This window comes from Elioraea sp. (genome assembly GCF_022842375.1).
GTDB lineage: Bacteria > Pseudomonadota > Alphaproteobacteria > Acetobacterales > Acetobacteraceae > Elioraea_A.
Genome location: NZ_JALHPR010000006.1, coordinates 143,281 through 198,295, shown reverse-complemented (window position 1 = coordinate 198,295; position 55,015 = coordinate 143,281). Strand labels below are relative to the sequence as shown.

Below are 55,015 nucleotides of genomic sequence, written 5' to 3'. Positions count from 1 at the left end.
GCGACGGCATCGCGGAGCGGCGTGTCGGCAGGGAGGCATGGCGGGGCTGGGTGCATCGCCTTCCGCACCGTTCCCGTGAAGGCGACACGCCGCCCTGTCATGGCTGGCGCGCGACCAGCGCCGCGGCCAGGGCAGCGGGATCGAACTCGCGCTGCATGTCCTGGTGCGCGGAGACGAGATGCATGCGCAGTGCGCCAAGGATCGAGACGTTCTCTCCTTTCCGGAGATCGGGGTGGATCGGCAGGGTGGCGAGCAGCACCGGCGCGCTGTCGAGCGGCAGCGTCGTCGGCTCGTGCGTGGGGCCGAGCTGCAGCCGCGCGAGCTTCGGGAGGATGGCCGCCGTCGCTGCCTCGGCTTCCGGCGCGAAGGCCTCCGGGACGCCCACGGTGGCGATCGCGCTCGTGACGATGGCGGCGAGCGGCGGGACCAGCAGGGCCGGGTCTGGCGCATGCGGGCGGAGCCAGCTCTCTGCCATGGCGGCGACATCTCCCTGCGCGACGAGGTAGGTGCGCCAGCGGCAGGCGGTGAGCGGGGTGGTGAAGACCGGGTCGTGCAGGGCGTTGTGCCAGTTCACGCCCAGCTTCACCGCGCAGTAGTCGAGCACCGTCTTCTGCGCGAGATACGCACCGCGCGCGGCGATGAAGGCGGCGAAGGCATCCGGGGCCGCGCTTTTTGTGCGGCGCAACAAACGAACCAGGCCGGCGACAACTGACATCTGTCAAACCTCTGAAAACCACTGAAAAACTTGCACAACGTTTCACAAACTCGTTGGCGACGCCGCAGGCACCGTGCTACCAGCCAAAGCATTGTCCGGGGAAGCTTCGTGTCGTGTTGTGGCCGTCGGCCGCAAGGCACGAGACAGGAAAGCGGCAGCGCCGCGGTGAGGGAGAAGCAATGGCAGGGATTGTCGAGCCAGGGTCCGGTTCGCCGAATGCGGCGCCACCGGATGTCGATGCGGCGACGGGAGTCGCCTATTGGAAAAAGACGTCGAACCTGATGTGGCTGATGCTCGCGATCTGGTTCGTCGCTGGGTTCTTCATCCACATCTTTGCGCCAAGCCTGAACACGATCCACGTGTTCGGGTTCCCGCTCGGCTTCTACATGGCCGCGCAGGGCAGCCTGATCATCTTCGTCGTGCAACTCTTCTGGTTCGCCAAGCGCCAGAACGAGATCGACGAGGAATTCGGCGTCGCGGAAGAGTGAGGACCTGACCATGGCCGCAGAAAAAGACGCCTTCCTCTCCCAGCTCAACAAGATCTACGCCGGCTATGTCGGCGGGTTCGCCGTGTTTGTGCTGATCCTTGCTGCACTCGAACAGATGGGCGTTCCGGACAAGATCATCGGCTACCTGTTCGTCGCGCTGACGATCGGCGTCTATGCCTATATCGGCATCCTCAGCCGTACGATGCAGGTGAGTGAATACTACGTCGCCGGCCGCCGCGTGCCTGCCATCTACAACGGCATGGCAACGGGCTCCGACTGGATGTCGGCGGCGAGCTTCATCGGCATGGCCGGCAGCCTCTACGCCCTCGGCTATGGCGGGCTTGCCTTCATCCTCGGCTGGACGGGCGGCTTCGTGCTCGTGGCCATCCTGCTCGCGCCCTACCTGCGCAAGTTCGGCCAGTACACGGTGCCCGACTTCCTGGGCGCCCGCTTCGGCGGCAACATCGCGCGTTTCGTCGGCGTGGTCGTGCTGATCACTGCCTCGTTCGTCTATGTCGTGGCGCAGATCGTTGGCGTCGGCATCATCACCCAGCGCTTCCTCGATGTCGGCTTCGCGGTGGCGGTGTTCATCGGGCTGGCCGGCATCCTCGTCTGCTCGATGATGGGCGGCATGCGGGCCGTCACGTGGACGCAGGTCGCGCAGTACATCGTGCTGATCATCGCCTACCTGATCCCGGCGGTCCTGATGTCGGTGAAGCTCACCGGCGTGCCGATCCCGCAGATCATGTACGGCGCGGCGCTCGAGAAGATCGAGGGGCTTGAGGCTGCAATGCGCGCGGCAGGGCAGGTCGTGCCCTACCATGTCAATGCCTTCACCCTGCCGAACGGCAACTTCTCCATGCCGGCGGCGGTGAACTTCTTCGCGCTGATCTTCTGCCTGATGGTCGGCACCGCCTCGTTGCCGCACATCCTGATGCGCTACTTCACCACGCCTTCGGTGCGGGAAGCGCGGCAGTCCGTTGCGTGGTCGCTCTTCTTCATCTTCCTGCTCTACTTCACCGCACCGGCCTACGCCGCGTTCGCCAAGCTCGAGATCTACCAGAACGTCATCGGCCAGCGGATCGACCAGCTTCCCGAGTGGCTCGCGAACTGGCAGCTGATGTCACCCTACGGCGTGACGTGGATCGGCGTGAACGATGCCAACCGCGACGGCATCCTCCAGCTCGCCGAATTCCGCATCCACCCCGACGTGATCGTGCTGGCAACGCCCGAGATCGCGGGCCTTCCATACGTGATCGCGGGCCTGGTCGCGGCCGGTGGCCTGGCAGCGGCACTCTCGACCGCCGACGGCTTGCTGCTCGCGCTCGCCAACGCACTCAGCCATGACGTCTACTACCGCATGATCGACCCGCATGCGCCTACCAAGCGCCGCCTCTACGTCGCGCGTGTCCTGCTCATCATGGTCGCGGTCGCCGCGGCCTATACCGCCGGCAACCTTGGCGCCGACATCCTCTTCCTCGTCGCCTGGGCCTTCTCGATCGCCGCAGCCGGCCTGTTCGCCGCGCTGGTGATGGGCGTCTGGTACAAGAAGACGACGAACACCGCGGCCATCCTCGGCATGGTGGTGGGCTACGTCGTCACCTTCGGGTACCTGCTCTGGACGGAGTTCGGCGGGCTTTCCTTCGTCGAACTGTTCGGCACGAAGGAGGCGATCACCGCTGCCTACCGCCAGTATGTCGCGATCGCCGCGATCGGCGCCGACGCGAAGGCGCCGGTCCAGGCGATGCTCGCCAATGCCGGCGCGATCACCGATGGGCCCCTCGCGAGCGGGGTGCTCTGGAGTGATTCGATCGTGCTGCGCAACCGCGTCACGGCGCGGCTGTGGGGCATCAACAACATCGCCGGCGGCATCTTCGGCGTGCCCCTGTCGTTCCTCGTGATCTACGTCGTGAGCCAGTTCACGACGCAGCCCTCGCAGGCGATGCAGGAGTTCGTCGAGAGCATCCGCATCCCGCGCGGCGGCGTGCGCCTGGTCGACCAGCAGCACGCGGTCGACTGAGCCGGACGGGAAACGGGATCATCCCCCGGGGCGGGGCGGAGCAATCCGCCCCGCCCTTTCCTTTTCTCCGTGTTGCTTTAGTGGCCCATTCCATCACCCCCGCCCTTCCGCCGCATCCGAACCTCGTGTAGTGCCGCGCGCATGGAGCAGCCTCCCCACTTCATCCTGTCCTTCCTGCCGTTCTGGGTGGGCACCTACCTGCTTGCCGTGCTGGCCTGGACCTGTCTCGGGCGGTTCGTGCTCCAGGCCATGGTCTCACCTGGCAGTCGCAACTACATCTGGCGCGCCTTCCAGCTGCTGACGGGGTGGTGGATCGCGGCGGTCGGCTTCGTCACCCCGCGGGCGATCGCGCCGCTGTTCCTGCCGCTGATCGCTGCCTTCTGGGCGTTCGGCCTGCGCTACGCGTTCGCGCTGACGATGTTCGCCCTGGACCTCGCGCCGCGGCTGTCGACGATGCAGGGAGGCTGAGGCGATGAGCCCGCAATCAGTGTTCGTCATGGTCGTCGGCCTCTCGGCCATCGCCGGGCTTGCCCACATGCTCGGGCAGACGCTGCTGTTCGTCGTGGTGTTCGCCACGTCTCCGCTCTGGTGGCCCGAGGTGTTCGGCTTCTATCCGGCCGTGATCGCCTATGCCGCCTCTCTCGTGATCTCGACCACGACGATGCTGATCGCAGGCATCCCCGCCGCGCTGGTCGAGCGTGCGCGCGGCGATGTGGCCCCTGCGGTGCTGCCGCATCTCGTGTGGCTCGGCGGTGTGGTGCTCATCACGCTTGCGGGACTCGCGTTGGGGCGCGGCTGACGGCACACTTCCCGTGTTCGAGGGACCCGGGGCGCGATGGACCAGATCATTGCGGTGGCCGACCAGACGATCAGGCGCGCCTGCGGCTTCGCCGCCTTCGCCGTTGGTGCGACGATGCTCGCGCTCAGCTTCGATCTCGTGCTCGCGCTTCGCGTCGGCGCGGTGATGACGACCGCGATCTGCATCACGCTGCTTGTTCAGGCCGGCCGCGCGCCGCGGGCCGATATCCGCCGCACCGAGCTCTACAGCGTCGTCGGCCGGGGGCTGGCGCTGCCGCGCGATCGGGCGCAGCAACTGCTCGGCGACGTGCTGGCCGAACGGTATCTCTGGCACGCCGACCGTGCCGCCATCGCCGCGCTGGCGCTCTGGGCCGCGGCGATCATGCTCTGGCTGCTCAGGCTGTTGCGCGCCGCCCTGATGCCCGCGGGGTTCTGAGCCTCTCAGCCTGCGGCAAGGGCCGCGCTGCCGAGCGAGGTGATCGAGACGGTCACCTCGCCCTCGCCGAGAGGAGGGGAGAGGCCGGCGATGACCAGCACCGCGCCTGCCGGCAGCCCGCCCGCCTCGCGCGCTGCCTCCGCCGCATCGAGCAGGGCCGCGCCGACATCGACCGTGCCGCGCCAGTCCGCCGCACCGCTCGCGCGAACCGTGCGGGGGGTGGCGATCGCCTCCTGCCATCCGGCGCGTGCCTGGCGGCCGAACACCACCACCCCAAGCCCGCAGAGATCGGCGAGGTGGCAGGGCAGGTCAGGTGCGCCCGCGGAGAAGCGGCTCGCCGCGACATCGATCGCCGGATGCAGCGTGGCGATCCGCGCGATCACGTGGCGGAGGCCGTAGCGCCGCTCGCGCGCCGGCAGAGGCTTGCCGAGCTGGGCAACGATGGCGGCGGTCGCCACCACGCGGTGGAAGGGCGGCATCGCCGTCGGGCTCTGCAGCAACCGGTGTCCGAGCACCGGGCCGGCGACGAGCGCGCCGCCCAGCGCGGCCGGCGCCGGGGCGAGCCTGACGCCGACCGGTGCGAGGCCGAGCGTGGCGAGGAGGCGTTCCGCGATGCGCGCGCCCTCTGTTGTCGTGCGCGGGGCAAGCTCCGGCGGGAAGGGGGCGAGCGTGTTGCCGCTCGTCACCGCCTCGGCGAAATACTCGGCCGCGCGCCCGCGCGCCTCCTTCGTCAGCCGTGCCATCGCCCCTCAGTCGAGCGAGGGGAGGGCAGGGATCACGTCATCGGTGCTGAACCCGCCTTGCGGAATGGCGTCGGGCACCTCGCCGGCCGGCAGCGCGCCACCGCCATAGAGATACTCGGGCAGCCAGAGCGCGATCTCGGGGAAGATGTAGAGCAGCGCCATGGCGATGATGACGATGCCGACGAAGGGCAGGCAACCGGCGAAGATCTGCTGGATGCGCACCTCGGGTGGTGCGACGCCCTTGAGGTAGTATGCGGCCATCGCGACGGGCGGTGTCATGAAGCTCGTCTGCAGGTTGAGGCCGACCATCACGCCGAAGAAGACCGGGTCGATCCCGAAATTGTCGAGCAGCGGGAGGAAGATCGGCACGAAGATCAGCACGATCTCCGACCATTCGAGCGGCCAGCCCAGCAGGAAGATGATGAACTGCGCGAGGATCATGAACCCGAGCGGCGAGAGGTTCAGGTGATCGACGATCCAGTTCTCGATTATATGGTGGCCGCCGAGATAACCGAACACCGAGGTGAACACGTAGGCCCCGATGAACAGCCAGCACACCATGGCCGTGGTGCGGGCGGTGAGGAACACGCTCTCCTTCAGCCGCTCGAAGTTCAGCGCGCGATAGGCCATCGCGAGCAGGATTGCGCCGAGGCTTCCCATCGCCGCGGCTTCCGACGGCGTGGCGAGGCCGGCGAGGATCGCGCCGAGCACGGTGGCGATCAGCGCGGCAAGCGGGAAGAAGCTCGTCAGCAGCGCCCAGGCCACTTCCCAGGCCGAGTCGGCCGCCATGTGCGCCGGCAGCTTGGGGGCCATCGCGGGCTTCAGCATCGCGAGCCCGATCGTGTACAGCATGTACATCCCGGCCAGCATGAAGCCGGGGAAGAACGCCGCCGCGTACAGCTTGACGACTGAGACGCCGGCCGTCGCGCCGTAGAGGATGAACATGATCGAGGGCGGGATCAGGATGCCGAGGCAGCCGCCCGCACAGGTGATGCCCGAGGCAAGCCGCGTGTCGTAGCCCGCGCGCAGCATCGCGGGGTAGGCGAGCAGGCCCATCAGCGTGACGACGGCGCCGACGATGCCGGTGGCGGTCGCGAACATCGCGCAGGTCAGCAGCGTGGCGACGGCGAGCGCGCCGGGCAGGTTCCGAGACGCGAGCTGGAGCGCGTGGAACAATCGGTCAAGGATGTTCGCGCGCTCGATCACGTAGCCCATGAACACGAACAGCGGCACCGAGATCAGCACGTCGTTGGCCATCACCGCGTAGGTGCGCTGGACCAGCAGGTCGAACACGCGCGCCTCGAGGCTCAGGAACCCGAAGCCTACGCCAAGCGCCATCAGGGTGAACGCAACGGGGAAGCCGAGCAGCACGATGATGATGAAGCTGCCCAGCATCACCATGCCGAGGACGGGATCGGTCATCGATGTGGCTCCTGCCGGCCGTGGGCGTGTGCAGCGGCGGCGGCCTGTTGCGCGGCGGCGAGTGCCAGCGCCTTGGTTTCCAGTTCCTCGACATCCGACAGCTTGTCGGGCCAGGCGCCAGTGCGCAGCGCGATGACGCAGCGGATCATCTCGGCGATGCCCTGGAGCAGCATGAGCGCGCCCGACAGCGGGATCAGGAATTTGAACGGCCAGATCAGCGGCCCGTCCGGCGTGACCGACGAATGCTCGTTCTGCAGGAACGACATGTGGAAGAAATTCCAGCCGAACCAGATCAAGGCGACGATGCCGGGGATGAAGAACAGGATGTAGAGCGGCAGGTCGATCATCGCCTGGCCGCGCGGCGAGAGACTGCGGTACAGGAAGTCAGCGCGCACATGGCCGCCGCGCGAGAGCGTGTAGGCCCCGGCCACCATGAAAAGCAGGCCGTAGAGCATGTAGCTCGTGTCGTAGGCCCAGCTCGTCGGCGCACGGAACATGTAGCGCGCGAACACCTCGTAGCAGATCACGGCAGTGAGCGCGACGATCGCCCAGCCGGCGGTCTTGCCCGCCCAGGCGCTCGTCCGGTCGATTCCGATCAACAGGCCCTGCATGGCACCATCCCTGCGGCAAGACGCCCGCCCCGGTCTCCCGGAGCGGGCGTCTCCACGATCAGCTTCAGCTCAGCCGCGTGCGAAGAAGTGGTTGAACGACAGCACCGACGACGCTTCGTATCGGAGGTAGAAAGTCTGGACGCGGCGGCACCAGGCGCGCTGGCTGTCGGTGACCTTCTTGAAGAAGGGCCCGGCGGCGGGCGACGAGTTGTCGTTCTCGAGCCGCTGGATCACGGCATCCCACGCGCGCAGCTGCGCTTCGAGGATCGGGCGCGGCGTCGTCATCACGCGCACGCCCTGGGTCTGGGCCATCTCCGTCAGGTCCTTGGAGTAACGGTCCTGCTGCTTCCAGCTCATGTCGGCCGATGCCGCCTCTGCCGCGGTGCGCACGACGGCCCTCAGCTCAGCCGGCAGCGCATCGTATTTCGGCTTGTTGAACAGCACCTCGAACGTCTCGGTGCGCTGGTGGAAGCTCTGCAGCATGTAGACCTTGGCCACGTCCGGGAAGCCGAGCAGGCGGTCGGACGAGGGGTTGTTGAACTCCGCACCGTCGATCACGCCACGCTCGAGCGCCGGCACGATCTCGCCACCGGGAAGCGCAACGACGGCCATGCCCATCTCGTTGAAGAGATCGGTCGCGAGGCCGACGGTGCGGTACTTGAGGCCGCGGAGCTGCTCGACGCGCTCGATCGGGTTCTTGAACCAGCCGAGCGGCTGCGTCGGCATCGGGCCGGTCTGGAAGCCGACCACGTTCACCCTCAGCACGTCGCTGATGAGCTCGTTGTACAGCGCCTCGCCGCCGCCATAGTAGAACCAGCCGAGATACTGGTTGGCATCGCCGAACCAGGCCGGCGGGGTGCCGAACAGGCTGAACGCCTTGTTCTTGCCGAACCAGTAGGCAGAGACGCCGTGGCCGCCATCGAGCGTGCCGGCCGAGACGGCATCGAGCAGCTGGAAGGCCCCGACGACCGCGCCGGCGGGCAGAAGCTCGAGGCGGAGGCGATTGCCGGCGCTGTCGTTCACGCGCTTGACGAAGTCCTGCGCGTACTCGTGGAAGATGTCGCGCTGCGGCCAGGTGCTCTGGAAGCGCCACGTCACGGTCTGCGCGCGGCTGACCTGCGGTGCGGCGAGCGTGCCGGCGGCGACAGCGGCACCGCCGACGGCGGCGGTCGTCATGAAGCGGCGGCGGCTCGCGGCCGGCTTGGCCTGGGTATCCGTCCCCTTGGTCATCGTCATCCTCCTTTCCCGGCCAGCGAGAATGCGCAGGCCCCGCCGTTTCCCGGCGTGAGCGCGCGTTCAACCACAGAGTGGCTACTTTCACAAGGCTGTCGCGCTGCAGCCACATGCCCCATGCCCTTGCAATTGCGTACTGTGTGCAGCATCCGCGGCGCGCGCGAAGCTGCATCTTTCGCTTGCATCCCGAGGCATGCTTGACGATCATTCGTATGCAAACAATCCAGCGCTCAGAGCGGGAGCCGAGTGTGGGCGGACCAGTCATCCTTCGCGCGCGCGCGCAGAAGCCGCGGCACGAGGCCCAGCGCGAGACCCGGCGCGAGGCCCAACGCGAGGCCCGGCATGAGGGGGCGCGCGAAACCTCCTACGTACTCGAAGGCCAGGTCGGCCACCTGCTGCGCCGCGCGCACCAGCGCCATGCCGCATTGTTCCAGGCGATGTTCGCCGACGCGCTCGGTGCGGAGGCGGCGCTCACGCCGATGCAGTGGGCGCTGCTCGTCAAGCTCGACACCCTCGGCGAGGCGACGCAGAACGCCCTCGGCCGGCTGACGGCGATGGACCCGGCGACGACCCAGGGCGTGGTGCGGCGCCTGATCGCCCGTGGCCTCGTGACACGCGCGGCCGACCCGGCCGACAAGCGTACCCTGAAGCTCACCGTGACACCGGCAGGCCGCGCTGCCGTCGCTGGTGCCCTGCCGGTCGCCGCCGCGATCAGCGAGGCGACGCTCTCCCCCCTCTCGGCGGACGAGCGCACGCTGTTCCTCGACCTCCTGCAACGGATGGCCTTCGCATGAGCCCCGATCATTCCTCGCCCGCCGCGCCAGCGACACTGCGCCCGCAACCGACCGGCGCGCTGTTCGTCGAGACCGTGCTCTCCGTGCACCACTGGACCGAGACGCTGTTCACGTTGACGACGACGCGCGATCCGTCGTTCCGGTTCGAGAACGGCCAATTCACCATGATCGGCATCCCGGTCGACGGCAAGCCGCTGCTGCGCGCCTACTCGATGGTCTCGGCGAACTACGAGGAGACGCTCGAGTTCCTCTCGATCAAGGTGCCGAACGGCCCGCTGACCTCGCGGCTGATGCACATCCAGCCCGGTGACGCGCTCTATGTCGGCCGCAAGCCCACGGGCACGCTCGTGATCGACTACCTGCTGCCTGGCCGCACGCTGTTCCTGCTCTCCACCGGCACCGGCCTCGCGCCCTTCATGTCGATCATCAAGGACCCCGCGACCTACGGGCGGTTCGAGCGCATCGTGCTCACCCACACCTGCCGCCATGGCAGCGAGCTCGCCTACCGCGACTGGATCGAGAAGGAACTCCCCGCGCACGAGCTGCTCGGCGAGGAGGCTGCGGCGAAGCTCACCTACTACCCGACCGTGACACGCGATGGCCCCGGCCCATGGCGCGAGGAGCGCATCACCGACCTGATCGCGTCAGGCGCCTTCTTCGATGATCTCGGCCGCGGCAGGTTCGATCCGGCGGCGGACCGGATCATGATCTGCGGCGGGCCCGAGATGCTCGCCGATTGCCGCCGCATCGCCGGGGAGCAGGGCTTTGACGAGGGATCGTCGGGAAAGCCCGGCACCTACGTCATCGAAAAGGCGTTTGTCGAGAAGTAGCCCGGATTGATCCTGCGCGCCGGCGCGGCCACATTGGGCGCCGGAAAGGGAGAACGCGCATGGCGCTTGCGGCTGGGCCTGAGAAGCAGTCGGGCAAACTCGTTGTCCGCAATGTCGGCCTGATGCTGTCGGGCAGGCTCGATGAGCCGATCCTCGACGCCGACACGGTGGTGGCAGAGGGCGGCCGCATCACCGCGGTCGGCCGCGGGAAGGACTGCGACGCCGAGGGCGCGCGCGTGACGATCGATGCCCGTGGCTGCGCGCTCGCGCCCGGGCTCATCGACAACCACGTGCACACCGTGTTCGGTGACTGGACGCCGCGGCAGAACCAGCTCGGCTGGATCGAAGGCTGCATGCACGGTGGCGTCACCACCATGATCTCGGCCGGCGAGGTGCACCTGCCTGGCCGGCCGCGTGACCCGGTCGGTGCCAAGGCGCTCGCTATCGTCGCGCGCAAGGCGTTCGAGAATTTCCGCCCCCTCGGCATGCGCATCATCGCAGGCGCCGTCATCCCCGAACGCGGCCTGACGGAAGCCGACTTCGCCGAGATGGCACGGGCCGGCGTCGTGCTGATGGGCGAGATCGGGCTCGGCACCGTCACCGGGGCCGAGGAAGCGCGCGAGATGGTCGGCTGGGCGCGCGCGCACGGCATGACGACCGTCACGCATGTCGGCGGTCCTTCCGTTCCCGGATCGAGCTATATCGGCGCCGACGTGGTGCTTGCCGCCGACAGCGACGTCGCGAGCCACATCAATGGCGGGCCGACGAGCCTCGACCTCGCGCAGATTCGCCGCATCTGCGAGGAAACGACCCGCGCCGTGGAGATCATCCACAATGGCAACCCGCGCACGGGCCTCTACGCGATGCGCACGATGCGCGAGCTCGGCAAGGAGGCGCAGCTGACCGTCGGCACCGACGCACCCGCCGGCTCCGGCGTGCAGCCGCTCGGCATGCTGCGGATGGTGAGCCTGCTGTCCTCGCTCGGCGAGGTGCCGGCGGAGCGTGCATGGGCCTGGGCGTCTGGCAACGTCGCTGCGGTAAGGCGCCTCGAGGCCGGAACGATCGCAACAGGCATGAGCGCCGACCTGGTGCTGATGGACCGACCCCAGGGTTCGGACGGGCGGGATGTGCTCGACGCCCTCGGCAAGGGCGACCTTGCTGGCATCGGCATGGTGCTGACCGAGGGCGTGGTGCGCATCGGCCGCAGCCGCAACACCCCGCCTGCCGAACGCATTCCGGAGATCGTATCGTGAACGAGACGACAGCGGAAACGCTCGCCGCCCTCTGGAGGCTTTCGCGCGCCGAGGCCGATGACCTTCGCGCGCGCATCGCGCTGCTGGAGCGCGCCGTGATGCGCGCGATGGGTGGCCAGGCGGTGCCGGGCGGTGATGACGACTGGTCGGCCATCCTGGTCGCGGAGGAGCGCGCGGCCAAAGCCGCCGCCGCGCGGACCGCGCGCATCGTGGAGCTGCTTTCCGGCCGCGCTGCATGAGCCCGCCGCCCCCCCATCCTCCCCTGGGACCGGAGGTTGACCCGACGCCACGGCCGCTGCCGGCCCGCGTGATCCACCGAGGCCGCGCCGTCGATCTCGAGCCGCTGCATGTTCGCCACGCGCCTGATCTCTGGCGGGCCGCGCAAGGTGCGGACGAAAGCTGGGCCTATCTCGGCTACGGCCCCTTCGCCGACGAGGCGGGCCTGCGTCGCCAGGTGGGCGCGCTTGCCGCGCTGCATGACCCGATGTTCTTCGCCATCCGCCCGCATGTCTCTGGCGCCGCGACGGGCTGGCTCTCCTTCATGGAGATCCGCCCCGGCGATGGCGACATCGAGGTGGGCCATATCTGGTTCGGCCCGGCGCTCTCGCGAACGCGGGCGGCGACGGAGGCGATGGTGCTGCTGTTCCGCCACGCGATGGACGACCTCGGCTATCGCCGGCTTGTCTGGAAATGTCATTCCTTGAACGTACCGAGCCGCCGCGCGGCGGAGCGCCTCGGCTTCACCTACGAGGGCACGCACCGCAACGCCAAGATCATCAAGGGCCGTTCGCGCGACACGGCCTGGTACTCCATCATTGACAGCGAGTGGCCTGACCGCCGCGACGCGATGCTCGCCTGGCTCGACGACGCGAATTTCGACCATACCGGTACGGCGCGTCGCGGCATGGCCTCGTTCCGCGCCCCCGCGGAGGGGTGACCGCCCCCGTACCGGCCCCGCGAGCATTGCAGGGATGGATCGATACGATCATACTATGGCAACCTGCGCGTGCGGCGCGCGGCAACGAAACGGGGAGACCACCGGTGGCGTGGACGCTGAACAACGAGAACATGAAGGCCGTCGGCGCGATGTCCAAGGTCGAGAAGGACCTCTTCAACGACTGGGCGCGTGCCGTCTCGAATGGCGAGCACCCGAAGAGCGCGGCCGAGGGGTGGGATTCCGACTACGAGAGCTACAAGGGCGCGCCGACGAAGATGACGATCGGCGGCAAGAAGGGCTCGGCGGTGAAGTGCTGCTCAATCCGTCTGTCGCAGGGCAACCGTGTCTACTTCGTGCAGGCCGAAAGCCAGAAGATGGTGATCGTGCTTCGTGTGGGTGACCACAAGGAGCCGGACTGGCCCAAGGAGATCAAGTAGCCCTGCCAGCCTTCCGCCGTGCGCGCCGCACTCCGGCGTGCGCGGTGGGGGCGTCCCTACACCGAGAGGTACTGCGCCTTCACCTCCGGCTCGTTCTCCAGCGCCGGGAGCGTTCCCTGCCAGCGCACGGCCCCCTTCTCGATGATCACCGCCGCATCGGCCACGCGCGCGGCGAAATGCAGGTTCTGCTCCGACAGCACCACGGCGAGGCCCTCCGCCTTCAGCTTCGCAATGGCGTCCGCCATCTGCTCGACGATGACGGGGGCAAGGCCCTCGGAGGGTTCGTCGAGCAGGATCAGGCGGGGGTTGCCCATCAGCGTGCGCGCGATCGTCAGCATCTGCTGCTCGCCCCCACTCATCCGCCCGCCGGGGCGGTCCTGCATGCGGCCGAGATTGGGAAAGATCGCGAAGAGGCGCTCGGGCGTCCAGGGTGCGAGACCGTCGCGCGGCGGCTGGCGGCCGACGGCGAGGTTTTCCATTACCGTGAGGTCGGTGAAGATGCGGCGTTCCTCCGGCACGTAGCCGAGGCCCGCGCGCGCGATCTCGTGCGGCTGCCGGCCGGCCATCTCGACGCCGTCGAAGGTGATGGAACTGCCTTGTGCCGGGCGGACGAGACCGATGATCGACTTCATCGTGGTCGACTTGCCCGCCCCGTTGCGGCCGAGCAGCACGAGCACCTCCCCCGCGCGCGCCTCGAGCGACACGTCATGCAGGATATGGGCGCGCCCGTAGAAGGCATTGAGCCCCGTGACAGTGAGCATCGTCAGTGCCCCCCGCTCGTCGTTCCGGCGCCGAGATAGACCTCGCGCACCGCAGGGTCGTTCCGCACGGTCTCGGCCGTGCCTTCGGCGATCAGCCTGCCGCGATTCATCACGAGGATGCGGTCGGCCTGGCCGAACACCACGTCCATGTCATGCTCGGTGAAGAGGCAGGCGAGGCCGCGCGCGCGCACGATGCCGCGGGTGAGTTCCATCAGCGCGGTACGCTCCTTCGGTGCCATGCCGGCGGTGGGTTCGTCCATCAGCAGCAGCTTCGGGTCGTTGGCAAGTGCGACGGCGAGTTCGAGGCGCTTGAGGTCGCCATAGGCCAGCACGCCGCAGGGCCGCTCCGCCTGTTCCGCCATGCCGACCTGGGCGAGCAGCGCGTCGGCCTCGGCGCGGAACTTGTCGGCCGCGCGCGAGAGGAATGACCAGAGCGTGCGGTGGTGGCTGATCAGCGCCATCTGCACGTTCTCGCGCACGGTCATGGACGCGAAGGTGGCGGTGATCTGGAAGGTGCGGCCGACGCCCAAGCGCCAGATCGCGCGCGGCGCGATGCCGGCAAGCGACCGGCCGGCAAGCCGCACCTCGCCGCCATCGGCGCGGAGCTGGCCATTGACGAGGTTGAAGCAGGTGCTTTTGCCCGCTCCGTTCGGCCCGATCAGCGCGAGCATCTCGCCTGCAGCCACGCTGAACGACACGTCGGCGACGGCATGGACGCCGCCGAACCGTTTCTCGATCGAACGCACATCCAGCACTGGCGCGCTCATGCCGCTTCGAGCCCCTTCGCACGCTCCCACCGCGCCCGCGCGAAGCCGGCGATGCCAAGCGGGAAGGCAAGCACGAGGAGTACGATCGACAGCCCGAGCGCTGCGCGCCAGTACTGCGTCGTCTGCAAAATCCCGACGAACAGGCCGTGATAGGCGATGGCGCCGACGATCGGGCCCGTCACCGTCTGCACGCCGCCCAACAGAACCATCAGCAGCGCATCGACCGATTTCGGGATCGAGATGTACGTGGGAAACACCGAGCCCTTGGCGTAGGCATAGACACCACCCGCCAGCCCCGCGGCGGCGGCGGCTATGGTGAAGGCGACGAGCCTGAGCCGTGCCGTGTCGAGCCCGATCGCCTCGGCGCGGAGTTCGGAATCGCGCGCCGCCCTGAGCCCATAGCCGAAGGGCGAGAACACGAAGCGGCGCAGCAGCATCGTCGCGCCGATGCAGAGGGCCAGCGACAGCCACAGATAGACGCTCTTGTTCGTGGCCCAGGCTGACGGCCACACGCCGAGGATGCCGTTGTCGCCACCCGTGATGTCGACCCACTGGAACGCCGCAGCCCAGACGATCTGCGCGAAGGCCAGCGTGAGCATGGCGAGATAGACGCCCGAGAGGCGCACCACGAACACGCCGAACACGACGCCGAACAGCCCGGCGAACAACGGCGCCATCACGAGCCCCGCCTCCATCGGCAGCGCGAGATAGCGCAATCCCAGCGCCGCGCCGTAGGCGCCGAGGCCGAAATACGCCGCGTGACCGAAGCTCACCACGCCGCCCGGCCCCATCATCAGGTGAAGGCTCGCCGCGAACAGCACGAACACGGCGAGTTCCACCAGCACCGTCAGCGCATAGGCGCCCGCCCAGAACGGCGTGCTTGCCGCCAAGGCGAGTGCCGCGATCCCGGCCCAGGCGAGAATTGGCGGGGCAGGGCGCAGCACGGGTTCAACCATTCCCGATTGCGCGCGCGCATGCGCCTGCGGCTTGCCCAGCAGGCCGTAGGGCCTGACCATCAGCACAGCGGCCATGACGAGGAACACGAGAACGAGTGTGATCTTGGGCAGCAGCACGATGCCGAAGGCCTGCACCTCGGCGATCAGCAGGCTTGCCAGGAACGCACCAGGCACGCTGCCCATGCCGCCGACAACGACAACGACGAAGGCCTCCGCGATGATGGAGAGGTCCATCTGCAGGTTGGCCGATTGCGACGGCAGGACAAGCGCACCGCCAAGTCCTGCCAATGCCGAGCCCAGGAAGAACACGCCCGAGAACAGCTTCCGCTGGTCGACGCCCAGCGCCGCGACCATCTCGCGATCCTGCGTCGCGGCGCGCACCAGCACGCCGAAGCGCGTGCGGTGGAACAGCAGCCACAGCAACCCGAGCACGACAGGGCCGATGACGGCGAGGATCAGGTCGTACCGCGGGAAGCGCGATCCTGCGATCTCGATGAAGCCGCGCAGCCAGGGCGGCCGCGGCAACGGCAGGTCCTCCGGCCCCCAGATCGCGAGCGTCGCATCCTGGATGATCAGCACCACGCCGAAGGTGGCGAGCAGCTGGAACAGCTCCGGCGCGCGGTAGATGCGTCGAAGCAGCGTCATCTCCATCGCCACGCCGATCAGGCTGACGACGATCGCCGCCACGATCACGCCCGCGACGAACAGGTACGGCTCGCGCCCGCCCCAGTCCCAGAAGGCGCGCACGATCGTCCACGCCAGGTAGGCGCCGAGCATGTAGAAGCTGCCATGCGCGAAGTTCACGATGCGCGTGACGCCGAAGATGACGGTGAGCCCCGAGGCGATGAGGAACAGCGCCGAGGCACTCGACAGGCCCGTGAGGAACTGGATCAGGACAAAGTCCAAGCGTGCGGTCTCCGCAAGGGAACGGCCCGCGCGGATGATGCGCGGGCCGTCGTTACGAGCGCGCGATCACGCCCCCTGGGGACGCATGCGCCGCACCTCGTCATCCGACGGGAGGTAGTTCGCCCCGTCGGCGTAGCGCCAGTCGACCATCACGCCGCGGTTGTTGCGCAGCGCCGTCTTGCCGACATAGGCGCCGAGGGTTGCCTGGTGGTCGAGCGCGCGGAACACCACCGGCCCGAAGGGCGAGTTGAACGGCAGCCCGCGCAGCGCCTCGATCACCTTCTCGTTGTCGGTCGTGCCGGCCTTGCGGATGGCCTCGGCGATCGCGGTGATCATGTCGTAGCCGACGACGGTGCCGAGCCGCGGATAGTCGTTGAAGCGCGCGCGATACGCATCGCGGAAGGCGGTATGCTCCGGCGTGTTGATCTGCTCCCACGGATAGCCGGTGACGACCCAGCCCTCCGGCGTCTCATCGGCCAGCGGATCGAGATACTCCGGCTCGCCGGTGAGAAGGCTGACCACGCTGCGGCGCTCGAACAGCCCGCGCGTGTTGCCCTGGCGCACGAAGTTCGTGAGGTCAGGCCCGAACGTGACGTTGTAGATCGCTTCCGGCCGCGCCTGGGCGAGTGCCTGCACGGTCGCGCCCGCATCGATTCGCCCGAGGGCCGGCCACTGTTCAGCGACGAACTCCACGTCGGGTCGCTTCGCCATCAGCAGCTGCTTGAACCATTTCACCGCCGACTGGCCGTACTCGTAGTTGGGCGACACCGTCACCCAGCGCTTGGCGGGAAGCTTCGCCGCTTCCTCGACAAGCATCGCCGCCTGCATGTACGTGCTCGGCCGCAGGCGGAACGTGTAGCGGTTGCCCTTGTCCCACACGATCGCGTCGGTCAGCGGCTCCGACGCCACGAACAGGCGCTTCCTTTGCAATGCGAAATCGGCAACGGCGAGCCCGACATGGCTGAAGAACGTTCCGCCGAGGATGTCCACCCGCTCGTTGTCGAGGAGCTCGCCGGCAAGGCGCACGGCGTCCTGCGGGCGGCCGGCATCATCGCGCCACACCACTTCGAGCGGCCGGCCGAGGATGCCGCCGGCGGCGTTGATCTGCTCGACGCGAAGCTGCCAGCCGTTGCGGTATGGCACCGTGAAGGCGGGAAGCGTCGTGTAGCTGTTGATCTCGCCGATCCTGATCGGCTGCGTGCCCTGCGCGCGCACCAGGGCCGGGGCCGCCAGCGTGGCGGCCGAGGCGGCGAGAATTGTCCGGCGTGTCATGCTCATCGTGAATCTCCTTTTGTCCCTGTTGTCGTGTTGCGGGCCATTCTACCTGAGCCCGTCCTTGCCTTCGATCTCGGCGGTGGTGAGCCCGCCGATGCGTGGGAGCGGCCTGCCGCTGTCGGTCACCACGATGGCGACGACGATCTCGTCACGCCGCGGCGCATCGGGCACCCGGATCTCCATCGCGTCGAAATGGCTGCGCACATAGGCCGCATCCTTGTGGCCGAGCGGCACGTCGATCGCCGCTCCCATGCCGCCACGCTTCTTGGCCGATGGGATCAGCGCCGCACCCTTGCCGAGTGTGGCGCGAACCGGCGCGCCCATCTTCGGGTGAAGGATCGCGGCGGCGTGCTCGAGCTCGCCATCCTCGCCGACGATCGCTGCCTTGCCGTAGCTCTCCGCCTCGCTGCCGGCGATGCCGAGTGCCGCGACGGCGCGTTCGGCGAGCAGCCGCCCGAGCATCGCACCAACCTCGACGAGCTCTCCAAGGTCAGCCACATGCCGCCCGGCGAAGGGGTTGCCGATGACCGCGATGGCCGCTGCCTTGCGCGTCGGGGGCCCGAGGGGCTGGTCTCCCTCGCGGTGGGTCTCCTCGACCGTGACGAGAAGCTTGCGGATGAGCGGGTCTGACATGGGATGCTCCTCAGGCGGCGATCGCAAACGATGGCGTGCCGACGATGGCGCGGCGGCCGCCGAGATGCAGGATCGCGGCGGTGGCGAGGCCGCGCGCGGCGCAGTCTCGCGCAACCCGCGCGCCCGCCTCCAGCGCGGCGTCGATCTCGGCGTCGGTGAGAGGGCCGACATCCCACGTCACCGGAAGGTCGCCGAGGTCGCTGTCGGGGTCGATCGCCGAGGCGGGGCGGCGTGTGATGCCAGCGTGGCCCGGCAGGTCGACGGCGTTGGCGATCATCGTCGCCGCCGCGTCGGCCGCGGCGGCGCTGGCCGCGAGCACCGTCACCGCATCCGCGATGCCGCCGCTGAAAGATCGCCCGCCCTTGCCCTTGCAGCGACGCCCGCTCGTCGCGATCCCACCGATGCCGTCCTGCGCGCCGATGGTGGCGATCGCATTGAGGCCAGGTGCCGCGAGGTCCGCAACAATCCCGCAGCGGAACGACTGTCCTGCCGAGAGGTGGATCGCGATGTCTCCGCCATCGTTGACGAGCGCGCGGGCCAGAGTCCGATCGTGCAGCAGCGTCGTGAGAAGGTGATCGGCGACTGCGCCGGCAACAGCAGCCATTGGGGTGATGAAGCCGCTGGCGAATGGAGCGCACGCCGCATGCATGCGCCGCGCGATCTCGCCACGCGGCATCGGTGAGGGAAGGGCGGTGCGGAGCAGCGGGAGCTCGGCGCAGAGTCCCGGCAGCACGGCGGGAAACGCTTGGGCGACCTGCGCATAGGCCGCACTCACATCGCCCGCATCGCCCCAGGCCTGCACGATCGCATCGATCGGCCCGTGCTGGAGATGCAGCCGCCCGCCCGGCAGCATGGCGACCACGGCGCTCACGCCGGCACGACTGGCCAGGGGTTCGCCGCGTCCCACGCGATGGGCCGAAGGTCGTTCCGCTCACGCAGCGAGGCGAGGGGGCGCACGCGGTCCATGTGCCCGCCCATCGCGGCATAGTCGGCGAGCGGAAGCGTGAACTCGATGGGTGCCACGAGGGCCGGCGTCGGCACATGGCCGAAGGAGCCATCCGGCATCGCCAGCACGTCGGCCATGTAGGTGATGCCGCCGCCGGGCCAGAGGAACACCGGCGCCCCGCCTGACGTGACGCGCGTGAGGGAGGCGCGCACCGAGCGTGTGAGGCGAACGGGATTGTCCGTCACCCCGGCACGGAGAGATCCGCCGGCGCCTGCCATGAACAGCACCGACGTCAGCGCCGGCTCGCAATTCTCGCCGATGCGGTCTACCACCGCGGTGATCGCGGGCGGCATGTCGGCCGGCACGGGTGCCAGTGTGTCGTCTAGCACGAACCAGGCCGCATGCTCGCCCGTGGTGCTGACCATCAGCAGCCGAAGCCCCGGCCAGGCGAGCTTGGCGTCGATCCGCTCGATGATCGCGAGCGGATCGGTGATGTCGGTGCCGCCCCAGCCCGTGCCCGGATGCGCCACCTGGAAGTAGCGGCCTGGGGTGGAGCGGCGCCCGCGCACGCGGATGCCGGAGGGGCGCATGTCGAGGAAGCGCCCCGCCTGGTGTTCGGACAGAACACCGGTGATGTGGTCATCGACCACGATCACCTCGTCGGCGTGGCCGAGCCATTGCCGGGCGAAGATGCCGATCGTGGCACTGCCGCAGCCGACCCGCATCCGCTCCTCCGCCACGCCCCCGATGATCGGCGCGCGGCCAGCCTGGATGGTGAGCGCAGCACCACCATCGACGGTGAGATCGACCGCGCCCTTGTTGGCGAGCGCGAGCAGCGTGTCGCAGGTGACCACACCTTCCTTCTTGCCGCCGCCCGTGAGGTGTCGCACGCCGCCGAGCGAGAGCATCTGCGAGCCGTACTCGGCCGTCGTCACATGCCCCACCTGCTCGCCATTCGCGCGCACGGGTGCGCATTCGGGGCCGATGAAACGGTCGGTGTCGATCTTCACCTTCAGCCCGCAATAGCTGAAGATTCCCTCCGTCACGACCGTCACCATCTCCACCCCATCGATTTCGGAGGCGACGATGAAGGGGGCGGGCTTGTAATCGGGGTAGGTCGTGCCGGCGCCGATGCCGGTGACGAAGGCGGTGGCACCTGACAGCGCCGAGCCATCCCACGCCTGGCCGAGGAACGGGATCACCCCGTCGGGGCCGGCGCGCGCGGCGATCACCAGCGGGTCCATCCTGATCAGCCGGCCCGCCTCGTTGCCGTAACGATCGCAGGCACCCGTCTTGCCGGGTCGGATGCGGCAGAGAACGGGGCAGGCATCGCAGGTGACGATGCCGCCTTCCCTGTCCTTCGCGTGTGCGAGCGCCTCCGCGTCAGGCGCGTCGGTCGATTGCTTCGTCTCGGTCATCGCGCGGCACCGGCTGCGAGCAGCGCTGCGCGCACGCGATCCGGCGTGGCCGGTGCGCGCGTGAGCCGCACGCCGGTGGCGTGGTGGACGGCGCCGAGGATGGCAGGTGCTGTCGCGATCAACGCAGGCTCGCCGATACCCTTGGCACCGAAGGGTCCGAGCGGATCGGGGTCCTCGACCAGCGTCACCTCGATGGGCGGGATGTCGCCGATGGTGGGGATCAGGTAGTCGTGCAGGTTCTCGTTCCGGCCGGGGAAGAACTCCTCCATCAGCGCGAGCCCGAGCCCCTGCGCGATGCCGCCATGGATCTGGCCCTCGACCTGGATCGGGTTCACCGCGCGGCCGACATCATGCGCGGCAAGGATGCGCAAGGGGCGGACGGTGCCGAGTGCGGTGTCCACTTCCACCAGCGCCACTTGCGCGGCGAAGGCGTAGGCCGCGTAGGGGATGCCCCGGCCATCGGCATCGAGCGCGGTGGTCGGCGGATCGAACCTGCCTTCGCCCACCAGCACGTCGCCATGCGGATCGGCTGCCAGGCGAACGAGATCGGGGATCACGCTCCGCCTGCCATCGTCGATGACGATGCCGCCCGGCGTGGGCACCAGCCGCGCATCGGGGCCGGCATTGGCGAGCGCGAGCAGCCTGCGGCGCAGGTCCTCGCCCGCTGCCTTCGCCGCGTTGCCCGACACGAAGGTCTGCCGCGAGGCGGAGGTCTTGCCGGCATCGCGCGTGAGGTCGGTGTCGGCGGTGGTGACGCGGAGCGCGGCGACGGGAACGCCGAGCGCATCGGCCGCGATCTGCGCCATGATCGTCTTCGAGCCCTGGCCGATATCCATCGCCCCGCAATAGAGCGTCAGCGTGCCATCGCGGGCGAGGCCGAGCGTCATGTCGGAGGGGTTGGACATCGAGGTGTTGCCGATGCCGTACCACATGCAGGCAACGCCCGCGCCACGACGCGACGCGCCCTTCTCCGCGCGGTTGAATGCCTCCGCCTCGGCGCGGAGCTCCATCCACCGCGGTGCGAGGGCTTCGAGGCAATCGGCCATGCCGACGGCGTGGCGCAGCACCTGGCCCGTCGGTGTCGCGTCACCGGGCCGGATCGCGTTGGCGAGGCGGAACGCAAGCGGATCGAGGCCGCAACGTTCGGCCAGCATGTCCATCAGCGCCTCGTGCGCGATCGCTGCCTGTGGCACGCCGAACCCACGGAACGCACCCGCGGGCGTGTCGGTCGTGTGCAGCGCGGCGGAGGTGTTGAGCACGTTGGGGATGGTGTAGGGCCCGGTCGCGTGCACCGGCACGCGGTTGGCCACCGTTGGGCCCCAGCTGGCGTAGGCACCGGTGTTGAAATCGCCGTGGAACCGATAGGCGGTGAGTTTTCCGTCCGCGTCGCACGCGGCCTCCGCGGTGATGCGCGAGGGATGGCGCTTGGTGGTGGACGCCATGCTCTCGGGCCGCGTGTAGACGCAGCGCACGGGCTGGCCGAGCAGCCACGCGGCGATCGCGACGAGGGGCTGCACCGAGAGGTCGAGCTTGCCGCCGAAGCCGCCGCCCGTTGCCGTCGGGATCACCCGCACCTGGGCCTGCAGGATGCCGAGGATCAGCGCGAGCTCGTCACGGTCCATGTACGGCGTCTGGGTGCAGGCGACGATCTCGATGCGCTCGCCCACACGCCGCGCGTAGCCGGCCTCGGGCTCGATATAGGCATGCTCGACGAAGCCCGTCTCGACCGAGACCGAGGCGCGGTGTGGCGACGCCACGAGTGCTGCCTCGGCGTCGCCTGTCTTCACGCGGCCACGGCAGAGCACGTTGCCCGGCGCATGGGCGTGCAGGTCAGGCCCCAGGCCTGCGCGGGCATCTTCGAAGGTCACGGGGGGCAGGACCTCCCACGTGATCGGAACGTCCTCGTCACGGATCGCGGCGACTGTCTCGGCATCGCCGACAAGGGCGACGACAGCCTCGCCGCGCATCCGCACGAGACCCGGGGCGAGGGCGGGCTGGTCCTTGCCTGTCGGGTAGATGCCGAAGAGGTTTTGGCCAGGCACGTCGGCTGCGGTGAGAACGCGCACGAGGCCGGGGAAGCGTGCATGCAGCGGGGCGAGATCGCCGATGCCGAACCGCGCATGCGGGTGCGGGCTGCGCACGGCGCGCAGCGTCAGGAACGCGCTCTCCGGCAGCGCATCGGCGCCGAAACGATGCGCACCGGTGACGATCGCCTCGGCGTCGGGGTGTGGCAGGCGGGCGCCGACGGCGGCTCCTGCGACAGGAGCGGCATCGACGGGCAAACGCTCGTTCCGCCCGAGGCTCAACACCGCCTCGACGATCTTGCGATAGCCGGTGCAGCGGCAGAGGACGCCGCCGAGGGCATCGAGCACCGCCGGCTCGTCTGGCGTGGGGTTGCGGGCCAGCAGGTCGGCTGCCGCCATCAGCATTCCGGGCGTGCAGATGCCGCACTGTGCAGCACCTTGGTCGGCGAAGGCCTGTTGCAGCGCCGAGAGCCGCCCCTGTTCGGCGAGGCCCTCGACCGTCGTCACCGCGCGCCCCGCCACCTGGCCCGCTGGAACGAGGCAGGCACATACCTGGCGGCCATCGAGCAGCACGGTGCAGGCGCCGCAATCACCGGCGTTGCAGCCGATCTTGGTGCCCGTCAGCCCGAGCGTGTCGCGCAGCAGGTCGGACAGCCGCGTCGCCGGGGGCGTGTGCACGTCCGCCGCCGCGCCGTTGAGGGTGAAGGCGATCCGTTCCGCTGGCGATCTCATCGCAGGGCCTCCACGGCGCGGCGAAGCAGGGTGAGCGCGGCATCGCGCCGGTATGCGGCGGGGGCGCGCACGTCATCGATCGGGGCGAGGGGGGCGAGATGCGCCTCCGTCACCAGCGCGCCGTCCGGCCGTTTGCCGGCCAGGGCGGCCTCGAGTGCTGGAAGCCTGACGGCGGCCGCGCTGCACGCACCCACCGCGAGCCGGGCCGTGGCGATCGTGCCATCCTCGGCGAACTCGGCCACGGCCCCGACCATGACGATGCTGATCACGAGGTAGCGCCGCCCGCCGAGCTTGAGGAACACGCTGCGCGCAGGGTTGCGCGGGCGTGGGATGGTGATCGCCGTCACCATCTCGTCACCCCGCCGCGCGGTGCGGCGGTTGCCGAGCACGAACCCGGCGATCGGCACCGCACGCTCACCGCCCGCGGAGGCGAGATGCACCGTGGCGTCGAGGGCAAGCAGGTTCGGAATGCCATCGGCCGCCGGGCTCGCATTGCAAAGATTGCCCGCGATCGTCCCCGTGTTCTGGATCTGCACCCCGCCGACCTCGCGCGCGGCGGCCTTCAGCCCGTCGAATAGCGGCGGCAGGGGCGCCTCGATCACGTCGGTCCAGCTGGCCGCCGCGCCGATGCGCCAGCCGGCATCGGATTCCACGATGCCGGACAGCGCGCCGATCGCAGTGATGTCGAGCAGGTCATCCTCCGGCGGGCGGCCGACGCGCGTGGGGTAGTAGTCGGTCCCGCCGGCCAGCACGATGCGCGGCCCGGCAGCAAGCGCTGCCAGCGCCTCGGGCATGGATGTCGGGCGCAGATAGCTTCCCATCACCGTCTCCGGTCCGGTGCGACGCTCTCCCTCGCCACAGCCGATATTGTTCGTGTGCATACGATCTACCGGCGTGGCCTCGCTTGTCAATCACACTGTCGCGCCCCCCTCGCGCTCGCGCGGCGACATCGCGCGCCGGCGCGTCGGGGGGTTTCGGCCCGGGCCTTCGTGACCTACCCTGCGGAACGCGATTCCGCCCGGTCGCGGCAAGGGGAGAATGTCATGGCGCGCATCGGCTTCATCGGTCTCGGCAACATGGGTGCGCCCATGGCGCTGAACCTGGTGCGGGCCGGGCATGCGCTGACGGTGTTCGACCTCACGCCCGACCGCACGGGCAAGCTCGTTGCCGAGGGCGCCATCGCCTCTGAAACACCGCAGGGTGTTGCCGAGGGGGCCGAGGTGATCATCACCATGCTGCCCGCTGGCCGCGAGGTGCGCGCCGTCTATGGCGGCACCGGCGGGCTCGTGGAGGTCGCGGAACCCGGCGCGCTGCTGATCGACTGTTCGACGATCGACGTCGCCACCGCGCGTGAGATGGCCGCCGCTGCGGCGGAGGCGGGCATCGCGATGATCGATGCGCCCGTCTCCGGTGGTGTCGGCGGGGCGGAGGCGGGAACGTTGACCTTCATGGTCGGCGGCACGCCCGATGACGTGATGCGCGCGCAGCCGATCCTCGCCGCGATGGGGCGCAGCATCGTCCATGCCGGCGAGGCGGGGGCGGGGCAGGCGGCCAAGATCTGCAACAACATGATCCTCGGCATCTCGATGATCGGCGTCGCCGAGGCCTTCGTGCTCGCCGAGAAGCTCGGCCTGTCGCACCAGGCGCTGTTCGACATCGCATCCGCCTCCTCCGGCCAGTGCTGGTCTCTCACCACCTACTGTCCGGTTCCCGGCCCTGTGCCGACGAGCCCTGCAAACCGCGGCTACGCGCCAGGCTTCACCGCGGCGATGATGCTGAAGGACCTCGAGCTTGCCCGCGGGGCTGCCGAGGCGAATGGCGCGCACGCCGAGCTTGGCGCGGTCGCCGCCGCCCTCTATCGCCGCTTCGCCGAAGGCGGGGATGCCGGCGTTGATTTCTCCGGCATCATCAGGATGATCCGTGGCGCCTGATGGGGTGGCCGGATCCGGGGGCGACGGACGCGACGATCCTCTCCTCGGCACGCTGAGGCGGCGCTTCGGCTTCCCGGGCTTCCGCCCTGGCCAGGAAGACGTCGTCCGCGCGCTCGGCGGAGGGCGCGACGTCCTGGCGGTGATGCCGACGGGGGCGGGGAAGAGCGTGTGCTACCAGGTGCCGGCCGCGGTCGCGCACCAGGCGCGCGGGGCGATCGCGGTCGTGGTCTCGCCACTGATCGCGCTGATGGCAGACCAGGTGCAGCGTCTGCAGGCAAGCGGCGTTCCGGCGGGCGCGATCAACAGCGCATCCGATCGCGCGGCGAATGTCGAGACCTGGCGGGCAGCGGCGCGCGGCGACCTTGCGCTGCTCTACATGAGTCCCGAGCGTCTCACCGATCCGCGCATGCTCGATGCGCTGGGGCGTCTCGACCTCTCTGCCATCATCGTCGACGAAGCGCATTGCGTGAGCCAGTGGGGCCATGATTTCCGCCCCGAGTACATGGCGCTGTCCTGCCTGCGCGAGCGTTTCGATGCCGTTCCGATCGGCGCGTTCACGGCAACCGCCGATGCGGCGACGCGGCGCGAGATCGCGCGCGTGCTGCTGAGGCAGGGCGCGCTCGTGCACGTACTCGGCTTCGACAGGCCGAACATCACGCTGGCGGTCGAGCCTAAATCCGGCAAGGCGGGGGCCGAGGCGCGCATCGCTGCCCTGGTGGCGGCAGAGCAGGGGGCTGCCGGCATCGTCTACTGCACCAGCCGCAAGGACACGGAGGCCGTGGCGGCGATGCTCGCATCCCGCGGCGTCAACGCCTTCGCCTACCATGCCGGCATGACGACGGACGCGCGCACCGAGGCGCAGGACCGTTTCATGACCGAACCGGGTGCGGTTGCGGTCGCGACCGTCGCCTTCGGCATGGGGATCGACAAGCCCGACGTGCGCTTCGTCATCCATGCCGGGCTTCCGGGCGGCGTCGAGGCCTACTACCAGGAGATCGGCCGCGCCGGGCGCGATGGCGAGCCCGCGCGCGCGACCATGCTGTTCTCGATGGCTGACGTGATGATGCGGCGTCGGATGATCGCGCAAGGCAACGCGCCCGATGCGCACCAGCGGATGGAACTCCAGCGGCTTCGCGCGCTGATCGGCTATGCCGAGAGCCGCACCTGCCGCCGCGTCGCGCTGCTCGCGCATTTCGGGGAGGAGAGCGAGGCGTGCGGTGCCTGCGACATCTGCGCCGGCAGCGAGGGCGTGCATGCGCCGGTGGAGAAGCGCCGCGCGCCGAAGGCCGCTGCCGCCGCGCATGCCGTCGATGCGTCCGACCCGTGCCTCGTCGCGCTGAAGGCGTTGAGGCTCACGCTCGCGCGTGACCGCAAGGTGCCGGCCTACGTGATCTTCCCCGACAGCACGCTGGCCGCCATGGCATCCGCGCGGCCAGCGTCGCGCGAGGCGATGGCAGCGCTGCCTGGCGTCGGCGAGAAGAAGCTCGCTGATTTCGGCGAGGCGTTCCTGGCCGCCCTCGCGCCGTTTCGCTGAAGTCAGTTGCTGCCGTCGAGGGCCGGGTCGAGCATGCGTTCGGCGCTGTCGTTCCAAACATCCGCGCGCACGATCAGCCCATCGGGCCGGACGACCATGCGGTCGACGAAACGATTGCCGTCGAACGAACGCCCGTCAGGCCAGGCGCCGTGGAGAACGCCGAGGCAGTAGACGACAAGGCCGCCCGTCTCCGCGTCCGGTGCGACGTCCCACCGCTCGATGCGCTTGGCGACATGGGCGTAGCGGGCGGCGTTGAAGCGGCCGACCTCCTGTGGCGCGGCGAAATGCCGGCCGCCGGTGAAGACGATCACGGCACCGGGGGCGAGGTAGCTGCTCGCCTCCGGGTCCTTCGCCATCGACAGCAGCACGAAGCGCTGCACGCGCGCGATCAACGCCTCGCGCTGCGTGGCGCCGGCACCATCCATCATCGCCTCTCTCCTGTGCCGCCGGCCAGGCCGGCCCGAAGCGCCAGTGCGCGCACGCCCTCAGGCGCCGAGATCGGTCGGCTGTTCCTGTGGCGGAACGGCGCTCGTGCCCGTCACCTGCCAGTGGTGGTGCAGCACCGCGAGGGCAGCCGAGGCGAGGCGCGCGCGCGCATCGTCCGCCCTGCTGGTCAGCATCACCGGCACGGCGGCACCGAGCACCAGGCCCGCGGCATCGGCATGCGCGACGAAGGTGAGGTTCTTGGCAAGCATGTTGCCGGCCTCGAGGTTCGGCACCACCAGCACCTCGGCGTGGCCCGCGACGAGCGAGGCGATGCCCTTGGTGCGTGCGGCATCGATGTCGATTGCATTGTCCATCGCGAGCGGCCCATCGACGATGCCGCCGGTGATCTGCCCGCGCTCTGCCATCTTGGAGAGGACGGCTGCATCGATGCTCGAGGGAATGGCAGGATTTACCGTCTCGACTGCACTCATGATCGCGACCTTCGGCCGTGCGATGCCGATGGCGCGCGCGAGGTCGATCGCGTTCTGCACGATGTCGGCCTTCGTCATCAGGTCGGGCAGGATGTTGATCGCGGCATCCGTCACGAGCAGGAGATGGGAGAGGCCGGGCGCATCGAGCACGAACACGTGGCTGAGGCGACGCTTCGTGCGCAATCCGCCGTCGCGCTTGATGATCTCGTGCAGCAGTTCATCCGAATGCAGCGCGCCCTTCATGACGGCGGCGGCACGATCCTCGTGCACGAGTGCCACGGCCCGCGCGGCGGCGGCATGGCTGTGGGGCGCGTCGACGATCTCGAAGCCGGTGATGTCGACGCCCGCCGCCTCCGCCGCCGCCCGGATCTTGGCCGTTGGCCCGACCAGGAGGGGAATGATCAGCCCTGCCTTCGCCGCCTCCGCCACGCCTTCGAGGGAGGCGCCGTCGCAGGGGTGGGCAACGGCGGTCGGCAGCGCGGGGAGGCCGGCGCAGGCAGCGATCAGCCGGTCGAACTTGGCATGGCGGTGGAACACGAGGTCGGGCAGGTTCGCGTCGCCGAGGGCCACGCGCTTCGTCGGCGCCAGAACCTCGCACTCGCCCTCGGCGATGATCGCGCCGCGCTGGTTGGTCACCACCCCATCGAACAGCACGACGTTGCCCGCCCGCTTCTCGCGCACCGTGACGCGCACCGAGAGCGTGTCGCCGACATGGGCGCGGCCGAGGAAGCGCACGGCCTGTGACCGGTAGAGCGTTCCGGGCCCCGGCAGGCGGTTGCCGAGCACGGCCGAGAACAGCGCAGCAACCCACATGCTGGGGGCCACTGCCGTCTCGTCGTCACCCTCGCCCTGGCGGCCGTCGAGGTGCAACGGGTTGAGGTTGCCCGAGGCGTGGGCGAACACCACGAGGTCGTTCTGCGCCAGGGTGCGCGTCACGGTCGCGGTGTCGCCGATGGCGATCTCGTCGAAGGTCCGATTCGAGGCCGCCTCCATCGCAGGATTACTGAGGCAGGGCGTTGATCAGGACCATCGCGGCGAAGGCATCGCCCGGCGCGCGGCCGGGAAAGTGCCGCCGCGCGATCTCGACGATGCCGCCGTCGCGGTAGAGGCGCGCAATCGCGCGATCAGCCGCGAGCCTGAGGCCGCTTTCGCCGCGCGCCATCGCGATGCCGTAGGTCTCGAGCGTCATCAGCCTGTCCGCGATCACGAAGGCATCCGGCGTCGTGGTGCGGCCGCGGAGATCGACCAGGATCTCGAGATCCGCGGCATAGCCGTCGAGAAGCCCGGCTGACAGCGCGGTGACGCCATCGCCATGGGTCGCGACATCGATCACCTGCGCCTGGAGCTGGCCCGCGGCGACCAGCCCCTTGACCGCGACCTCCGTCGTCGTGCCGGCGAGCACGCCCAGCCGTCGCGGTGGATTGGCGGGCATGCCGACGCCGCCGCCGCCCAGGGGGGGAATCGAGACGGGACCTGGCGTCAGCCGGCCCATCAGTCCGGCGCCCGTGATGAAGGTGGGCAGCGAGAAGTCGACGCGCTCACGCCGGCCGAGCGTGACGGACGAGGCCTCGCACAGCAGGTCGACCCGCTTCTCGGTGAGCATGGCGAAGCGGTTGCCGGCATCGACGACGACGAACTCCGCCGTCAGCGTCTTGCCGGCCTCGCGCGAGATCTCGGCGATGACCGCCTGGCAGATGTCGATCTGGTAGCCGGCATAGCCGCCTTCGGGGCGTGCGACGGAGAAGGGCGGCGCATCGGCGCGCACGCCAAGGCGGACATTGCCGCGCGCGACGGCGTCCGACAGTGCGTCGGCCACAGCATTGGCGCTGCCGAGGGCAAGCATGAAGACGCCGAGGATTGCGCTCGGAACAGCACGTCGCATCGCGTTTTTCTCTCCCATGATCAGCCGGCACGCGACCATGCGGCGCAAGTGAGGAAGGATGCAAGCGCCTCTCTGCGAAGCCTTTGTCTCAGGTTGTGACTTCAGGCAACCAGCGCGTCGCCGCCGGCACCGCAGACGATGGCGCAGACGCGCTCGCCAGGCGCCGGCCGGTAGGCGCCGGCGAGCAGGGCGGCGGCGGCGGCAGCGCCGGAGAGATCGGCCGCAAGCCCGTATTCCGCCCAGAGATGGCGGCTGGCGTGCGCGAGATCCTCATCCTCCACCAGCACGATCTCGGCCACATGGCGCTGGATGAGCGCGAAGTTCGCCTCGTCCGTCCGGCGCGCGGCGAGCGTCGGCACGCGGGTTGTCACGGAGGGAAGGGTCACAACCTGCCCGGCTGCGAGTGAGGCGTGGAGCGTGGGCGCGCCGGTCGGCTCTACGCCGACGATCCGGATCGTCGGCTTCAGCGCAGCGGCAGCCGCCGCGATGCCCGTGATGAGCCCGCCGCCACCGATCGCGACGAGGAAGGTGTCGATGCCCGGATCGTCTGCGAGCGCCTCGAGGGCGATCGTGCCCTGGCCTGCGGCGACCGCAGGATCGGCGAAGGGGTGGACATAGGCCCCACCGGTCTCGGCGGCGATGGCGTGCGCCCGCGCATCCGCCTCGTCCCAGACGGCCCCTTCGATGATCAGTGTCGCGCCGTAGCTTCGGATGCGCGCTGCCTTGTCGGGGTGAACGCCGGTCGGCACCACCACGGTCGCGGGCAGGCCGGCCTCGCGCGCGGCATAGGCAATCGCGATGCCGTGGTTGCCGCCAGAGGCGGTGACGAGGCCGCGCGCGCGGCCCGCCTCGTCGAGCAGGGTGAGCCGGCTGAATGCCCCCCGCGCCTTGAAGCTGCCCGAGGCCTGGAGGCATTCGAGCTTCAGCGTCACGGTGCCGTCGGCGCACAGCTTCGCGTGGGCGGGGGTTGCGGCCATGGTGGGCGTGCGGCGGACGAAGGGGGCGATGCGCCCCGCTGCGGCGCGGATGTCGTCGATCGTGATCATCCAGCCACTGTAGAGCGGCTGGACGCTCCCGTCAGGAGGCGGCGGCAGCGGCGGCAGCGGCGAAGGGGCATTCGCCCTTCCGGCGCTTGCGGCTTTCCGCGGCATAGCGGCCGCGGTGCCGGTCCGGGTCGATGCAGGGCTCGACGACCGTGGTTCGGTAGTCGGCCCAGTCCTCGTCGGTCATCGTCGCGATGTCGGCGACCACGCGGCCGGAGTTCTGCAACTCTTCGGCATACATCATGCGGGGCACGGGAATGGCCGTGGCGAAGGGGAAGTCGGGATCGAGTCGCACCGGCACGTCGGTCTTCGTCAGGCGGATATTCGTGAAGAGGGGGCCAAACCAGCGGTCGGTCTCGACCACGCCCTCGTACACCTCGTAGCCGGGCGCGCGCGGCAGGTTGGCGGGAGGGCGGACCAGAAGGCTCCAGCCGGGGGCAGTGCGGGCGATCAGGCCGGACCAGATCTGCACCACGCCAGGTTCCTTCAGCGCGGCGACGAAGGGCGGCGAATAGCCGCGCACCTTCTCGGGTGCCGCGGCATCGAAGGTGTCGGCGAAGCCGGGGAACTGAGCGACGGTCAGCGGGAGGAAGCCGTGCTCCTCGCCGCCGTCCCATGTCCAGAACACCTGCGAGCCGTCCCAGATGAAGGTGAGGCCGATGGGGGGGAAGACGTACCAGCCCAGGCCCGTCGCGGTGGTCACCGCCTCGCAATAGCGGAAGGCGCGCGTCGGCAGCGTGCCGGCGCCCGAGCGGTCGGCGCGCTGGGGGGCGCGGGCGGTGCCGATCATGCGGTTAAAGGTGACCAGGGGGGCAGAGAGCGTGGTGGCTGGGAGCTTCGTCATAGGACCATCATCCTCTAGCGGTTCTCAGGCCCTGTTCCGTTTGACGGAACGTCGCGTCTTGCTGCGCGGGGCATCGGCAGTGGGGAGCTGGGGGGCGCGCGAGGCCCGGGGCGGGGAGGGGGGAGGGGCGCCCCAGTTGGGCCTCGCGCTGCCTCTGCCGCCGGCGCCGGCCCCGATCGGTGGAGGGCGCGCGGCAGCAGCAGGCAGGGAAATCAGACGATCGGGGCGATGCCGCCGAGCTTCACGCGGCCCTGGTCAGCCACGGTGCGCGGCAGCGGGTTGATGATGCCACCGAGGCGGACCTTGCCGGCGTCGATTGCTGCGGCGGCGGGGAGGCGGATGCGCTTGGTCATGATCTGTTCCTGTTCCTGCGTCTCGTTCTTCTGCCCGGCTGGAGGTATCCCGCCGACGCAACGGACCATATGCCGGTCAAATCGGGGTGTGCAAGAGAAAAATCCTATCAACCCGGTATTTTCTCCTTTCGTGAATGCCGGGCGCCGCTGCAACCCAGGGTTAGCCTCGGTTCTGACGCACCATGACGGCGTTCTCACGCGTCACCTTCGCGAAACCGAAATAAACCTTGGGGAAGGCGGGCATCCACCCCCTCCGAACGCAAGGACACACGATGACGAAGGACTCCTCGCAGGACGCGCCAATCGTCACTGGCGATCCAATCCTGCTCAACGTGCTCGCGACCGCCCAGCGCTTCGCGGCGTGGTACGCCGAATACCTCTCCGCCGGCGTCGCCGCCCCCGCTCCCCCCTACACCGACACGCTCGATGAGAGGCTCGCCGAGCGCAGGGCCGAGGACCTCGTGCGCCACCTCCAGCACGCCGTGTTCGACCTGATGGCGGCGGTGCACGAGATGAACCGCCTCTGCGCCGGCCAGGGCGAGGCGCGCGAACCGCGCACGACCCCGCCGCTCGCCCTCGCCCGCACGGCGCTGCACTGACCCCAGTCCTCGCTCCGCGGCGGGAGCCGCGGCGCCCATTCGCGCGCTTCGGCAGGAATTGCGCGATCGTTCCGCCCGAATGACACGACGCATGACGCCGACGATCCCGTCGGACCTGCGGGAAATCGCAGCGCGACCGCGTGAGGATACGCGCATTGCCGCGCCCCGGACGGGCTTCCGGAGAGTAGATGCGCGCGGCCTGATTACCCACGCGCGCATCGCGGGTGGTCAATTCGCCCAGGAATCGGATAGGTTGGCGCTGTGGCGCCTCCATCTTGCATGCCTTGGCCCGATGCCTGACGGGTTCGGCGAAGCCCCGCTCCCGCCCCGCGAGGCTGACCAGGTCACGCTGCGCCTGCGCCTCATCGGCCGCATGGACGCGTGGGGCCTGGCGAGCGAACGCGTGCTGCCGCGCGTGCGCAAGACCCGCGGCATCCTCGCCGTCCTCGCCCTCTCAGCCGGCCGCCCCGTGCTGCGCTCGCGCCTGACCAGCCTGTTCTGGAGCACGCGTGACCGCGAGCAGGCCCGCGCCTCGCTGCGGCAATCGCTGCACGAGCTCGGCCAGGCGCTCAGCCCCTGCGGCCAGGTTCTGCTCGCGACGCGCGAGACCGCCACGCTGGTCGGCGACAGGCTCTGGGTCGATGCGACCGAGGTGCTGCGCCTGGGCTCCGCCGAACCCGCCGCGCTCGATGTCGTCGAAGGCCCCCTGCTCGAGGATCTCGACGGGCTCGACCCTGCCTTCGATGCGTGGCTGGTCGAGGAACGCCGCCGCTTTCGCGAACGCGCGCGCTCCCTCGCCGAGGGGCATTTCAGCGCCCATGACCAGCCGGAGGCGCGCGCGGTCGCCGCGCGCCGCATCACCGGGATCGATGCCGCGCATGAGACCGGGTGGCTCGCCCTGATGCAGGCGTTGGCCGATCTCGGTGATCGTGCCGGCGCGCTCGAAGCCTTCGGCCAGGCGCGCGAGACGCTGTCCCAGGCAGGCGCCGCACCGTCCTCCATGCTCGAGGATTTCGCCCAGAAGCTGCGCACCGACCTTCGTGCCGAGGGGGCCGCCCGCGTCACGCCGGCAGAGGCACCGCTGGCGCTTCCTGCCGCCCGCCCTGCCGCACGCGGGGCGCGCATCGGCGTCGCACCGCTCAAGCTGCTTGGCAGCGGGGCGGGGGAGCATCTCTCCATCGCGCTCGCCGACGAGATCACCACCGCTCTCTCTCGCTTCCGCTGGCTGGCCGTCGTCTCCTCGGCCTCGATCGCGCGGCTCGAGGACCCGACCGACACGGTCCGCGCCCGCGCCGACCTTGGCCTTGACCTGATGCTCGCCGGCAGCGTGCAGGCGGCAGCCGGCGGCACCCAGGTGCGGGTGGCGCTGTCGCTGCTCGACCTCCGCGCCTCTGCCGAGGTGGTGTGGGCGCAACGCTTCGACCGTGACGCTTCCGACATCTTCGCGCTGCAGGACGAGGTGGCGGCCGAGGTGGTCGCGCGCGTCGACCCCGAGATCCTGCTGATCGAGGCGAGGCGTGCCGAAAGCCGGGCGCCGGCGCCGGCCACCGCCTACGACATGCTGCTGCGGGCCATTCCGGCGATCTACCGGCTCGACCGCGTGCCGTTCATGGAGGCTGGCGTGCTGCTGGCCGCCGCAATCGCGCGCGAGCCCGACTATGCCGCCCCGCATGCCTGGTACGCCTACTGGCACGTGTTCCTGGTGGGCCAGGGCTGGGCCGACACGGCGGAGGAGGCGATGGCGGCTGCCGGCGCGCTGGCCGAGCGTGCCGTCTCGCTCGACCCCGCCGATGCGCGGGGGCTGACCATCGCCGGCCACGTCCAGGCCTACCTGCACCGCCGCCACGACCAGGCGATCGCGCTGCACGAGCGGGCCCTCGGCCTGAACCCGAACCTGCCGATGGCCTGGGTGTTCTCGGGGGCGGCACATGGCTATGCCGGGCGGCATGCGGAGGCGATCCGGCGGATCGAGCGCTATCGCCGCCTCTCGCCGATGGACCCGCACGCCTTCCTGTTCGAGACGGGGCTGATGACGCCGACGCTGCTGGAGGGCGAGCCTGGGCGGGCGGTGGCGATCGGCGAGGCGGTGATCGCCGTCCAGCCTCGGCTCACCGCTGCCTGGAAGCCCTACGCCGCCGCGCTCGGCCTGCTCGGCCGCACCGAGGAGGCGCACGCGGCCGGCCGACGGCTGCTGGCGATCGAGCCTGGCTTCACCGTCGCGGGCTTCCTCGCCACCTGCCCCTATGTGCGGGATGCAGACCTCCGCACCCTCGCCGAGGGGCTGCTGCGCGCCGGGCTTCCGAAGGACTGAGTGGTGCGTTCCACGGAGCGGGACTCGTCGGCAGGGTTTGTTGCGACGCACCATCGCCTGGGGTAGGGTCCTGCCGGGGCCGGCAGAGCCTCGCCTGGCTGCGATGACGCACCCACGGCACGCCCATGGGAACGCCGCTTGACCGACACGCCGACACCCCCCGCGGGAATACCGCCAGAGATCGCGCCGGTGATGCTCGAGGAGGAGATGCGCCGCTCCTACCTCGACTACGCGATGAGCGTGATCGTCTCTCGCGCGCTGCCCGATGTGCGCGACGGGCTGAAGCCCGTTCACCGCCGCATCCTCTATGCGATGCACGAGGCCGGCTACACCCACGACAAGCCGCACCGCAAATCCGCCCGCGTGGTGGGTGACGTGATGGGCAAGTATCACCCGCACGGCGACAGCGCGATCTATGACGCCATGGTGCGCATGGCGCAGCCGTTCAGCATGCGCCTGCCGCTGATCGACGGGCAGGGCAATTTCGGCTCGATGGACGGCGATCCGCCAGCGGCGATGCGCTACACCGAGGTGCGGCTGGCCCGCTCCGCCGCCGACCTGCTCGATGGCATCGACGAGGAGACGGTCGACTTCCAGCCGAACTACGACGAGACGACGGAGGAGCCGCGCGTGCTCCCCGCCGCCTTCCCGAACCTTCTCGTCAACGGCACGTCCGGCATCGCGGTGGGGATGTCGACGAACATCCCGACGCACAACCTCGCCGAGGTGGTCGACGCGACGATCCTGCTGATCGACGAGCCCGAGGCCGATCTCGCGCGGCTGATGGAGCTCATCCCCGGCCCCGATTTCCCGACCGGCGGCATCATCCTCGGCCGCACAGGCATCCGTTCCGCCTTCGAGATGGGCCGCGGCTCCATCGCCGTCCGCGCCCGCGCCTCGGTCGAGGAGATCAGGAAGGATCGTGACGGCATCGTCGTCACCGAGATCCCCTACCAGGTGAACAAGTCCGACCTGCTCGAGCAGATCGCCAGCCTGGTGCGCGAGAAGCGCATCGAGGGCATCAGCGACATCCGCGACGAGAGCGATCGTGACGGCGTGCGCGTCGTCGTCGAGCTCAAGAAGGACGCGAACGGCGAGATCGTGCTGAACCAGCTCTACCGGTTCACGCGGCTGCAGATCAGCTTCCCCGTGCAGATGCTCGCGCTCAATGGTGGCCGCCCCGAGCAGATGGGGCTGAAGCCGATGCTGGAAGCCTTCCTCGCCTTCCGCGAGGAGGTGGTGATCCGCCGCTCGCGGTTCCGGTTGAGCAAGGCGCGTGATCGTGCGCATGCGTTGATCGGACTCGCCGTTGCCGTCGCCAATATCGATGAGGTGATCCGCCTGATCCGCGAGAGTGCGGATGCGGCCGCGGCGCGCACAGCGCTGATGGCGCGCGCATGGCCTGCCGCCGATCTCGCACCCCTGCTCGCGCTGGTCGATGATCCCGCCAATGCGCTCGCCGAGGATGCCACGCTGCGGCTGACCGATGCGCAGGCCCGCGCGATCCTCGACCTTCGCCTGCAGCGCCTGACCGGGCTCGAGCGCGACAAGATCGCCGAGGAGCTCCAGGGGCTCGCCGCGACGATCGCCGAGCTGCTCGGCCTGCTCGGTGCCCGCCCGCTCAGGCTCGCGACGATCCGCGAGGAGCTCGTCGCCATCCGCGCACGCTTCGCGGAGCCCCGGCGCACCGCGATCGAGGACAGCGACAGCGACCTCGACGACGAGAGCCTGGTCGAGCCGGCGACGATGGTGGTGACGCTGACGCGCGAGGGCTTCATCAAGCGCGTGCCGCTGTCGGCCTTCCGCGCGCAGCGTCGCGGCGGCCGCGGCCGCAGCGGCATGGCGACGCGCGAGGAGGATGCGGTCACGCGCATCTTCGTCGCCAACAATCTCGACGAGGTGCTGTTCTTCACAAGCCGCGGCATGGCCTTCCGCCTCAAGGTGTGGCGCCTGCCCGAAGCCGCACCGCAGGCGCGGGGCCGCAACATCCGCCAGCTCCTCGGCGGGTTGGAGCCAGCCGAGAGCATCACCGCCGTGCTCGCCCTGCCGGCAGACGAGGCGTTGTGGGACAGCCACTACGCCGTGTTCGCCACCTCGGCCGGCGATGTGCGCCGCAACCGGTTGTCCGATTTCCGCAACGTTCGCCAGAACGGGCTGATCGCGATGAAGCTCGCCGACGGCGAGAAGCTGATCGGCGTGCAGGCCGTGCGCGAGACCGATGACGTGATGCTCGCGACCCGTCTCGGCCGCGCCATCCGGTTCTCCGTCGCCGACGAGCTCCGCGTGTTCTCGGGCCGCACCTCGACCGGCGTTCGCGGTGTCAGGCTCGCGGAGGGCGACGAGGTGATCAGCCTCTCGGTTCTGCGCCATGTCGATGCCACGCCCGATGAGCGCGCGTCCTACCTGAAGGCAGCGATCGCGCGCCGCCGCCAGCTCAGCGAGCAGGTGGGCGAGGGCGAGGAGCCGGTGGCGGACGTGCCGGTGGAAGAGCCCGCCATCGATGAGGCGGCCGCGGAGATCGTTCTCTCACCGGAGCGCTTTGCCGCGCTGGAGGAGGCGGAGGAGTTCGTGCTCACCGTCACCGCCGGCGGCTACGGCAAGCGCACGTCGTCCTATGAATACCGCATCTCGGGCCGCGGCGGCCTCGGCATCAACGGCGTCGCGCTGACGAACCGCAACGGGCTCGCGGTCGCTGCCACCTTCCCCGTGCGCGACGGTGACCAGCTGATGCTCGTGACCGATGCGGGCCGGACGATCCGCATGCCTGTGGCGCAGATCCGCCTTGCCGGCCGCGCGACGCAGGGTGTCACGCTGTTCCGCATCGAGGATGACGAGCACGTCGCCGCTGCCTTCCCCATCGTCGAGGACGAGGATGGCGACACGGCACCGGAGGATGGCCCTGACACCGCTGCGCCGGAGGATGGTGGAGAGGACGACGCGTCATGAGCGCGCCCCGCATCGGCCTCTATCCCGGCACGTTCGATCCGGTCACCAAGGGGCATCTCGATATCGTCGGTCGTGCGGCGAAGCTGGTCGACCGCCTGGTGCTGGGCGTTGCCGCCAACGCCGGGAAGGGGCCGCTGTTCCAGATCGGCGAGCGTGTGGCCATGCTCCAGGCAGCGATCGCGCCGATCGCTGAACGCAACGGCACGGTGATCGAGGTCGTGGCGTTCGATACGCTGCTGATCCATTTCGCCAGGCGCATGGAGGCGCGTGTCATCATCCGCGGCCTGCGGGCGGTGAGCGATTTCGAGTACGAGTTCCAGATGGCCGGGATGAACGCGCGGCTCGACCCCGGTATCGAGACGGTGTTCCTGATGGCGAGCGAGGGCGTGCACTTCATCTCGAGCCGTTTCGTGAAGGAAATCGCGCGGTTGTCGGGTGACATCTCGCCCTTCGTCACGCCCGATGTGCTCTCTGCCGTGACGGTGAAGGTGGCGGCGGAGGGCGATGCCGCCCGGCTTGCATCAGGGTCGGGTTCGGCGCACGACTGACGCCACAAGGACCGGAAAAACCTCCCAGGGGAGATGCCATATGACGACAACGCTTCGCCGTGCGCTGATGGGTGCGGTGTTCCTGATGACGGCCACCGCGGCTGACGCCCAGGCGCCGGCACGCGACCCGGAGAATACGCTGTTCCTCGACCTCAGGGGAGGGCGCGTCGTGATCCAGCTTCGCCCCGACCTCGCGCCGAAGCATGTGGAGCAGGTCAAGGCGCTCGCGCGCAGGGGCTTCTACGACAACACGCCGTTCCACCGCGTGATCGAGGGCTTCATGGCCCAGGGCGGCGACCCGACGGGCACCGGCACCGGCAAGAGCGACCTGCCGAACATCCAGGCAGAGTTCTCCAACCGCGCGCGCTTCCTGCGCGGCACCGTGGGCGCTGCGCGATCGCAGGACCCGAACAGCGCCAACAGCCAGTTCTTCATCATGTTCGCGCCGGCGCCGTTCCTCGACAACCAGTACACGATCTGGGGCCAGGTGGTGCAGGGCATGGAGCATGTCGACGCGATCAAGCGCGGCGACGCGAATCGCAACGGCACAGTCGCCAACCCGCCCGACCGCATCGTCAGGCTGCGCGTTGCCGCCGATGTGCGGGAGTGAGCGGGCTCCGCTGACCGACCTGCTTTGACGTCTCGGCGCGGCGGGCATAGAAACCCGCCGCGCCGCGGCGTTGTCTCGCCAGGGCGCGGTGGGGGCCGGTAGCTCAGCTGGTAGAGCACGGGACTTTTAATCTCGTGGTCGTGGGTTCGAGTCCCACCCGGCTCACCATGCGCCCTGTGAGGGGCGCCTCACGCAGCGCGCATCAGTCCCGCCAGGCGGGCTTGCCAAGGTTCACGTCATCGGGCGTTGTCAGCGCGCCGGCGGCGGCGCCGGCGACACCGCCGAGTGCGGCGCCCCCGAGCAGGCTTCCGCCCGTCAACCCACCGACGGCAGCACCGCCCGCGGCACCGAGCGCACCACCCGAGATCGCACGATCGCCCGTCGTCTGGCCGCAGCCGGCCAGCGCGAGGGCAAGGATCGCACCGGTCGCTAGAAGGCGTGTGGTCGTCATGACACGATCTCCGTCACTGTTCGTGCAGTCTCAACGCCACGCCGGGCCCCGGGTTGCGTCGGGTGCGGGGGCCCAGGGTCGGGGTGCCTGGGGTCTGTCGGGGCGGTCACGCCGCCGAGAGCGGTGAGCATGGGGCCGAGGCCGGCGAAGTGGCGGCCGAGCCCGTTCGGCAGGCTCGCCGGCCCCTCGCCACTGAGCGTGACGAGTGCGACGGCTGCGCCGCTGCGCTGGCCGAGCGCGAGCGCACGCGCGATCCGCCGCCCCGTCCTGCCTGCCGCGCACAGCAGTGCCAGTGCCGGAGCGTCCTCCCCGCCCTCGATGCCCGATGCCACGGCGCGGCCGGAGCAGCGCAGCGCCGTGCCAACGATCGCCGCAGCGGCAGCATCGAGCGGGCCTGCGACGGGGATCAGCGCCACAGGGCGCGCAGCGTTCTCCGCCGCCACCCCCGGCGCCCCCACCGCCGGGCATAGCGTCCGCACGCTGCCGGCGATGGCGGCCGCAAGCCGCGCGACCTCACGCTCCGACACCCTCTGCTCGCGCCTGTCCCGCGCCACGGCGGCGATCGCTGGCACGGCCAGGTCGCTCAGCGCGGCGAGCTGTCCCTCGCGCGCCGCATGCGCCTCGGCGATCGCTCGCGCGCCGGCGATGTCGTCGGCCAGCAGGCGCTGGTAGAACCGCGTCGGCGCCGGCAGCGCCTCGCCAGTCCCCAGCAGCACGTCGAGGAAGCCGAGTGCCGGGACGTGCCGGCCGATGATCACGAGGCAAGCGGTGATGGCCGGTGCGAGGATCAGCCCGACGGGTCCCCACAGCACGGTCCACGTCGCCGATGACAGCAGCAGCGCGAGCGGCGTGATCCCCGCGCTTGAGCCATAGAGCCACGGCTCCAGCGCATAGGTTGCGATGATGTCGACCACCACGAACACGGCGAGCACGAGAAGCACCGTGACCCAGCCCTCGGAGGTCAGGACCGCGATCGCGACGGGAAAGCACAGGAACAGCCAGACGCCGATGAACGGGACGAAGCGCAGCACGAAGGCGAGAACGCCCCAGAGCGGCGCATTGGGGATCCCGACCGCCCAGAGCCCAAGCCCCATGGCCGTGCCGAAGAACGCATTCACCGAGGCGTGCATCAGCAGGTAGCGACCGACGCGTGCCGTCGCATCCGTCATCGCCAGCGTGGTGCGCGGCAGGTCCTGCAGCCCGGCGAGGCGCAGCACGCGGTCACGCACATCCTCGCGCTGCAACAGCAGGAACGTCATGAACAGAAGTGCAACGGCGAGTGATGCCGCGGGGGCCGCAAGCCAGGTCGCGAAATCGAGCAGGGCGGCGAGTGACCCGCCGCTGTCGGATGCGACCGTCACCACCTGCGTCGGTGCCGTGGGGGGTGGGGACGAAAGCTCTTCCGCCAGGCGGCCGAGCGTCTGCGCCGCGCGGTCGAGCACGCCGGAGCCGTCGCTTACCGCGCGCAGCCGCTCGCGCAGGCTCGCCTCGTACGCTGGCAGGTTCTCGGCCAGCGTGATCGCCTGCGACACGACCAGCAGCAGCACCCCGCCGATCGCTGCGAGGGCGAGCAGCAGAACGACCAGCACGGCGGCAATGCGCGGCAGTCCCTGCCGCTCGAGCCACGAGGCGGGCGGCAGCAGCGCGACGGAGAGAAGCAGCGCGAGAGCGAGCGGCACGAACACCGCCTGCCCGACATAGAGAACCGCCAGCAGGATTCCGACGGTGATCACCCCGGCGAGCGAGCGGGGCGGGGGAGGCGGCGGCGGCGCTGGCCCCGGGGGGATCACGGAACACCTGCAACGCCAGGATGGCGTTCGCACCAGCACCCATCGATGTGCCGCCGCACCGTGACACCGAGGCCATCGCCCGAGAGCGAGACGAGATTGTAGCTGTTGCCCTCGCCGCCATCGCGCGCCGAGAGGGCAGAGCCCGCGACGAGTTCCACAGGCCTCGCTTTGGCCCCTCCAGCAATCGCGCGGTGCAGGTGGCCCGCCAGCAGCGCATCGACGCCGAAGGGCCTGAGCGCGCGGAGCATCGCCCCGCCGCGGCCGAGCGCGCGGCGCCCCGCCGCCCAGCGTGGGTGTCGCACGGGATGGTGCAGCGCGATCACGATGCGCCTGCCGCGCCGCTCATCCGCCAGCCGCGCGATGCGCGCGACCTGCGCGCCCGAGACGCGTCCGGCGGACCAGTCGAGATGCGCCGCGGTGCGGCGGACGGTGTTGACGCCGATCACGAGCATTTCGCCGTCGTCGAACACCGGTTCGGTCGGGAGGGCGAGGTGCCGGCGCCAGCGGCCGAACGGATCGAACAGGCGCTCGCCGAACCCGAAGCGCGGGATGTCGTGGTTGCCGGGCACGGCGATCCAGGGGCAGGGGAGGGCGGCGAGGAAGCGCTTCGCCTCGGCGAACTCGCCCGGATCCGCGTGCTGCGTGAGATCGCCGGTGACGGCGACGAGATCGGGCCGCGCCGCGGCGATGTCGACGGCCAGCGCCTCGACCGCACCTGGCGGAACGGTTCCGAAATGCAGGTCGGACAGATGCGCGATCACCCTTGGCATGACAGCCATATCATTTTGACACAGGAACGAGGACGCTGAGCGCTGCCGGGCGGTGACGGAAGCGCAGCGGCGAGGCCAGCAGCTTCATTTCACCATCGAGCGTGACGCGGACCGCGCCGCCACCGGCCAGCACCGCGAGCGTCGGTGTCGTGACGTGGTCGACGCCAGGCGCAGTCGCGAGCCTGCCGCGCAGCCAGGCCCAGCCCTGGAGCGCGCCGACCACCGTGCTGCTGCGGCGCACTGCTTCGGCCAGGAGCCCGTTCGCGGCGCCGGAAGCTGGCACGGTGACCACGGCCGCGACCGCCAACCGCCGCCAACCGCCGTGGGCGCGAAGCCTCAGCCGGCCGCGGAACGGGCGGGCGAGGGAGCGCACAAGGGCGAGTGCGAGGCTTCGCCAGCCAGCGTCACCGTCGCGCGCGCGTTCCCTGAAATGCGCCAGCCGCGCGGGGCGTCCGATCAGCGACTGGTAGAGGAAGAACTGCCCGTTCACCGAGGCGGCATCGAGCGGCGCTGGTGCTGCCGTCGCGAGCAGCGCGATCGCTGCGTGCGGGTCCTTCGGCAGGCCGAGCCGCTCTGCGAGCCGGTTCATCGTCCCGCCCGGAAGGATGCCGAGTGCGATCTCAGTGCCCGCGATGCGCGCGGCAACGGCTGTCACCGTGCCGTCGCCGCCGGCCACGAGGATCGCCTGGGGCGCGGCCGCGAGCGCGGCGGCGAGCTGGTCCTCGATCGGCGCGCCAGGAGCGGACGGCACGGCGAATGTGAAGCCCGCGTCGGCGACGGCGGCGACGAGACCGTCAGCGCCGCCGGCGAGCCGCGATACGCCGCGTGCGCGCGGGTTCACCACCAAGGCGATGCGCATGAGGCCGCACACGCTTCCCCCTTGCGTTCCGGCCTGTCTCAGGCTCCGACCGCCCCGGCGATCAGCGAGACGGCAAACAGTACGATGAAGATCGCGAACAGCACCTTGGCGATGCCGGCGGCGGCAGAGGCGATGCCACCGAAGCCGAATACGCCGGCGATCAGTGCGAGCACGAGGAAGGCGAGGGCGTAGCTGAGCATGATGGCGACTCCCTTGGGCGGATCGTTGCGTTGTCATCAACGCCGCAGGGCGGGCCCGGGTTGCAGCGAGCCCCGCCGGGGCGAATGGTGGAGGCAAACCGGGGCTGGAACGGTGCGGTCCCGGAACGCACATCGCCGCCGTGCCGCCGCCCGTGGGCGTGCGGCAGCGGCGGCGATGGCAGCGACCGGCTCATCCAGGAGGGGGGAAATGGATGTGGCCGGCACTGGTCGTGGCCCGCCCCGCGAGAGGGGAGGGCGTTCGGTCAATCAACGATCAGCCGCGGAAGCTGGTTTCCCAGTCGGAGACCCGGCGCTCGGCCTCTTCCTTGGCGATGCCGTAGCGCTCCTGCACGCGCCCGATCAGCTGGTCGCGCTTGCCGTTGATCTCGGTGAGGTCGCTGTCAGTGAGCTTGCCCCACTGTTCCTTGACCTTCCCGGTCATCTGCTTCCAGTTGCCGGCCATCTGGTCCCAGTTCATGGGATTTCTCCGCTTGCTTCAGCTTGCGGCTGCGACGGAATACCGCAACCATGCTGGAGGAACGCGGCGCGCCGGGCCTGGTTGCGCGGAAACCTGCATGAGGGAGGCACGTTCATCGGGCATGGCCGATGCTGGCATCGCATATCGATCGGATAACGCAACGTATTCCATGGCTTGTCGTGTTGCGGCCGTGCCAGATAGCGTCCGATCAGATCGCGTCCGATCAGATCGCGTCCGATCAGATCGCGTCCGATCAGCTCACGTCCGATCAGCTCACGTCCGATCAGATCGCGTCCGATCGGGTCGGTTCCGGTCAGATCAGCTGCGGCGTGCGCCCGGCGGTGGCCTGGTAGGTCGCGACGGCAAGCGATGTCGGGTCGAACGGTTTGGTCACCACGAAGGCAGGCTCCCGCCCTTCGCCGGTCAGCAGCCGTTCGGGATACGCGGTGACGAAGATCACCGGCACCCGCATCGTCTCGAGGATGCGGGCGACGGCGCGCGAGCCATCGCCGCCGCGGCCGAGATTGACATCGGCGAGGATCAGGCTCGGGCGCAGCTGTTCGGCGAGCCCGATAGCCTGTGCCTCCGTCGCCGCGACGCCGACCACGCGATGGCCGGCGCGACGCACGAGGGCCTGGATGTCCATCGCGATGATCGGCTCATCCTCGATCACGAGAACGTCGGCCGAGACTGCCTGCTGCAGGGCCGCACGCGCAGCGGCAAGGGCGGGCAGGGCGTCATCGAGCGGCAGGCCGAGGACCGCCGCGGCCTCGTCGGGCGCCTGCTCTTCGAGTGTGGTGAGAAGCAGCATCCGCCGTCCGGCGCGGCCGAGCGTGGCATCGGCCGGCCCGTCCGGTGCCGCAGCGGCGATCGCGGCATAGAGGGCCGCGCGCGCCGAGGCACGCTCGGGCAGCGACAGGAGTGCGAGGGCGACGATCGCATCTCCCTCCTGCTGGCTGCCGACGAGCACGCGCGCGAAGCGTCGTGCCGCGGGGAGGGCATCGAGCAGCGCGCTTTCCGGCCAGGCGCTGCGCGCGCTCATGTTCGCGGCGTGGGGCATCGTCGGTCTCCCTCGGTGATGGCGGCGTGAGCGGCGTGGACGGTCGTGGCCAGCGGAGCGACAAGCCGGGCGAAGGTGTTGGGGCCCAGGGGCAAGGCGCCAGTGCCGGGGTGGACCGCGAGGCCCTGCTGGCCCTCGTGCCCCGCCTGCGCGCCTACGCGCTGGCGCTGTCGGGCAACAGGACGGAGGCGGACGATCTCGTCCAGGAGGCGGTGCTGCGCCTGCTTGCGGCCACCACCGTTCCCGCGGGCGAAGGGTTGCGCCCTTTCGCGTTCACGACGCTGCGCAATATCCGCATCAGCGCGCTGCGTCGTCGCACGGCGGAGCAGCGCGCCGTCGGCGACATTCTCGCCGTGTCGGAAACCGCGGCCGCGCCACGGCCCGAAAGCGCGCTCACGGCAGACGCGATGATCGCGCTGTTGCAGAAACTCGCGCCGGCCTTGCGCGAGGCCGTGATCCTGGTGGGAGCCCACGGGCTCAGCCATGCGGAAGCGGCGTCGATCTGCGGCGTGGCGGAGGGCACGATGAAGGCACGCGTGTCGCGCGCCCGCGCCCGCCTTGCCGATCTCGCGCGCGCGGATCACCGCTAACCGTCCTCGAGTCCGTCGCCGCATGCCGCTCCCTGTCAATGCACTGCAACACCCAGGACCTCGCGCCGTAAACGCGCCAAGGAGGCACTGGTTGCATGCGGGGCCGATATTTTTTCTCGCAACCATTCGCACCCGCCATGCGTAGTGATTGTAGACGGCACAGGAAGACGTTCGCCCAACCCATTTAGGGGAGGCCGATTTGCTGAACGGCCGGAGTGCCTGGTCGCAGGTGATGCAGCGATCGATGATGCCGTGAAGGAGTGACAAGATGCCCGACCGCACGAGCGCGACATCCCTCGCCACACCCCTGGCCACCGCCAGGGCTGCTTCTCCGGACGACGGCTTCCACGATGACCTGATCGCGGCACTGCCGCGGCTTCGCGTGCAGGCGATGGCGTTGACCCGCAACCGCGCCGCGGCTGATGACCTCGTGCAGGATGCCGTGGCCAAGGCCCTGGCCGCGCGCGGGAGCTTCGAGCCGGGCACGAATTTCCATGGCTGGTTGCATCGCATCCTCCGCAATACCTTCATTTCCGACATGCGCCGCCGCCGCCCCACGGTCTCGATCGAGGATGCACCGGGTGACGCCCTCGCCCGCTCCGGCGGGGCGGAGGAGCGACTGGTGCTTAGCGAACTTTCCGCCGCCCTCGCGCGGCTGCCATCCGACCAGCGCGAGGCGCTGGTGCTGCTGACGGTGCAGAACATGTCCTGCGAGGAGATCGCCGCGGCGATGGGCTGTGCCGTTGGCACCGTGAAGGCGCGCGTGTTTCGCGCCCGGCGGACACTGCAGACGATGCTGCTGGGTAACGAGAGCGTGATGGGGGATGATGGGCTCGGCCGGGACCGGCGCGCTGGGCGCGAAGCCCGGGTGCGAATCTCGACTGCGCCGCGAAACGATCGTTGGCTTGCATCGCCTCGGCGCGTAAACTCTTCGCGAGGCGAAGCAGAGGCCGTGTGCACCGACATGAGCGCGGTGTAGCGGCGAGGGCCGAGAGGCACGATGGACGACCAGGGCGGGCCGGACGACAAGGCGATGCCGACAGAACGCCCAGTGCGCCGCGAACGCCGTGCGAAGCCGGAAGCGGCGTTCGACCTGTGGCTCGAGCGTGGCTTGCGCGCCATGTATGACGGCGTCGCGCAGGAGCCGGTGCCGGAGGCCTTGCGCCGCCTCATCGAGGCCGACCGGAAGAAGTGACCGGAGCAGGTCCTCCCCGGCAGGAGGCAGCCTGACGAGTTCGCCTGACGGGTTCGCCTGACGAGAGCGTCACGGCAACGTGCGATGCGGTGATGACCGCGCTTGGCGCCTCCTCGCACTGATCAGAGGGATCGAATGGAGCTGTTCCGCTCCGTACGTGGACGTGTCGCCGCCTTCTTCCTGCTGGCAGCGCTTCCCATCCTCGTCCTCGCAATCATCGGGGCTGTCGAGAGCTATCGGGCGGCCAAGCACCAGGAGGGGGACAGGCTCAGGCTGTCCGCCGAGGCCATTGCCGGAAGCATCGACCAGGTCATTGCAGGCGCCGAACAGACGCTCGTAACGCTGGCCCAGGTCCTCGTCGACTTCGACGATGACGCCGACCGTTGCGATGCCCTGCTCGCGCGGACCCACGGTGCGGCGCGGCACGCCTACACGGTCGTCGTCGTGCTCGATTCGGCGGGGCGCGTGCGGTGCAGCAGCCACGGCCCCGGGCCGCGTGGCCTGCTGTTCGCGGAGGCCGCTGCCTTCCGTGAGATCGTCAGCGGCAAGAGCCCCGTTGTCGGGCGTTTCCGGCTTGGACCGATTACCGGCCTTCCGATCATTTCGCTCGGCGTGCCGATGCCGCAGGCGGATGGGTCGATCGATGCCATCGTGCTCGGCCTCGGCACGGAGATGCTTGCGCGGCACGGGCGCCGCAATACGTTGCGCGATGGCGTGGATGCCTGGCTGGTCGACGAGGTGGGAACCACGCTCGGCGTCACCAGCGGGGCCGCGCCCGCCGCGCTTCCGGATGCAGCAACGCTCGCGGCGCTCATGCAGGTCGATCGCGCGGAAATCGAAGGCCGGGGGGTAGGCGGGGTCGTCAGGCGCTATACCGCGATCGCGTTGCGCGATGATCTCAGGCTGGTCGTTGCTGCCGGGGCGCGCGGTTGGATGGAGGGGCCGGACGCGGCCCTGCTGCGCCGCTCCGGCGAGGCGGGGCTGCTGCTTGCGGTCAGCTTCGCGGCGGTGCTGGCCGGCCTGCACCTCTCGGTAACCAAGCCGCTGCGGAGCGTGTCGCTGCGCATCCGTGCCTGGCGGGAAGGGGCGGGGCCGTTCGATCCGGGCGACCTCTCGGGCGCGCCGCAGGAGGTGCGCGATGTCGCGCTCGCCTACGCCGATGCGACAAGAGCGCTCCTCGAGCGCGAGAGGGGGCTGAGCCAGGCGGTGGCGCAGCGCGACCTGATCTTTGCCGAGATCCACCACCGGGTGAAGAACAACCTCCAGATCGTCGCGAGCCTGCTCAGCCTGCATGCCGGCCGGGCGACCGACCCTGCGGTACGGCAGGAGCTGAAGGTCGCGGGCGAGCGCGTGCGCACGCTCTCGACGCTGCACCGGCACCTCTATCTCCATGACGATCCCGAACGGATCTCGCTCCTGCCGTTCCTCACCGAGCTGTGCGATCACCTCCTCGATTCGTTCGGGATCAGAAATGGTGGCGGGGGGAGTCCGATCAGGCTGCTCGTCGAGGCGCCCGAGGTCGTGCTGCCGAGCGATGTCGTGGTGCCACTGGCGCTCGTCGTGACCGAGGCCGTCACGAATGCGCTCAAGTTTGCCTTCAACGAGGGTGGCACCGTGCGTGTTGCGGTGAACCTGGATGGCGGGATGGCATCGCTCGTCATCGCCGATGACGGCGTGGGCCGCAGCGGGGAGGTGTTCAGCGTACCGGTGGATGGGCATGAAACGGTGGGCCTGGGCACGCAGCTGATCGAGGCCTTTGCGGCGCAGCTGGGTGGAACGCTGTCGATCTCCCCGCTCGATGGCGTGCGGGGAACCGTGCTCAAGGTCGTGTTTCCGCTGCCGGACCCTCAGGCCGAGGAACGCGGGGATGTTCCGAAGCGGGAGGCCTGAGCGGGCCTCCCGGCCGCGTGTTCAGAGCACGCCGAAGAGGTTCAGGAGGATGATCAGCACCACCGGAACGCCGAGGAAGTAGAGAAAGATTGATCGCATGGTTGCGGTCTCCTTGCTTCGCCGCGGGAAGCGGCACCCGCCAACCCAACGCCTGCCGCCTGTGGCGGTTGCCCCGACACCGTCCTGGCTGGCGTCGCAACCTTCGCCAGCCGCACGCGTTCCTTGAGCAGGACAGCTGCAAAGGGAGTGTGACCATGGCCAGCCAGAATTCTGCCGCCAGCACCGCGGAGCACGAGATCGCGAAGCTGCGCGAGAAGGTCGAGACGCTGATGGAAGACCGGGTGACGCCCGCCGTGGCTTCGCTCGCCGGGCAGGCGGAGGACCTGGCCCACAGTGCGGTGGAAGGTGTGCGCCACCAGTCGACGCGTGTGAGTGACGCGGTGCGCGCGCAGCCGCTGGCTGCGATCGGCACCGCGATTGCCGTCGGCTTCGTGCTTGCCCTGCTGACCCGGCGCTGAGCCGTGCGCGCGGTGGGGCTGGTCAGCCTCGCAGCCGAGGCGGAGGCGATCAGGCTGAAGCGTGCCTTCTCCATCCAGGCGCGTGCCTTCGCCTGGCGCGCCGGGGCCGCGGGGTTCGGCGTCGCCGCGATCGCCCTCCTCCACGTCGCGGCGTGGCACGCACTTGTGCCGAGCCTGGGCTTGGTGACGGCGGCACTCGCCATCGCGGTGGCCGATGCCGTCGTCGCGCTCCTGCTCGCGTTCATTGCGCGCACGCGTTATGACCCGGTCGTGGAGGAAGCGGCCGCGCTGCGGCGTGCGCTGCTCAGGCGGGCGATACGCGACGTGGCGCGCGCGCCCCTCATCAGCGCCGGCGCGCTCCTGGCGGACACCGCGCTCGCGGTCATCCGCCGGCGCTGACGGGCTGGATCATGGGGCCGGAAAAACGACCCGCACCGCAGCACCACCCCCGGCCGCCCGCTCAAGCATGAAGCGCCCCCCTAGCCGAGCCGCCATCGCCTCCATCACCGCAAGGCCGAGACTGGTCGGATCGGGGGCTTCCGCGCGAGGGCCTGGCCCATCGTCGACGATGGCGAGGAGGAGGGTCCCTGCGCCACGGTGGAGCGAGATCTCGAGCCTGCCGCCTTCGCGATCGACGAAGGCATGCTTCACCGCGTTCGTCACGGCCTCGACCACGATGCTTGCGATCGCTGAGATGTGGCCGAGGCCGAGCGTCGGCAGGTCCTCGGTGACCGTGGCTGAGAGCGCGATGTCCTGCCGGCCCTGCACCGCCAGCAGATCACGCGCGAGTGCGGCCAATGTCTCGCCGAGCCTGCGGTCGGCAAGCGCCGGGTCGTGCAGGCGGCGGTGGATCGCGGCCATCGCGGCCAGGCGCGCGGCGGCGTCCTCGAGCGCGGCTTGCGCATCATCGCGGTCACGCACCCGCGAGGCGGCGAGCGAGAGAAGGCTTCCCGCGAACTGCGTGGCATTCGCCACCTGGTGCTGCAGATCATGGAACATCGCGCGCTCGGCGCGAAGCTTGGCGGCGAGGCGGCAGGTATCGGCCCGCGCGCGGCGGACCATGAGCACCAGCCGCGCGAGGAGCGGAAATTGCACGCCCGCAACGAAGCCGGCCGCAATGAGCGCAAGCAGCATCGGCGAGGAGAGCTCCTCTCCCACCTGCCCCACGCCGTGTGCAGCCGCCACCACCGCCCCGGCAGCGACGAGCCCGGAGGCGAGCATGACGAGGCCGTCGCCCGCGCGGAACACGGCCGGCATCGTCGAGGGATCGAGCATCGTGTCGTTGTTCGTCATCGTGGGCTTCTGCGTAGCGCTGCCGCCGCGGTTGCGCATTAACCTGTGATAGGGTCCGCTGCCATGCGTGCAGAGCCTGGACGCCACCCGAGCCCGGTCGTTCGATGGACAAGCCGCTTCCCTGTACCCTCTGCACGCTGAGGCCGCTTCCGGGCTTCAAGCCGGCGCGCGAAGGCGAGCTCGCCTTCATCGCGCGGCGCAAGGTCGGGCAGCTGCGCGTTCGGGCGGGCGCGGGCGTGATCAGCGAAGGCGGGGCGGATGATCGCATCTACACCCTGCTCGCGGGCTGGGCGTTCCGCTACAAGTCGCTGCCCGACGGAAGGCGGCAGATCCTGAACATCCTGCTGCCCGGCGACATCATCGGCCTGCAGGCGGAACTGCTCGACGCGATGGCGCATGGCGTCGAGGCACTGACCGACGTGTCGCTCTGCGTCTTCGCGCGCGACATGGTGTGGTCGGTGTTCCGCGTCCATCCCGCGCTCGCGCTCGACCTCACCTGGCTTGCCGCGCATGAGGAGCGGCTGGTCGACGATGCGATCCTCTCGATCGGCCGCCGCACCGCGCTCGAACGGGTCGCTGCCCTGCTCGTGCATCTCTACAAGCGTGCTGTCGCGTCCGGCCTGCTCGATGGCGGATCAGTGCCGTTCCCGCTGACACAGGCCCACATCGCCGACACGCTTGGGCTTTCCGTCGTGCATACGAACCGCACGCTGCAGCGCCTCAGGCGCGCCGGCCTCGCCGACACGGCCGGCGGGCGCCTCGTGCTCGGCGATCTGCGCGGGTTGCGCCGCGTCGCGCAGTACTGGGAACAGCCCGCACCGCCGCGCCCATTGTTCTGAGGGCGTTGCTCCGGGGCCTTCGTGCCGAGACGCAACCTTGCCGGGTTCCTGGCGTTCATCATGCAAGCGGCGCTCTGTTGGCGGCCGTACGAGATGAATGGAGAATTCCAATGACCAAGCGCCTTCCTTTGATGTCGATGATTGCAGCGGCAGGCCTGTTTGCCGCACCAATGCTCGCCAGCGGCCAGTCATCGACCAGCCCGATGACGCCCGCGCAGCAGAACCCGCCCGGCACGGCGGCGACGCGCGCGATCGACGGCACGGTGGGCACCAACCTTTCCGGCACGAACATGCCGGGCGGAACGACGGTGCAGCCTGTCGGCGTGCGGCGCGCGAGCACCGTGATCGGTGCCACCGTCTACAACGAGCGGAACGAGAGCATCGGCACGATCGACGACATGCTGATCGGCGAGACGCCCATGCCGCTGACCGCCGTCGTCTCGGTCGGTGGGTTCCTCGGCATCGGCGCGAAGCTCGTGTCCGTGCCGCTGAACGACCTGCGCTGGGATGCCTCGCGCGAGCGGTTCGTGATGGCGGGTGCCACGAAGGAAGGCCTGCAGGCGCTGCCGGAATTCCGCTTTGCTGACCGTGGCTGACGCACTGGATGACGACGGCCGGATGACGCCTGACTGAGCAACGACTGGCGCCGGCCGCATCGTTGCGATGCGGCCGGCGCCGACGGCTTCCGCAATCAGGCCGCGTCGCGCCCGGCGCGGGGCGGTGCGACCGTCGCCAGCACTTCTGCGAGCGCGCGCTTGCGCAGCGGCTTGGTGAGGTAGCCGTCCATCCCCGCCGCGCGGCAACGCTCGACATCCTCGGTGAACGCGCTCGCGGTCAGCGCAACGATCGGCGATCGCGCCGAGGCGGAGTGTCCTGCGCGGATGGCGCGCGTCGCCTCGATGCCGTCGAGCTCGGGCATCTGCATGTCCATCAGGATCATGTCGTAGCATTGGGTCGCGGCGCGGCGCACCGCCTCGGCGCCGTTGACGGCCACGTCGACGCGTGCACCGAACCGCTCGATCATCGCGGTGGCGGTGATCTGGTTCACCGCGTTGTCCTCCGCCAGCAACACGAGAATGCCGGCAGGCACAGCCGGAAGCGGCGGTTCGCGTTGCGCCGGCGCCTCGGCGCGCACGAGCAGGCAGGTCACGGTGATCTCGCTGCCCTTCCCCTCGGTCGACGCGATCGCAAGCCCACCGCCCATCGCCTCGGCCAGCGCACGAACGATCGCAAGCCCGAGCCCCGTGCCGCCATAGCGGCGCGCGATCGTGGCATCGGCCTGCTCGAAGCGCCTGCCGAGGCGCGCGAGGGCCGCGGCGGGAATGCCGATGCCGGTGTCGGCCACCGACAGCGTCAGGCGCGCCGCATCGCCGGCATCGGTCACCTGGGCGGTGACAGTGACGCTGCCCGCCTCGGTGAACTTCAGGGCATTGGAGACGAGGTTCGACAGGATCTGCCTGAGTCGTACCGGGTCGCCCTTGAACCAGGCATCGGCCTCGGGCGCCAGATTCACCGAGAGCCCGACGCCCCTGATCGCGGCGATGGCGGCGAAGGTCTCGCGCACCTCCTCGACCACGCGCGCGAGCGGGAACACGACGCGGTCGATCGTCACGCGGCCTTCCTCGAGCTTGGCCATGTCCAGCACGTCGCCGATGATTGCGAGCAGCAGGTCGGCGGATCGCCGCGCGATGGCGACGCGGGCGCGGCTTGCCTGCGGCATCGCGTCGTCAGCGAGGAGGTCGAGCGTGCCGATCACGCCGTTGAGCGGCGTGCGGAGCTCATGGCTCATCGTCGCGAGGAACGCGCTCTTCGTCTTCGACGCCGCTTCCGCCCGCGCGCGCTCCTCGTCGATGCGGCGCAGCTGCACCGTGACGATGGCGAACAGGCCGAGTGCCGAGGCAGCGGCGACGAGGAAGATGTCGGAGACCATCGTCTGGCTCGTGCGCAGCGCGACGAGATCGCGTGTCCGCATGTACGCCGCGATGTGGATCGCACGCATCGCCGTGCGGTTGAACAGCGCGATGACGCCGGCAAGCTCGGCGGCGAGCGCCTCGCGCAATGCTGGATCTGCGAGGTCGCCTGGCTGCACACGGCCGTCGATCAGCGCTGCCCGCGCGGCGATCCCGGACAGCAGCGCCGCTGCCTCGGCGTCGGAGGCGAGCAGCTTGCCGACGGCCGAATTCTGAAGCGCAATGACACGGCTCTGGAAGATCTCGTGGCGAAGGATGATGTCATCCGCGTTCGCGGCGGCCTCGTGCGCATCGAGCGCGTCATGCAGGCGGAACGTTTCGTAGGCGCCTTGGAAGACCAGCCACTGGGCGTTGTCGTAGGGGTGCGAGAAGGCGGCCTCGTGCCGCTCCTGCCAGTCCATGACGGCAGCAACGGCAGACAGCGCGACACCGAGCAGGAGCAGGGCAGCGGCGAAGCTGGCCGTCCTGAACCGCCTTGCGCTTGGCATGCGCTGCAGCCGCCGTCGTCGGTCCCTGCTTCCTCAGCCGGAGAAGACGATGCTCCTGAGCTGCCAGATCGAGCGTGCATAGAACAGCTCGGCCCGGAAGCGCTGGTTGATGTCGAACGGGTACACGATCCAGAGCGGCCCGCGTGCGCGGATGGGCAGCACCTCGCCATCGATGCGCGAGGCGACGAGCAGGCCGCCTGCGGCGAAATCGGTGAAGGGGATGGTGACCTTGTAGTCGTTCAGCGCCGTTGCCGTCGCCTCGCGGCCATGGGCGCCTACGGCATCGACGAGCGCTGCCCCCGAGATGCCGTCGAAACGGACGGGCTTGTCCGTCCAGGGTGAGCCGGTCACGAAGCCCGTCTGCGGCAGCGCATCGAGCATCGCGCGGTCGAAGCGGGCCGCACCTGCGGCGTTGGTGGCCCTGACGTTACCGCCGAGCGTGAGCACAACGGGTCCCGTCGGCTGTGGCAGCGAGGCCTCGGCCGACGCGTGCGGCGTAGCAACGATGGCGGCTGCGGCGGCAATCGCGGCGCGTCGGGTGAGCATCATCGGGTCAGGTCCTTTCTGATGGGCCATCTGGTCGCGTGTGTGGGGCCGAGTGGCGCTGGGACGCCCGCTCCGCATCGAGCAGGGCGGCGAGCGCATCGGCGTCGGTGGGCCGGCCGGAGAGCCAGCCCTGGATCAGGTCGACACCGAGTGCGGCAAGCAGCGTACGCTCGGCTTCCGTTTCCACGCCCTCGGCGACGACGGTGAGGCCAAGCCCGTGCGCCATCGTCACCGTGCTGGCGAGGATCACGCGGCGTGCTGGATCGGCAGGCGCACCGGAGACGAAGGAGCGGTCGATCTTGAGTTCGGTGAAGGGAAGCGTGCGCAGCTGATCCAGCGACGACCAACCCGTGCCGAAATCGTCGATCGCCAGCCCGAACCCGTGCAGCCTGAGCCGTGCCGTTCCCTCGAGCAGGAGCAGCGGGTTGGCGAGCACCGCGCTCTCGGTGATCTCGAAGGTCACCTGCCGCGGGGCCAGCCCATGCGCGGTGATGATTGCCTCGAGCCTCTCGGGCAGGTCGGGGTCGGCGAGCGTGGGGGCGGAAATGTTGATCGAGAGGCCGAGCGGCAGCGCCGCGGCGCCAAGCCGGGCGAGCGCCGAAGCTGCCTGGTCGAGCAGGCGCTCGGTCATCGGCGCGATCAGGCCTGACTGTTCCAGGCCGGGAATGAACCACGCGGGCGTGAGCAGCCCGCGATCGGCATCGGCCCAGCGCGCGAGCACCTCGACGGAAATGATCCTGCCGGTTCGCGCGCAGCGTTGCGGCTGAAACCAGGGAACGATCTCGTCAGCCGCGATCGCGGCGGCAAGGCGCTCCGCGCTTGGCTGCCCCTCGGCGGCGTGGCCAAGGGTGCAGTGGTGCGGGGCGGCATCGAGCGCGCGGGCAAGCTTGTCTGCCGTCAACGGCTTGGCGATGGGGGAGTGGACCCTGAAGCCGCGGCCGGCGAGCAGCCTGACGGCGGCATCAAGCACGCGCGGGTCCGACGCGCTGACTGGAATGATCTCCGCCGTCAGGCGCGTGGCATCGAGGCCCCGCAGCGCGGCAATGCCGTCACCCGCGCCGAGCATCATGTCGAGCAGGACGATGTCCGTCGCCTCGCCTGGCGCGGCCAGCGCTTCCGCCGCCGCAGCCCCGTCGGCGCAGACGACGGTGGTGCGTGCGCCGAGCTTGCGGCAGATGCTCTCCGCCACCATCGCCATGGTGCGATCGTCCTCGACGATCACCACGCGGTGCCCCGCCAATGGTGTCGCCGTGCCCTCCTTCCAGGGCTGCGTCACGCCACGGCGCCGAAGCGCGTACGCCGCCAGGTGCCGACCGCGGCAACGACGCGGGCTGCCTCGACGGCAATCGCGGCGAGATCGGCTTCGCCGATCGGGCCGGCGAGCCCCTCGCGCACCCGCGCGGCCAGCGCAGCGGCCCCGACCGA

General features: G+C 69.8%; 59 protein-coding genes and 1 tRNA gene (2 of these 60 running past the window's edge). 27 read left to right on the top strand and 33 right to left on the bottom strand.

The annotated features are described in order from the left end of the window. Positions 1-101, bottom strand: partial view of a DUF294 nucleotidyltransferase-like domain-containing protein gene (locus Q0C38_RS08165; RefSeq protein ID WP_291296579.1) — the start only. The gene continues 1,339 nt to the left of window position 1, outside the view; 101 of the gene's 1,440 nt are visible here — the first part of the coding sequence; it begins with the start codon at positions 99-101; its stop codon lies off the left edge, out of view. Further along, on the bottom strand, positions 98-685 hold the full coding sequence (locus tag Q0C38_RS08160; RefSeq protein ID WP_291296578.1) for a hypothetical protein: 588 nt from the start codon (positions 683-685) through the stop codon (positions 98-100). The genes Q0C38_RS08165 and Q0C38_RS08160 overlap by 4 nt, the downstream gene beginning before the upstream one ends. Positions 686-894: 209 nt before the next feature. Here Q0C38_RS08160 and Q0C38_RS08155 point away from each other — a divergent pair, with 209 nt between their 5' ends. The 5 genes from Q0C38_RS08155 (at position 895) to Q0C38_RS08135 (ending at position 4,457) form a co-directional block, all read left to right on the top strand. Next, entirely contained in the window at positions 895-1,203 is a 309-nt protein-coding gene (locus tag Q0C38_RS08155) for a DUF4212 domain-containing protein (RefSeq protein ID WP_291296577.1), read from the top strand. Between the two features lie 10 nt (positions 1,204-1,213). After that, positions 1,214-3,223, top strand: a complete 2,010-nt coding sequence (locus tag Q0C38_RS08150) for a sodium:solute symporter family protein (protein WP_291296576.1) — start codon at positions 1,214-1,216, stop codon at positions 3,221-3,223. 141 nt (positions 3,224-3,364) lie between these two features. Then, positions 3,365-3,691: a hypothetical protein gene (locus tag Q0C38_RS08145; RefSeq protein WP_291296575.1), complete on the top strand. Its 327-nt coding sequence runs from the start codon at positions 3,365-3,367 to the stop codon at positions 3,689-3,691. Between the two features lie 4 nt (positions 3,692-3,695). Further along, positions 3,696-4,022 carry a hypothetical protein gene (locus Q0C38_RS08140; protein ID WP_291296574.1) on the top strand — a complete coding sequence of 109 codons (327 nt, stop codon included), beginning with the start codon at positions 3,696-3,698 and terminating at the stop codon, positions 4,020-4,022. 36 nt (positions 4,023-4,058) lie between these two features. Continuing rightward, positions 4,059-4,457 (top strand): hypothetical protein, encoded by a 399-nt coding sequence (locus tag Q0C38_RS08135; RefSeq protein ID WP_291296573.1) that lies wholly within the window; start codon positions 4,059-4,061, stop codon positions 4,455-4,457. A gap of 5 nt (positions 4,458-4,462) precedes the next feature. Here the strand turns inward: Q0C38_RS08135 and Q0C38_RS08130 are convergent, their stop codons facing one another. The 4 genes from Q0C38_RS08130 to Q0C38_RS08115 form a co-directional block, all read right to left on the bottom strand. Then, positions 4,463-5,200, bottom strand: a complete 738-nt coding sequence (locus tag Q0C38_RS08130; RefSeq protein ID WP_291296572.1) for a hypothetical protein — start codon at positions 5,198-5,200, stop codon at positions 4,463-4,465. Between the two features lie 6 nt (positions 5,201-5,206). Then, positions 5,207-6,622 (bottom strand): TRAP transporter large permease subunit, encoded by a 1,416-nt coding sequence (locus Q0C38_RS08125; RefSeq protein ID WP_291296571.1) that lies wholly within the window; start codon positions 6,620-6,622, stop codon positions 5,207-5,209. Next, positions 6,619-7,233: a TRAP transporter small permease subunit gene (locus Q0C38_RS08120; protein WP_291296570.1), complete on the bottom strand. Its 615-nt coding sequence runs from the start codon at positions 7,231-7,233 to the stop codon at positions 6,619-6,621. Before Q0C38_RS08120 ends, Q0C38_RS08125 begins: the two co-directional genes overlap by 4 nt. A 69-nt stretch (positions 7,234-7,302) precedes the next feature. Continuing rightward, positions 7,303-8,463: a TRAP transporter substrate-binding protein gene (locus tag Q0C38_RS08115; protein WP_291296569.1), complete on the bottom strand. Its 1,161-nt coding sequence runs from the start codon at positions 8,461-8,463 to the stop codon at positions 7,303-7,305. Positions 8,464-8,714: 251 nt separating this feature from the next. Between Q0C38_RS08115 and Q0C38_RS08110 the strand changes: the two genes are divergently transcribed. From Q0C38_RS08110 to Q0C38_RS08085, 6 genes are all read left to right on the top strand, one after another. After that, a complete protein-coding gene (locus tag Q0C38_RS08110) occupies positions 8,715-9,260 on the top strand; it encodes a MarR family winged helix-turn-helix transcriptional regulator (RefSeq protein ID WP_291296568.1) in 546 nt (181 codons plus the stop codon). Then, entirely contained in the window at positions 9,257-10,090 is an 834-nt protein-coding gene (locus Q0C38_RS08105) for a ferredoxin--NADP reductase (RefSeq protein WP_291296567.1), read from the top strand. The genes Q0C38_RS08110 and Q0C38_RS08105 overlap by 4 nt, the downstream gene beginning before the upstream one ends. A gap of 59 nt (positions 10,091-10,149) precedes the next feature. Then, entirely contained in the window at positions 10,150-11,343 is a 1,194-nt protein-coding gene (locus Q0C38_RS08100; protein ID WP_291296566.1) for an amidohydrolase family protein, read from the top strand. Beyond that, entirely contained in the window at positions 11,340-11,582 is a 243-nt protein-coding gene (locus Q0C38_RS08095) for a hypothetical protein (protein WP_291296565.1), read from the top strand. Before Q0C38_RS08100 ends, Q0C38_RS08095 begins: the two co-directional genes overlap by 4 nt. A 68-nt stretch (positions 11,583-11,650) precedes the next feature. Continuing rightward, positions 11,651-12,280 carry a GNAT family N-acetyltransferase gene (locus Q0C38_RS08090; RefSeq protein ID WP_291296564.1) on the top strand — a complete coding sequence of 210 codons (630 nt, stop codon included), beginning with the start codon at positions 11,651-11,653 and terminating at the stop codon, positions 12,278-12,280. A gap of 104 nt (positions 12,281-12,384) precedes the next feature. Then, on the top strand, positions 12,385-12,717 hold the full coding sequence (locus tag Q0C38_RS08085) for a hypothetical protein (RefSeq protein ID WP_291296563.1): 333 nt from the start codon (positions 12,385-12,387) through the stop codon (positions 12,715-12,717). Positions 12,718-12,773: 56 nt separating this feature from the next. On the opposite strand, the gene Q0C38_RS08080 is transcribed toward Q0C38_RS08085, so the two are convergent. The 9 genes from Q0C38_RS08080 to Q0C38_RS08040 form a co-directional block, all read right to left on the bottom strand. Further along, positions 12,774-13,478: an ABC transporter ATP-binding protein gene (locus Q0C38_RS08080; RefSeq protein WP_291296562.1), complete on the bottom strand. Its 705-nt coding sequence runs from the start codon at positions 13,476-13,478 to the stop codon at positions 12,774-12,776. Between the two features lie 2 nt (positions 13,479-13,480). Then, the gene (locus Q0C38_RS08075) at positions 13,481-14,245 is read right to left on the bottom strand and encodes an ABC transporter ATP-binding protein (protein ID WP_291296561.1); all 765 of its coding nucleotides are present in this window, start codon (positions 14,243-14,245) and stop codon (positions 13,481-13,483) included. Next, the gene (locus tag Q0C38_RS08070; protein WP_291296560.1) at positions 14,242-16,107 is read right to left on the bottom strand and encodes an ABC transporter permease; all 1,866 of its coding nucleotides are present in this window, start codon (positions 16,105-16,107) and stop codon (positions 14,242-14,244) included. Before Q0C38_RS08070 ends, Q0C38_RS08075 begins: the two co-directional genes overlap by 4 nt. A 66-nt stretch (positions 16,108-16,173) precedes the next feature. Then, a complete protein-coding gene (locus Q0C38_RS08065; protein ID WP_408870018.1) occupies positions 16,174-17,385 on the bottom strand; it encodes an ABC transporter substrate-binding protein in 1,212 nt (403 codons plus the stop codon). Positions 17,386-17,427: 42 nt separating this feature from the next. Beyond that, positions 17,428-18,015, bottom strand: a complete 588-nt coding sequence (locus Q0C38_RS08060) for an amino acid synthesis family protein (protein ID WP_291296559.1) — start codon at positions 18,013-18,015, stop codon at positions 17,428-17,430. 10 nt (positions 18,016-18,025) lie between these two features. After that, on the bottom strand, positions 18,026-18,886 hold the full coding sequence (locus tag Q0C38_RS08055) for a UPF0280 family protein (RefSeq protein ID WP_291296558.1): 861 nt from the start codon (positions 18,884-18,886) through the stop codon (positions 18,026-18,028). Further along, positions 18,883-20,379 carry a 6-hydroxynicotinate reductase gene (locus Q0C38_RS08050; RefSeq protein WP_291296557.1) on the bottom strand — a complete coding sequence of 499 codons (1,497 nt, stop codon included), beginning with the start codon at positions 20,377-20,379 and terminating at the stop codon, positions 18,883-18,885. Before Q0C38_RS08050 ends, Q0C38_RS08055 begins: the two co-directional genes overlap by 4 nt. Beyond that, a complete protein-coding gene (locus Q0C38_RS08045) occupies positions 20,376-23,135 on the bottom strand; it encodes a molybdopterin cofactor-binding domain-containing protein (RefSeq protein ID WP_291296556.1) in 2,760 nt (919 codons plus the stop codon). Before Q0C38_RS08045 ends, Q0C38_RS08050 begins: the two co-directional genes overlap by 4 nt. Continuing rightward, a complete protein-coding gene (locus Q0C38_RS08040; protein WP_291296555.1) occupies positions 23,132-24,046 on the bottom strand; it encodes a xanthine dehydrogenase family protein subunit M in 915 nt (304 codons plus the stop codon). Before Q0C38_RS08040 ends, Q0C38_RS08045 begins: the two co-directional genes overlap by 4 nt. 132 nt (positions 24,047-24,178) lie before the next feature. Here Q0C38_RS08040 and mmsB point away from each other — a divergent pair, with 132 nt between their 5' ends. Together mmsB and Q0C38_RS08030 are read left to right on the top strand one after the other, a co-directional pair. Then, positions 24,179-25,066, top strand: coding sequence for a 3-hydroxyisobutyrate dehydrogenase (mmsB, locus tag Q0C38_RS08035; protein ID WP_291296554.1), 888 nt, complete (start codon positions 24,179-24,181; stop codon positions 25,064-25,066). Between the two features lie 4 nt (positions 25,067-25,070). After that, positions 25,071-26,600, top strand: coding sequence for an ATP-dependent DNA helicase RecQ (locus Q0C38_RS08030; RefSeq protein WP_291296553.1), 1,530 nt, complete (start codon positions 25,071-25,073; stop codon positions 26,598-26,600). A 2-nt stretch (positions 26,601-26,602) separates the two neighbouring features. On the opposite strand, the gene Q0C38_RS08025 is transcribed toward Q0C38_RS08030, so the two are convergent. The 6 genes from Q0C38_RS08025 to Q0C38_RS08000 form a co-directional block, all read right to left on the bottom strand. Further along, positions 26,603-27,028 carry a nuclear transport factor 2 family protein gene (locus Q0C38_RS08025; RefSeq protein ID WP_291296552.1) on the bottom strand — a complete coding sequence of 142 codons (426 nt, stop codon included), beginning with the start codon at positions 27,026-27,028 and terminating at the stop codon, positions 26,603-26,605. Between the two features lie 57 nt (positions 27,029-27,085). Then, the gene (locus Q0C38_RS08020; RefSeq protein ID WP_291296551.1) at positions 27,086-28,510 is read right to left on the bottom strand and encodes a bifunctional enoyl-CoA hydratase/phosphate acetyltransferase; all 1,425 of its coding nucleotides are present in this window, start codon (positions 28,508-28,510) and stop codon (positions 27,086-27,088) included. A gap of 7 nt (positions 28,511-28,517) precedes the next feature. Continuing rightward, entirely contained in the window at positions 28,518-29,399 is an 882-nt protein-coding gene (locus Q0C38_RS08015) for an amino acid ABC transporter substrate-binding protein (protein ID WP_291296550.1), read from the bottom strand. Between the two features lie 101 nt (positions 29,400-29,500). After that, on the bottom strand, positions 29,501-30,445 hold the full coding sequence (locus tag Q0C38_RS08010; protein ID WP_291296549.1) for a threonine/serine dehydratase: 945 nt from the start codon (positions 30,443-30,445) through the stop codon (positions 29,501-29,503). 31 nt (positions 30,446-30,476) lie between these two features. Further along, positions 30,477-31,286 (bottom strand): DUF6065 family protein, encoded by an 810-nt coding sequence (locus Q0C38_RS08005; protein ID WP_291296548.1) that lies wholly within the window; start codon positions 31,284-31,286, stop codon positions 30,477-30,479. Between the two features lie 212 nt (positions 31,287-31,498). Then, entirely contained in the window at positions 31,499-31,639 is a 141-nt protein-coding gene (locus Q0C38_RS08000) for a hypothetical protein (RefSeq protein ID WP_291296547.1), read from the bottom strand. A 272-nt stretch (positions 31,640-31,911) separates the two neighbouring features. Between Q0C38_RS08000 and Q0C38_RS07995 the strand changes: the two genes are divergently transcribed. The 6 genes from Q0C38_RS07995 to Q0C38_RS07970 all read left to right on the top strand — a co-directional run bounded on the left by Q0C38_RS07995 (position 31,912) and on the right by Q0C38_RS07970 (position 38,821). Further along, positions 31,912-32,238: a hypothetical protein gene (locus Q0C38_RS07995; RefSeq protein ID WP_291296546.1), complete on the top strand. Its 327-nt coding sequence runs from the start codon at positions 31,912-31,914 to the stop codon at positions 32,236-32,238. Positions 32,239-32,530: 292 nt separating this feature from the next. Continuing rightward, a complete protein-coding gene (locus Q0C38_RS07990) occupies positions 32,531-34,549 on the top strand; it encodes a BTAD domain-containing putative transcriptional regulator (RefSeq protein ID WP_291296545.1) in 2,019 nt (672 codons plus the stop codon). Between the two features lie 192 nt (positions 34,550-34,741). Further along, complete coding sequence (gene gyrA / locus Q0C38_RS07985) at positions 34,742-37,495, top strand: DNA gyrase subunit A (RefSeq protein WP_291296597.1); 2,754 nt, start codon at positions 34,742-34,744, stop codon at positions 37,493-37,495. Then, positions 37,492-38,043, top strand: coding sequence for a pantetheine-phosphate adenylyltransferase (gene coaD, locus Q0C38_RS07980; protein WP_291296544.1), 552 nt, complete (start codon positions 37,492-37,494; stop codon positions 38,041-38,043). The genes gyrA and coaD overlap by 4 nt, the downstream gene beginning before the upstream one ends. A 40-nt stretch (positions 38,044-38,083) precedes the next feature. Beyond that, positions 38,084-38,653, top strand: coding sequence for a peptidylprolyl isomerase (locus Q0C38_RS07975; protein ID WP_408870017.1), 570 nt, complete (start codon positions 38,084-38,086; stop codon positions 38,651-38,653). A gap of 92 nt (positions 38,654-38,745) precedes the next feature. After that, a tRNA-Lys gene (locus Q0C38_RS07970) sits at positions 38,746-38,821 on the top strand. A gap of 34 nt (positions 38,822-38,855) precedes the next feature. Here the strand turns inward: Q0C38_RS07970 and Q0C38_RS07965 are convergent. The 7 genes from Q0C38_RS07965 to Q0C38_RS07935 form a co-directional block, all read right to left on the bottom strand. Beyond that, positions 38,856-39,104: a hypothetical protein gene (locus tag Q0C38_RS07965; protein ID WP_291296543.1), complete on the bottom strand. Its 249-nt coding sequence runs from the start codon at positions 39,102-39,104 to the stop codon at positions 38,856-38,858. Then, complete coding sequence (locus Q0C38_RS07960) at positions 39,101-40,837, bottom strand: AI-2E family transporter (RefSeq protein ID WP_291296542.1); 1,737 nt, start codon at positions 40,835-40,837, stop codon at positions 39,101-39,103. Before Q0C38_RS07960 ends, Q0C38_RS07965 begins: the two co-directional genes overlap by 4 nt. A 53-nt stretch (positions 40,838-40,890) precedes the next feature. Next, entirely contained in the window at positions 40,891-41,664 is a 774-nt protein-coding gene (locus Q0C38_RS07955) for a metallophosphoesterase (RefSeq protein ID WP_291296541.1), read from the bottom strand. A 10-nt stretch (positions 41,665-41,674) separates the two neighbouring features. Next, positions 41,675-42,523 carry a diacylglycerol kinase family protein gene (locus Q0C38_RS07950; RefSeq protein WP_291296540.1) on the bottom strand — a complete coding sequence of 283 codons (849 nt, stop codon included), beginning with the start codon at positions 42,521-42,523 and terminating at the stop codon, positions 41,675-41,677. Between the two features lie 38 nt (positions 42,524-42,561). Further along, positions 42,562-42,723: a DUF1328 domain-containing protein gene (locus Q0C38_RS07945; RefSeq protein WP_291296539.1), complete on the bottom strand. Its 162-nt coding sequence runs from the start codon at positions 42,721-42,723 to the stop codon at positions 42,562-42,564. 274 nt (positions 42,724-42,997) lie between these two features. Continuing rightward, positions 42,998-43,201 (bottom strand): CsbD family protein, encoded by a 204-nt coding sequence (locus Q0C38_RS07940; RefSeq protein ID WP_291296538.1) that lies wholly within the window; start codon positions 43,199-43,201, stop codon positions 42,998-43,000. 313 nt (positions 43,202-43,514) lie between these two features. Then, positions 43,515-44,243: a response regulator gene (locus Q0C38_RS07935; RefSeq protein ID WP_291296537.1), complete on the bottom strand. Its 729-nt coding sequence runs from the start codon at positions 44,241-44,243 to the stop codon at positions 43,515-43,517. Between the two features lie 128 nt (positions 44,244-44,371). On the opposite strand from Q0C38_RS07935, the gene Q0C38_RS07930 reads away from it, so the two are divergent. The 6 genes from Q0C38_RS07930 (at position 44,372) to Q0C38_RS07905 (ending at position 48,853) form a co-directional block, all read left to right on the top strand. Then, positions 44,372-44,851, top strand: a complete 480-nt coding sequence (locus tag Q0C38_RS07930) for a sigma-70 family RNA polymerase sigma factor (protein WP_291296536.1) — start codon at positions 44,372-44,374, stop codon at positions 44,849-44,851. 391 nt (positions 44,852-45,242) lie between these two features. Beyond that, entirely contained in the window at positions 45,243-45,830 is a 588-nt protein-coding gene (locus tag Q0C38_RS07925; RefSeq protein ID WP_408870020.1) for a sigma-70 family RNA polymerase sigma factor, read from the top strand. A 21-nt stretch (positions 45,831-45,851) separates the two neighbouring features. Further along, positions 45,852-46,046 carry a NepR family anti-sigma factor gene (locus Q0C38_RS07920; protein ID WP_291296534.1) on the top strand — a complete coding sequence of 65 codons (195 nt, stop codon included), beginning with the start codon at positions 45,852-45,854 and terminating at the stop codon, positions 46,044-46,046. 135 nt (positions 46,047-46,181) lie between these two features. Beyond that, entirely contained in the window at positions 46,182-47,936 is a 1,755-nt protein-coding gene (locus Q0C38_RS07915) for a sensor histidine kinase (RefSeq protein WP_291296533.1), read from the top strand. Between the two features lie 254 nt (positions 47,937-48,190). After that, on the top strand, positions 48,191-48,454 hold the full coding sequence (locus tag Q0C38_RS07910) for a glycine zipper domain-containing protein (RefSeq protein ID WP_291296532.1): 264 nt from the start codon (positions 48,191-48,193) through the stop codon (positions 48,452-48,454). Positions 48,455-48,466: 12 nt separating this feature from the next. After that, the gene (locus tag Q0C38_RS07905) at positions 48,467-48,853 is read left to right on the top strand and encodes a hypothetical protein (RefSeq protein WP_291296531.1); all 387 of its coding nucleotides are present in this window, start codon (positions 48,467-48,469) and stop codon (positions 48,851-48,853) included. Positions 48,854-48,862: 9 nt separating this feature from the next. Here Q0C38_RS07905 and Q0C38_RS07900 read toward each other — a convergent pair whose 3' ends face one another. Next, entirely contained in the window at positions 48,863-49,747 is an 885-nt protein-coding gene (locus tag Q0C38_RS07900; protein ID WP_291296530.1) for a sensor histidine kinase, read from the bottom strand. 104 nt (positions 49,748-49,851) lie between these two features. On the opposite strand from Q0C38_RS07900, the gene Q0C38_RS07895 reads away from it, so the two are divergent. Both Q0C38_RS07895 and Q0C38_RS07890 read left to right on the top strand, forming a co-directional pair. After that, positions 49,852-50,586 carry a Crp/Fnr family transcriptional regulator gene (locus Q0C38_RS07895; RefSeq protein WP_291296529.1) on the top strand — a complete coding sequence of 245 codons (735 nt, stop codon included), beginning with the start codon at positions 49,852-49,854 and terminating at the stop codon, positions 50,584-50,586. A 131-nt stretch (positions 50,587-50,717) separates the two neighbouring features. Beyond that, the gene (locus Q0C38_RS07890; RefSeq protein WP_291296528.1) at positions 50,718-51,182 is read left to right on the top strand and encodes a PRC-barrel domain-containing protein; all 465 of its coding nucleotides are present in this window, start codon (positions 50,718-50,720) and stop codon (positions 51,180-51,182) included. A gap of 95 nt (positions 51,183-51,277) precedes the next feature. On the opposite strand, the gene Q0C38_RS07885 is transcribed toward Q0C38_RS07890, so the two are convergent. The 4 genes in view from Q0C38_RS07885 to Q0C38_RS07870 are tightly spaced (at most 33 nt apart) and all read right to left on the bottom strand, a layout consistent with a single transcriptional unit that may run on beyond the window. Continuing rightward, positions 51,278-53,044, bottom strand: a complete 1,767-nt coding sequence (locus Q0C38_RS07885; protein ID WP_291296527.1) for an ATP-binding protein — start codon at positions 53,042-53,044, stop codon at positions 51,278-51,280. Between the two features lie 33 nt (positions 53,045-53,077). Further along, positions 53,078-53,593, bottom strand: coding sequence for an oxidoreductase (locus Q0C38_RS07880; RefSeq protein WP_291296526.1), 516 nt, complete (start codon positions 53,591-53,593; stop codon positions 53,078-53,080). Positions 53,594-53,597: 4 nt separating this feature from the next. After that, positions 53,598-54,866 carry an EAL domain-containing protein gene (locus tag Q0C38_RS07875; RefSeq protein ID WP_291296525.1) on the bottom strand — a complete coding sequence of 423 codons (1,269 nt, stop codon included), beginning with the start codon at positions 54,864-54,866 and terminating at the stop codon, positions 53,598-53,600. Continuing rightward, positions 54,863-55,015, bottom strand: the final stretch of a protein-coding gene (locus Q0C38_RS07870; RefSeq protein ID WP_291296524.1) for an Hpt domain-containing protein. 234 nt of this gene lie beyond the right edge of the window; 153 of the gene's 387 nt are visible here — the last part of the coding sequence; its start codon lies beyond the right edge, outside the window; its stop codon occupies positions 54,863-54,865. The genes Q0C38_RS07875 and Q0C38_RS07870 overlap by 4 nt, the downstream gene beginning before the upstream one ends.

Coding starts and splice junctions, on each gene's coding strand:
- Q0C38_RS08155 (WP_291296577.1), top strand. CDS start 895: ATGGCAGGGATTGTCGAGCCAGGGTCCGGTTCGCCGAATGCGGCGCCA.
- Q0C38_RS08150 (WP_291296576.1), top strand. CDS start 1,214: ATGGCCGCAGAAAAAGACGCCTTCCTCTCCCAGCTCAACAAGATCTAC.
- Q0C38_RS08145 (WP_291296575.1), top strand. CDS start 3,365: ATGGAGCAGCCTCCCCACTTCATCCTGTCCTTCCTGCCGTTCTGGGTG.
- Q0C38_RS08140 (WP_291296574.1), top strand. CDS start 3,696: ATGAGCCCGCAATCAGTGTTCGTCATGGTCGTCGGCCTCTCGGCCATC.
- Q0C38_RS08135 (WP_291296573.1), top strand. CDS start 4,059: ATGGACCAGATCATTGCGGTGGCCGACCAGACGATCAGGCGCGCCTGC.
- Q0C38_RS08130 (WP_291296572.1), bottom strand. CDS start 5,200: ATGGCACGGCTGACGAAGGAGGCGCGCGGGCGCGCGGCCGAGTATTTC.
- Q0C38_RS08125 (WP_291296571.1), bottom strand. CDS start 6,622: ATGACCGATCCCGTCCTCGGCATGGTGATGCTGGGCAGCTTCATCATC.
- Q0C38_RS08120 (WP_291296570.1), bottom strand. CDS start 7,233: ATGCAGGGCCTGTTGATCGGAATCGACCGGACGAGCGCCTGGGCGGGC.
- Q0C38_RS08115 (WP_291296569.1), bottom strand. CDS start 8,463: ATGACCAAGGGGACGGATACCCAGGCCAAGCCGGCCGCGAGCCGCCGC.
- Q0C38_RS08105 (WP_291296567.1), top strand. CDS start 9,257: ATGAGCCCCGATCATTCCTCGCCCGCCGCGCCAGCGACACTGCGCCCG.
- Q0C38_RS08100 (WP_291296566.1), top strand. CDS start 10,150: ATGGCGCTTGCGGCTGGGCCTGAGAAGCAGTCGGGCAAACTCGTTGTC.
- Q0C38_RS08080 (WP_291296562.1), bottom strand. CDS start 13,478: ATGCTCACTGTCACGGGGCTCAATGCCTTCTACGGGCGCGCCCATATC.
- Q0C38_RS08075 (WP_291296561.1), bottom strand. CDS start 14,245: ATGAGCGCGCCAGTGCTGGATGTGCGTTCGATCGAGAAACGGTTCGGC.
- Q0C38_RS08065 (WP_408870018.1), bottom strand. CDS start 17,385: ATGAGCATGACACGCCGGACAATTCTCGCCGCCTCGGCCGCCACGCTG.
- Q0C38_RS08060 (WP_291296559.1), bottom strand. CDS start 18,015: ATGTCAGACCCGCTCATCCGCAAGCTTCTCGTCACGGTCGAGGAGACC.
- Q0C38_RS08050 (WP_291296557.1), bottom strand. CDS start 20,379: ATGACCGAGACGAAGCAATCGACCGACGCGCCTGACGCGGAGGCGCTC.
- Q0C38_RS08045 (WP_291296556.1), bottom strand. CDS start 23,135: ATGAGATCGCCAGCGGAACGGATCGCCTTCACCCTCAACGGCGCGGCG.
- mmsB (WP_291296554.1), top strand. CDS start 24,179: ATGGCGCGCATCGGCTTCATCGGTCTCGGCAACATGGGTGCGCCCATG.
- Q0C38_RS08025 (WP_291296552.1), bottom strand. CDS start 27,028: ATGATGGATGGTGCCGGCGCCACGCAGCGCGAGGCGTTGATCGCGCGC.
- Q0C38_RS08020 (WP_291296551.1), bottom strand. CDS start 28,510: ATGGAGGCGGCCTCGAATCGGACCTTCGACGAGATCGCCATCGGCGAC.
- Q0C38_RS08015 (WP_291296550.1), bottom strand. CDS start 29,399: ATGCGACGTGCTGTTCCGAGCGCAATCCTCGGCGTCTTCATGCTTGCC.
- Q0C38_RS08010 (WP_291296549.1), bottom strand. CDS start 30,445: ATGATCACGATCGACGACATCCGCGCCGCAGCGGGGCGCATCGCCCCC.
- Q0C38_RS08005 (WP_291296548.1), bottom strand. CDS start 31,286: ATGACGAAGCTCCCAGCCACCACGCTCTCTGCCCCCCTGGTCACCTTT.
- Q0C38_RS08000 (WP_291296547.1), bottom strand. CDS start 31,639: ATGACCAAGCGCATCCGCCTCCCCGCCGCCGCAGCAATCGACGCCGGC.
- Q0C38_RS07995 (WP_291296546.1), top strand. CDS start 31,912: ATGACGAAGGACTCCTCGCAGGACGCGCCAATCGTCACTGGCGATCCA.
- Q0C38_RS07990 (WP_291296545.1), top strand. CDS start 32,531: ATGCCTGACGGGTTCGGCGAAGCCCCGCTCCCGCCCCGCGAGGCTGAC.
- gyrA (WP_291296597.1), top strand. CDS start 34,742: ATGCTCGAGGAGGAGATGCGCCGCTCCTACCTCGACTACGCGATGAGC.
- coaD (WP_291296544.1), top strand. CDS start 37,492: ATGAGCGCGCCCCGCATCGGCCTCTATCCCGGCACGTTCGATCCGGTC.
- Q0C38_RS07975 (WP_408870017.1), top strand. CDS start 38,084: ATGACGACAACGCTTCGCCGTGCGCTGATGGGTGCGGTGTTCCTGATG.
- Q0C38_RS07965 (WP_291296543.1), bottom strand. CDS start 39,104: ATGACGACCACACGCCTTCTAGCGACCGGTGCGATCCTTGCCCTCGCG.
- Q0C38_RS07955 (WP_291296541.1), bottom strand. CDS start 41,664: ATGCCAAGGGTGATCGCGCATCTGTCCGACCTGCATTTCGGAACCGTT.
- Q0C38_RS07950 (WP_291296540.1), bottom strand. CDS start 42,523: ATGCGCATCGCCTTGGTGGTGAACCCGCGCGCACGCGGCGTATCGCGG.
- Q0C38_RS07945 (WP_291296539.1), bottom strand. CDS start 42,723: ATGCTCAGCTACGCCCTCGCCTTCCTCGTGCTCGCACTGATCGCCGGC.
- Q0C38_RS07940 (WP_291296538.1), bottom strand. CDS start 43,201: ATGAACTGGGACCAGATGGCCGGCAACTGGAAGCAGATGACCGGGAAG.
- Q0C38_RS07935 (WP_291296537.1), bottom strand. CDS start 44,243: ATGAGCGCGCGCAGCGCCTGGCCGGAAAGCGCGCTGCTCGATGCCCTC.
- Q0C38_RS07925 (WP_408870020.1), top strand. CDS start 45,243: ATGGCGTTGACCCGCAACCGCGCCGCGGCTGATGACCTCGTGCAGGAT.
- Q0C38_RS07920 (WP_291296534.1), top strand. CDS start 45,852: ATGGACGACCAGGGCGGGCCGGACGACAAGGCGATGCCGACAGAACGC.
- Q0C38_RS07915 (WP_291296533.1), top strand. CDS start 46,182: ATGGAGCTGTTCCGCTCCGTACGTGGACGTGTCGCCGCCTTCTTCCTG.
- Q0C38_RS07910 (WP_291296532.1), top strand. CDS start 48,191: ATGGCCAGCCAGAATTCTGCCGCCAGCACCGCGGAGCACGAGATCGCG.
- Q0C38_RS07900 (WP_291296530.1), bottom strand. CDS start 49,747: ATGACGAACAACGACACGATGCTCGATCCCTCGACGATGCCGGCCGTG.
- Q0C38_RS07895 (WP_291296529.1), top strand. CDS start 49,852: ATGGACAAGCCGCTTCCCTGTACCCTCTGCACGCTGAGGCCGCTTCCG.
- Q0C38_RS07890 (WP_291296528.1), top strand. CDS start 50,718: ATGTCGATGATTGCAGCGGCAGGCCTGTTTGCCGCACCAATGCTCGCC.
- Q0C38_RS07885 (WP_291296527.1), bottom strand. CDS start 53,044: ATGCCAAGCGCAAGGCGGTTCAGGACGGCCAGCTTCGCCGCTGCCCTG.
- Q0C38_RS07880 (WP_291296526.1), bottom strand. CDS start 53,593: ATGATGCTCACCCGACGCGCCGCGATTGCCGCCGCAGCCGCCATCGTT.